This is a genomic window from Reyranella sp. GW821-FHT12G01 (assembly GCF_058806575.1).
Window position 1 is genome coordinate 3,902,975 of the sequence record NZ_JBXAPV010000001.1, and the last position, 57,671, is coordinate 3,960,645.

The window sequence follows — 57,671 nt, forward strand, 5'->3', positions numbered from 1 at the left end:
GCCGCTGCGTCCGTATAACTGTCGGCCACCACCGCGACCGAGCCTGTTCCCGTGAATCCGTCGGTCGCGGTGAATTGGGCTGTCCATACCAGCGGATCAAGCGTCGCCGCCAAGCCCGTAACAGCGCCGCCCACCACTTCCAGAGAGGAGGCGGTGAAGTCGACCGGTGCCTCGCTGAAGGTGAACGTGACGAGAGAGCTGGCGTCACCGTCGCTGAGTGAAGCATCGGAGATCGCAACCGTCACGGTCGGGTTCAGGCGGTCGATCGCGACACTGTCGCTGCCCGAACCGCCCAGATTTGCCGCTGCGTCCGTATAACTGTCGGCCACCACCGCGACCGAGCCTGTTCCCGTGAATCCGTCGGTCGCGGTGAATTGCGCTGTCCATACCAGCGGATCAAGCGTCGCCGCCAATCCCGTAACAGTGCCGCCCACGACTTCCAGAGAGGAGGCGGTGAAATCGACCGGTGCCTCGCTGAAGGTGAACGTGACGAGAGAGCTGGCGTCACCGTCGCTTAGTGAAGCGTCGGAGATCGCAACCGTCACCGTCGGGTTCAGCCGGTCGATTGTGACGTTGTCGCTGCCGGCACCGCCGAGGTTCGCAGCGGCGTCCGTGTAACTGTCGGACAGGACCGTGACCGAGCCCGTTCCCGAGAAGCCATCGTCCGCCGAGAACTGCGCCGTCCAGACCAGAGGATTGCTCGTCGCCACCAGGCCCGTGACCGTACCGCCGACGACCGAAAGGGAGGCGTTGGTGAAGTCGACCGGCTCCTCACTGAACGTGAATGTAACCAGAGAGCTTGTGCCGCTGTCGTTCAGCGTGTCGTCGGAGATCGCAACCGTCACCGTCGGGTTCAGGCGGTCGATTGTGACGTTGTCGCTGCCGGCACCCCCGAGGTTCGCGGCGGCGTCCGTGTAACTATCGGACAGGACCGTGACCGAGCCCGTTCCCGAGAAGCCGTCGTCCGCCGTGAACTGAGCCGTCCAAACCAGCGGATCGCCTGTTGCCGCAAGGCCCGTGACCGTACCACCCACCACCGAGAGGGAGGCGTTGGTGAAGTCGACCGGCTCCTCGCTGAACGTGAACGTCACCAGAGAGCTGGTGTCACCGTCGCTAAGTGAAGCGTCGGAGATCGCAACCGTCACCGTCGGGTTCAGGCGGTCGATTGTGACGTTGTCGCTGCCGGCACCCCCGAGGTTCGCAGCGGCGTCCGTGTAACTATCGGACAGGACCGTGACCGAGCCCGTTCCCGAGAAGCCGTCGTCCGCCGTGAACTGAGCCGTCCAAACCAGCGGATCGCCTGTTGCCGCAAGGCCCGTGACCGTACCACCCACCACCGAGAGGGAGGCGTTGGTGAAGTCGACCGGCTCCTCGCTGAACGTGAACGTCACCAGAGAGCTGGTGTCACCGTCGCTGAGCGAACCGTCGGAAATCGCAACCGTCACCGTCGGGTTCAGTCGGTCGATTGTGACGTTATCGCTGCCCGTACCACCGAGGTTCGCCGCCGCGTCCGTGTAGCTGTCGGACAGGACCGTGACCGAACCCGTTCCCGAGAACCCATCGTCCGCTGTGAACTGCGCCGTCCAGATCAGAGGATTGCTCGTTGCCGCCAGACCGGTGACCGTACCGCCAACCACCGAGAGGGAGGCGTTGGTGAAGTCGACCGGCTCCTCGCTGAACGTGAACGTCACCACAGAGTTGGTGTCACTGTCGCTGAGCGAACCGTCGGAAATCGCAACCGTCACCGTCGGGTTCAGCCGGTCGATTGTGACGTTATCGCTGCCCGTACCACCGAGGTTCGCCGCCGCGTCCGTGTAGCTGTCGGGCAAGACCGTTACCGAACCCGTTCCAGAGAACCCATCGTCCGCTGTGAACTGCGCCGTCCAGATCAGAGGATTGCTCGTTGCCGCCAGACCGGTGACCGTACCGCCAACCACCGAGAGGGAGGCGTTGGTGAAGTCGACCGGCTCCTCGCTGAACGTGAACGTCACCACAGAGTTGGTGTCACTGTCGCTGAGCGAACCGTCGGAAATCGCAACCGTCACCGTCGGGTTCAGCCGGTCGATTGTGACGTTATCGCTGCCCGTACCACCGAGGTTCGCCGCCGCGTCCGTGTAGCTGTCGGGCAAGACCGTTACCGAACCCGTTCCAGAGAACCCATCGTCCGCTGTGAACTGCGCCGTCCAGATCAGAGGATTGCTCGTTGCCGCCAGACCGGTGACCGTACCACCCACCACCGAGAGGGAGGCGTTGGTGAAGTCGACCGGCTCCTCGCTGAACGTGAACGTCACCAGAGAGCTGGCGTCACCGTCGCTGAGTGAAGCATCGGAGATCGCAACCGTTACCGTCGGGTTCAGGCGATCAACCGCAACGCTATCGCTGCCCGTACCACCGAGGTTCGCCGCGGCGTCCGTGTAGCTGTCGGATACTACGCTGACCGAACCCGTTCCCGAGAACCCATCGTCCGCCGTGAACTGCGCAGTCCAGACCAACGGATCGCCTGTCGCCGCCAGACCGGTGATGGAGCCACCCAACACCGAAAGAGACGCGGCGCTAAAGCCGACCGGCTGCTCGCTGAAGGTGAACGTCACCAGAGAGCTGGCGTCACCGTCGTTCAGCGCGTCGTCGGAGATCGCGACCGTCACCGTCGGATTGAGACGGTCGATCTCAACGCTGTCGCTGCCGGCACCGCCGAGGTTCGCCGCCGCGTCCGTGTAACTGTCGGCCAGGACCGTGACCGAGCCCGGTCCGGAGAAACCGTCGTCGGCGGTGAACTGCGCCGTCCAGGTCTTCCCCGACGGGTCTCCCGACAGGTCTTGCACGAGATCCGTGACCGCACCGCCGACCACGGAGAGCGCGGCGGCCGTGAAGCCAACCGGCGCCTCGCTGAACGAGAATGTCACCAGCGAGCCCGGCGAACCGTCGCTCAGCGACGCAGCGTCGATCGCGACCGCCACTGTCGGATTCAACCGGTCGATCGCGACGCTGTCGCTGTCCGACCCGCCAAGGTTCAACGCCGCGTCCGTATAGCTGTCGGACAGAACGGTGATCGAGCCTGTCCCCGAGAACCCGTCCGTTGCCGTGAATTGCGCCGTCCAGACCAGCGGATTGCCCGTCGCCGCGAGGCCGGTAACCGCACCGCCCACGACCGAAAGCGACGCGGCCGAGAAGCCGACCGGTTCCTCGCTGAAGGTGAACGTCACCGGAGAGCTGGTGTCGCCGTCGCTCAGCGAATTGTCGGCGATCACCACCGTCACCGTCGGATTCAGACGATCGATTGCAACACTATCGTTGCCGGAGCTGCCGGCATTGAGCGCCGCATCGGTGTAGCTGTCGGCAACCACGGTGACCGACCCGGTCCCGGTAAACCCGTCCGTCGCCGTGAACTGTGCCGTCCACACCAGCGGATTGCCGGTGGCCGCCAGACCCGTGACCGTGCCGCCGACCACCGAAAGGGATGCATTGGTGAAGTCGACCGGCGCCTCACTGAACGTGAACGTCACCAACGAACTGGCATCGCCGTCGCTCAGTGAATCGTCGACGATCGCAACGGCCACCGTTGGGTTCAAGCGATCGATCGCGACGCTGTCGCTGCCCGAACCACCCGGGTTCAGCGCTGCGTCGGTGTAGCTCTCCGAAACGACCGCGACCGAGCCCGTGCCCGAGAAGCCGTCCGTCGCGGTGAATTGCGCCGTCCAGACCAGCGGATTGCCCGTCGCCGCGAGACCGGTGACCGCGCCGCCCACCACCGAGAGGGACGCCGCGCTGAAGTCGACCGGCGCTTCGCTGAACGTGAAGGTCACCAGCGAACTGGTGTCGCCGTCGCTCAGCGAATCATCGACGATCGCCACCGACACTGTCGGGGCCAAACGGTCGATCGTGACCGACGTCGACGGGGAAACCGAACCGATATTGCCCGCCACATCGATCAGGCTCGCCGTCACGGCGAACGTGCCGTCGCCCTGGATGGCAATCGTGCCGGTCGAGACCTCGACCGTGGCGCTGCCGGCCAGGATGTCGTCCTCGGTCAGGGCATAGGTCACGGCCTGGCCGCCCCAGTTCACCCGGATGGAGTAGCCGAGGCCCGCCTCGCTGCCCGACAGATCCACGAGGACCGTGGTGCCGTCCGTCGCCTCGATCGCGTTGATTCCGCCGGACGTATTCTCTGGCACCGACGGGGCCAGCGCCAGCGCGGCCGGGGCCACCGTATCCACCGTAACCGAGGTCGCGACCGAGACCGGGCCGACATTGCCGGCAACGTCGGTGAGGCTCGCCGTCACATCGAACGTACCGTTGCCCTGCGCCGCTATGATACCCGACGACACCAGAACCGTCGCGCTATCGGCCGTGATATCGGCGCCAATCAACGTGCGGCTCACGACCTGGCCGCCCCAGTTCACGAACAGCGTGTCGCCGGCCTCGGCTCCCATGCCGGACAGGTCGATGACGACCTGCGTGCCGTTCGATGCTTCGCTGGCATTGATGCCACCCGCATCGTTCTCGGCAACCGCCGGAGCGGGAGGTGCCGGCGGCGTCACCGTATCCACCGAGACGATCGTCGCGGGCGAATTCGCGCCGATATTGCCGACCATGTCGGTCAGGCTCGCCGTCACGTTGAACTCGCCGTCACCTTGCGCGGCGATGGTCTCGGGCGGCACGGTGATCCCGACGCTGCCGGCGACGATGTCGCCCGCGGTCAGCGTGTAGGTGATGACTTCCCCACCCCAGTTCACCGTCAACGTATCGCCGGCGATCGCCCCGATCCCGGACAGGCTTACGACGACCACCGTGCCGTCCGCCGCCTCGGCTGCATTGATGCCGCCCGCGCCGTTCTCAACGATCGTTGGCGCCGCCGGCGGCGGCGGCGCCACGCCATCGAATGCTGCAAGCTGATTGCTGTTGGCCGTGAGGCTGGCCGCCGAGACGTTCGCCAGGTCGATCAGCACGTCGCTGCTGTCAGGCGTGCCCGCCGAAGATCCCTGGATATAAACGAAGGTGTGCCCGATGCCGCCGATCGTCGCCTTGAAAGCGAGCGAACTGCCGGTAGTGCCGATATCGTGACCCTGGAGATACTGAACGACCGCCGCCACGTCGGAAAGCGACGTCAGGTTGACGGCCGCCGCGTACGTGGTCGCGTCGTCGAAGCTGATGATCCCGTTGGAGATGGCGTGGGATTTGACTGTCGCAGCAGTGTTCAGCTGCAGCGTCGACGTTACTGCCTTGGTGAAGGTCGTGACGACAGCGGCACCGGAGTAGCCGAGCTTCTCGCTGGCCGCGGCCGTGGTGCCGGTCTTGTAGTCGGTGATCACATCGAATCCGGCGATCGTGCCGGACATGCCGGAGCCGCCGATCGTGAGAACCGAGGCGCCCGCTGCGAAGTTGAAGATGTCGAGGCCCGCACCGCCCGTCAGCGTATCCGCGCCAACTCCGCCCGTGAGCGTATCGATCAGGCCGCTGCCCGTGATCGTGTCGGCTCCCGTCGAGCCCGTGACCGAGATGATATCGGTGCCCGACGTCCAGTTCGCGAAGGTGAATCCCGACAGGTCGAACGACCCGGCCGTCGGCAGCGTGACGGCAAAAGTCTGCGTCGCCGCCGTTCCCGTGATGACCGCCGTCGTCGCGATCTTGCCGGCGCCGAACTGGGTCGAGTTGAACGTCGCGGTCGAGCTGCCGGACGTGTTGGCAAAGGCGATGCCCTCGATGTTGACGAAGCCGTCGACACCGTTGGCCGCCGCGGCGGTGAGGCTGATGCTCGTGCCGGCGCCGGCGGTACCGATCTGTAGGGTATCGAAGTCCGCGCCGCCGTCGTAGCGGTCTCCGACCTGCACCTGGGTGGTGTTGCTGACGATCAGCGTGTCGTTGCCGGCGCCGGCCAGGATCGTCGTGGCCTGGGTGGCACCGACAAAAGTCTCCGCGCCGCTCGCGCCATTCACCGCGATCGTGTCGGTACCGGCCACCCAGTTCGCAAAGGTCCAGCCCGACAGGTCGACCGAGCCGCCGCTGTCGACGTTGACCACGATGGCCTGGACCACAGAAGCCGTCGACGTCGCCGTGATGAGCGCCGTCGACGAGATCTTGCCGGCGCCGATCTGGCTGGCATTGAACGTCGCCGTCGACGTTCCCGCCGTGTTGATGAAGGTGATGCCTTCGACGCTGAGAAAGCCGTTCACTCCGTCAGAGGCCGCGCCGCTGAGATCCACGGCAACGCCCGTAGTCGTCGCGCCGATCTGAAGGATGTCGTTGCCGGCACTGCCGTCGAATCTGTCGCCCGCCGTGACCTGATTGGAGGCGCCGACGATGAACCGGTCGATCTGGCTGCTGCCGACGATGATCTCGTTGCCCGTCGAGCCGGTGAGGCTGATCGTGTCCGTACCTGACGTCCAGTTCACGAAGGTCAGGCCAGACAGGTCGACCGAGCCGTCTGCCGTGAGGTTGATCGCCAGCGCTTGCGTGCCGGCGGTCGTCCCGGTGATCACCGAGGTCGATGAAATCCTGCCAGACCCGAACTGAGCTCCATTGAGCGTCGCCGTCGACGTGCCCGACGAATTCAGGAAGGTGATGCCTTCGATATTGAGGAAGCCGTTGATCCCGTCGACGGCCGCGGCGCTGAGATCGACGGCGAGCGCGGTCGTCGTCGCACCGATCTGCAGGATGTCGTTGCCCGCCCCGCCATCGTAGCGGTCGCCAGCCTGCACCTGGGTCGTGGCGCCGACGACCAGCGTATCGGTCTGGCTGCTACCGACGATGATCTCGTTACCGGTCGAGCCGGTCAGCGTGATCGTATCGGCTCCCGAGGTCCAGCCGGAGAAGGTCCAGCTCGACAGGTCGAGCGAACCGCCCGTCGCCATGTTGATCACGATCGCCTGGGTCGACGACGTTCCGGTGATCAGTGTGGCGTTCGCGATCTTGCCAGTGCCGAACTGCGCCGAGCCGAACGTCGCGGTCGACGTGCCGGACGTGTTGACGAAGGCGATGCCCTCGATGTTGACGAAGCCATCGATGCCATTCGTCGCCGCGGCCGCGAGGCTGATGCTCGTGCCCACACCCGCCAAGCCGATCTGCAGCGTATCGGCGTCGGCACCGCCGTCGTAACGATCGCTGACCTGGACCTGGGTCGTGTTGCTGACGATCAGCGTGTCGTTGCCCGCGCCGGCCAGAATCGTCGTGCCCTGCGTGGCGCCGGTGAAAGTCTCGGCGCCGCTCGAGCCGTTGACGGTGATCGTGTCCGTGCCGGAGGTCCAGGTCGGGAAGGTCCAGCCCGACAGATCGGCCGAACCGCCCGTGCCGACATTGACCACGATGGCGTTGGTGGAGCTGGTTCCGGTGATGATCGCGGTGGCAGCGATCTTGCCTGTGCCGAACTGGTTGGCGTTGAATGTTGCCGTCGCCGTTCCGGCCGAGTTGATGAAGGTGATGCCTTCGACGTTGATGAAGCCGTTGACCCCATCCGAGGCGGCGGCGCTGAGATCGATCGCCACGGCCGCGGTCGTCGCGCCGATCTGGATGACATCGTTGCCGAGACCGCCATTGTATCGGTCGCCAGCCGAGACCTGATCCGTCGAAGCGACGACGAAGCGGTCGATCTGGCTTGTGCCGACGATGATCTCGCTGCCCGTCGATCCGGTCAGGCTGATCGTATCGGTGCCGGAGGTCCAGTTGGTGAAGGTCAGCCCCGACAGGTCGAGCGAGCCGCCCGGTGCGAGATTGACGACCAGCGCTTGGGTTCCCGTGGTCGTGCCGATGATCGCCGACGAAGTCGAGATCTTGCCCGCGCCGAACTGGCTCGCGTTGAAGGTTGCCGTCGTCGTCGTCGACGTGTTGACGAAGGAGATCGCCTCGATGTTGACGAAGCCATCGACGCCATCGCTCACGGCTCCCGTCAGCGCGACGGTCACGCCGGCGCCGACCGTGCCGATCTGCAGCGTGTCGACATCGGCGCCGCCATCGTAGCGATCGCTCGCCTGGATCTGGGTGGTGGCGCTGACGATCAGCGTGTCGGCTCCGGCGCCGGCCAGGATCGTCGTGCCCTGGATAGCGCCCGTGATCGTATCGGCGTCGCTCGAGCCATTGACCGTGATCGTGTCGGCACCGGACGTCCACGTCGTGAACGTCCAGCCCGACATGTTGAGCGAGCCGGCCGGCGCCATGTTGACCACGAGCGCCTGCGTCGACGCGGTGCCGGTGATGGCGACTGCTGCAGCGATCTTGCCAGTGCCGAACTGCGCTGAATTGAACGTCGCCGTCGAAGTGCCCGACGTGTTGACGAAGTTGATCGCCTCGATGCTCACGAAGCCGTTGACGCCGTCGGCGGCAGCCGCGCTGAGGTCTATGCTGGTGCCGGCTCCCGCCACGCCGATCTGGAGGATGTCGTTGCTGGCGCCGCCATCGTACCGGTCGCCGGCAGAGACCTGGTTGGTCGCGCCGACGACGAACCGGTCGATCTGGCTGCTGCCGACGATGATCTCGTTGCCGGTCGAGCCCGTGACGGTGATCGTGTCGGTGCCCGACGTCCAGGTCGCGAAGGTCCAACCGGAAAGATTGAGGGCGCCGCCCGCATCGAGATTGATCGCCAAGGCCTGGGTGCCGGTCGTGCCGGTGATCACCGCCGTCGTCGAGATCTTGCCCGCGCCGAACTGTGCGGCATTGAACGTCGCCGTCGACAGGGTGCTCGATCCGTTGACGAACGTGATCTTCTCGATGTTCACGAAGCCATCGATGCCGTCGTTCGCCGCGCCACTCAGGTCGATGGTGGTCGCGGTCGCGAGGCCGATGCGCAGCGTATCGACGTCGTCGCCACCATCGTATCGGTCGCTCGCCTGGATCTGGTTGGTGTTGGTGACGACCAGCGTGTCGGCGCCCGCACCGGCCAGGATCCTCGTGCCCTCGGTGGCGCCCGTCAGCGTCTCGGCGCCGGTCGAGCCGTTGACCGTGATCGTGTCGGTACCGGAGGTCCAGTTGTTGAACGTCCAGGTCGACAGGTCCATCGTTCCGGCAGCGGCGACATTGACCGTCAGCGCCTGGACGGCGCCGAGCGTTCCGGTGATGGCCGCATTGGTCGCGATCTTGCCGGTGCCGAACTGGGTGGCATTGAAGGTCGCCGACGAAGTGCCCGACGTGTTGACGAAGCTGATACCCTCGACGCTCAGGAAGCCGTTCACGGCGTCCGCCGCGGCGGCGCTGAGGTCGATACTGGTGCCGACGCCAGCCAGGCCGATCTGGAGGATGTCGTTGCCGGTGCCGCCATTGTAGCGGTCGCCGACGGAAACCTGATTGGTGTCGCTGACGACGAGCCGGTCGATCTGCGTGCTGCCGACGATGATCTCGGTGCCGGTCGAGCCGGTGAGACTGATCAGATCGGTACCGGACGTCCAGGACGCGAACGTCCAGGTCGAAAGGTCGATCGAGCCACCCGCCCCGACATTGATCGCGATGGCCTGGTCTGCCGAGGTTCCCGTCACTGCCGTCGCGACGGCGATCTTGCCCGTCCCGAACTGGGCGGCATTGAACGTCGCGGTGGACGCGCCCGATGTGTTCACGAAGGTGATGCCTTCGACACTCAGGAAGCCGTTGACGCCGTCCGCTGCGGCGGCCGTGAAATCGATACTGGTGCCGGCGCCTGCCGTGCCGATCTGGATAACGTCGTTGCCGCCCTTGCCGTCATACCGGTCGGTGGCGGAAATCTGGTTGGTGTCGCTGACGACGAAACGGTCGATCTGGCTGCTGCCGACGATGATCTCGGTTCCGGTCGAGCCGGTGATCGAAATCGTGTCGGTGCCGGACGTCCAGTTCGTGAAAGTCCAGGCTGACAGATCGACTGCCCCACCCGAGGAGAGGTTCACGGCCAGCGCCTGGGCCGCCGCCGTCGTTCCGGTCACGGCGGTGGTGGCGGAGATCTTGCCAGCGCCGATCTGCGCCGCATTCAACGTCGCCGTGGAGATGTCCGAAGTGTTGACGAAAGTGATGGCCTCGATGCTGACGAAGCCGTCAACACCGTCGGACGCCGCCGCGCTGAGATCGACACTCGTGCCGGCGCCCGCCGCGCCGACCTGGAGGATGTCGTTGCCGCCCTTGCCGTCGAACCTGTCTCCAACCGAGACCTGGCTCGTGTCGCCGACGATGAATCGGTCGATCTGGGTGCTGCCGATGATGCTCTCGGCGCCAGTCGAGCCCGTGACGGTGATCGTGTCGGTGCCCGAGGTCCAGTTCGAGAAGGTCCAGGCCGACAAGTCGAGCGAACCGCCGTTCGCGACATTGATCGCAATGGCCTGTGTCGCCGAGGTGTTGGCCGACACGGCCAAGGCCGTGGAAATCTTTCCAGCGCCGAACTGATTGGCGTTGAACGTCGCCGTCGCCGTGCCCGACGTGTTGACGAAGGCCAGGCTCTCGATGCTGACGAAACCGTCGATCCCGTCAGACGCCGCCGCACTGAGATCGACGCTCGTGCCCGCGCCCGCAACACCGACCTGAAGAATGTCGTTGCCGGCACCGCCATCGTAGCGGTCCGAGGCGGAAACCTGACTCGTGTCGTTGACGACGAACCGGTCGATCTGGCTGCTGCCGACGATGGTCTCGCCGCCGGTCGAGCCCGCGACGGTGATCGTGTCGGTGCCCGAGGTCCAGTTCGAGAAGGTCCAGGCCGACAGATCGAGCGAACCGCCTGTCGCGACGTTGATCGCAATCGCCTGGGTCGCCGAGGTATTGGCCACGACGGCCAACGACGTCGAAAGCTTGCCGGCGCCGAACTGGTTGCCGCCGAACGTCGCCGTCGACGTGCCGCTCGTATTGATGAAAGCGAGGCCTTCGACGCTGACGAAACCGTTGACCCCGTCAGCGGCTGCCGCACTGAGATCGACGGTGACACCCGTCGTCGTCGCGCCGATCTGGAGAACGTCGTTGCCGGCACCGCCGTCGTACCGGTCGGCGGCGGAGATCTGATTCGTCGCGTTGACGGCGAACCGGTCGATCTGGCTGCTGCCGGTGATGATCTCGTCGCCGGTCGAGCCCGAGACGGTGATCGTGTCGGTGCCGGACGTCCAGTTCGAGAAGGTCCAGGCCGACAGGTCGAGCGAACCACCCGCGGCAACATTGACCGCGATGGCCTGGACGCCGGACGTCGTCGCTTCGACGGCCAGGGCCGTCGAAATCTTGCCCGCGCCGAACTGGTTGCTGCCGAAGGTCGCGGTCGATGTGCCGCTCGTATTGATGAAGGCCAGCCCTTCGATGCTGACGAAGCCGTTGACCCCGTCGGAGGCCGCCGCACTCAGATCGACGGTGACGGCCGCCGTCGTCGCGCCGATCTGGAGAACGTCGTTGCCGGCGCCGCCGTCATACCGGTCCGCTGCGGAGACCTGATTCGTGGCGCCGACGATGAACCGGTCGATCTGGCTGCTGCCGACGATGATCTCGTCGCCCGTCGAACCCGTCACCGAGATCGTATCGGTCCCCGACGTCCAGTTCGAGAAGGTCCAGGCCGACAGGTCGAGCGAGCCGCCCGCGGCGACGTTGACCGCGATGGCCTGGATGGCCGACGTGTTCGCCTCGACCGCCAGCGCCGTCGAAATCCTGCCGGCGCCGAATTGCGCGCTACTGAGCGTCGCGGTCGACGTTCCAGACGTGTTGACGAAGGAGAGGCCCTCGACGCTCAGGAACCCGTTCACGCCGTCGGTGGCGGCGGCGCTGAGGTCGACGCTGGTGCCGGCGCCGGCTACGCCGATCTGGATGACGTCGTTGCCGGCGCTTCCATCGTATCTGTCGCCTGCCACGACCTGATTCGTCGCGCCAACGACGAAGCGATCGTTCTGGCTGGTTCCGACGATGATCTCGGTGCCCGTCGAGCCGGTCAGGCTGATCGTGTCGGTGCCCGACGTCCAGTCGGTGAACGTCAGGGCCGACAGGTCGAGCAAGCCGCCCGCCGCCATGTTGACGTTGAGCGCCTGCGTTCCGGCCGCCGTCCCGACAATCGTCGATGCTGTCGAGATCTTGCCCGCGCCGAACTGGGCGCTGCCGAACATCGACGTCGAGGTGCCCGACGTGTTGGTAAAGGCAATGGCCTCGACGCTGAGGAATCCGTTGACCCCGTCGGAGGCGGCAGCGCTGAGATCGATGCTCGTGCCGGCGCCCGCCACGCCGATCTGAAGCGTGTCGTTGTCGGCGCCACCATCGTAGCGATCGGTGACCTGGATCTGGTTCGTATTGCTGACGATCAGCGTGTCGTTGCCCGCGCCGGCGAGGATCGTCGTACCCTGGGTCGAGCCCGTGAAGGTCTCCGCACCGGTCGAGCCATTGACCGTGATCGTGTCGGTGCCCGAGGTCCATGTCGCAAAGGTCCAGCCGGACAGATCGATCGTCGCGCCGGTGTCGAGATTGATCACCAAGGCCTGTGTAGACGTCGTGCCGGTGACCACCACCGTCGTCGAGATCTTGCCCGCGCCGAACTGGGCGGCGTTGAACGTCGCCGTCGATGTGAGCGACGTATTGGTGAAGGTGATTGCTTCGAAGCCGACGAAGCCCGCGACTCCGTCCGTCGCGGCGAGGCTGAGGTCGACGCTCGTGCCGGCCCCGGCAACACCGATCTGGATGACATCGACACCGGGGCTTCCCCCGGCATTGAAGGTATCGGTCGCGCTCACCGTCCCAGCGACGATGACGTAGGTGTCGCTGGCCGTCGTTCCGTTGAACGTGTCGGTTCCCGCCGTCGCGGTGAAGGTCGCCAGCACCCCCGCGTAGGCCGCGACGCCCCCCGCCGTCAGGGGCGACTGCGACAGTGACACGCCGGCCGGCGTATCCAGTTCCCAGTTTCCGCCAGATGCCGCGGCGCCCACGAGGCCCGTCGACGCCAGTACCGGCGCATCGATCGCCCGGCTCAGCGCATCGACGAAGGCGGCGCCCCTCGATCCCAGCGCCACTTCGCAGGCCCACAGGCGCAGTTCGCCTTCATCCGACAGCGCACGGGTCAGGGCCTGCAGATCGCCGGCATGAGCAACCACGTCGTTGGACGAAACGCTGCCTGCCGCGAAGTCGATCTGCCCCGACTTTCCATGGGCGACGACGTGGACGACCGCGATGTCGCGACGGCCGGCCAGGGCCTCCGCGATCTGCGTGAGAGCAGGCTGCGATGCGTTCAGGAGAACCGGTTCGATGCCGGGCTGCAGGGAGCCGGCGAGAAACGCGACATCCCGCACGGCGGGATCGATGAACGCCAGCTGGATAGATCTGGACATGGTGCCCCCAAGCGCCCGCGACTATGCAATCACGCAGATCACAAACGCGCGGAGTGCATGCCCACATACGCAAGCTGCACCGCGAGCGCAACAAATGCAGTGGTCACATTTCTGTTTTGGGGATATTTTTTTCAGGTCCGGTGAAATCAATTCAGCGACACTGAATTACATAATGATTTCTTACACTTAACTTACGTCACCCAGGGTAATCTACCTGACAAAACAGTGGCCTTCTGACGAAGACAAACCCCGTCGGAGCGCACGTAATGCCTGCATATCAGAGGTAAGGAACAATTCTTCGGTAGTCGGGCTGTCAGGCGGACCTCGGCCACCCTCGAGATTTTACCCCTGTCGCACGACGCACCTGAACCCGACATGGCTCGTGGTCGTGTCGACATCCTCGGCATGGCGGGCGGCCGGCCGGTAGCGCCTGCAATAGCTTGGCGCGCAGAGGTGGGAGCCACCCTTGAGCACCTTGCGCGGAATGCGCAGCGCGGCCTGGCTCGGGCTGTAACTAGCGTCCACCGGCCCGCCGCGCGGGTTCTCAGGCACGCAGCAGGCCTTGGCGGCGTCGGGCGCGTGCTTGGCCGAGTACCAGTCGGTCGTCCATTCCCAGACGTTGCCGATCATGTCGTGCACACCGTAGCCGTTGGCCGGGAAGGCGCGCACCGGCGAGGTCCGGGCAAAGCCGTCCTCGCGCGTATTGTCGACCGGGAAGCCGCCCTGCCAGGTGTTGGCCATGTGCTTGCCGCCGGGCGTGAATTCGTCACCCCAGGCGAATTCCGCCTCCGCGAGCCCGCCGCGCGCAGCGAACTCCCACTCCGCCTCTGTCGGCAGCTCCTTGCCCGCCCACTTGGCGTAAGCCTCGGCGTCGCGGAAGGCGATCTGCACCACGGGATGGTCGTCGAGCCCACCGATATGGCTGCCCTTGCCGTAAGGCCGCCGCCAGGTGGCGCCGAAGGTGAAGCGCCACCACTGGCTCCAGTCCGCGAGGTCGACCGGCCTGGAGGGCGGCGTGAAGACCAGGCCGCCGGCCTTCAGCATTTCGGGCCGCGCGCCGGGATAGTCCTTGGGATCGGGATCGATCTCGGCCCAGGTGACGTAGCCGGTCGCCTGGATGAAGGCCTTGAACTGCGCGTTGGTGACCGGCGTGGGGTCGATCCAGAAGCCATCGACCGTCACGGTATGCACCGGCGCTTCCTCGGGATAGTGCCGGTCCGAGCCCATGCGGAACGTGCCGCCTGGAATGCGGATCATGTCCTTCATCGCTTCAACTCGAACGGATAGATGACTTTCCAGTCGTTCTTCATGTCGACGATCGTCCATTTGCGGCGAAGCGCCTCGTCCCAGGCCTTGTCGAGCTGGCCGATCTGCGAGGGCCTGTCGTAGGCATACTCGCGAACTGCGTCGGTGTGATGCACCAGTCCCATGAAGCGCGCACCGGAGCCCGCCGCCGTCCATTCCAGCATCTGCTGGTCGCCGTCGGAATTGCCGAAGGCGAAGACGGGCCGACGGCCGATGAACCGGTTGATGCCGACCGGCTTGCCCACGCCATCGTCGACGAACTCGACCTTCGGCTCCTTCGTCAGCATCGGCGTGCCGTCGGCCCGGAGCTCGAACTTCGTCACGCCGGAGGAGCCCACGACCTGCTCGGGCGGGATGCCGTAGATGCGCTCCGTCCAGGGCCGCATGAACTCGATACCGCCTCCGGAGACGATATAGGTCTTGAACTGGTTAGCGCGCAGGAAGGCCAGCAGCTCGATCATCGGCTGGAAGACGAGATCGGTGTAGGGCCGGTTGAAGCGGGGATGGCGCGCCGTCGCGAGCCAGTCGACGACCGACTTGGTAAACTCCTCGACTGTCATGCCGGTATGCGTCGCGGCCACGACCTCGAGCATCGCCTTCTCGCCCAGGGCGGCACTCACGGCGCGATCGCCGGCCAGGATGGAGCGGAACGGCTCGCGCGTCTGCCACTCGGGAAAACGTGGCGCCATGGCCTTCACGCGATCGAGGGCGAAGGCAACCTGGAAGTAGATCGGCTGCTCCGTCCACAGCGTGCCGTCATTGTCGAAACAGGCGATGCGCTCGGGCACCGGCACCCAGTCGCGCGCCCCCATCGTCGTGGTGCGGGTCACGAAATCGAGGATCGACTGCTTCACCGGCCCGTCGTTCCACGACGGAAGGGCGTCGCCCTGCGCCTCAGCCGGCAGGCTCCGGGCCAACCCGAGGGCGGCAAGGCCGGTGATCATGGTGCGGCGCTTCATGACGTCTCCGTAGACTGCCGCGCCGGGAGGCGCGGGCAACCACTATGTCCCCTGCTCGCGAACTTCGTCCATGGGCCACAGCATCCGCGATGTTCTTTGCCGCTGACAGCGACGACGGGAACGCGGCAATATGGCACCGCCCCGCAACCGGGGTGCCTTCGCTCCTCCTCGAGTCAGTAACGCGTTCCATCCATGAAACTGATCGTCAAGAAGTCGCCGCTGCATGGAAAAGGCCTGTTCGCCGCGCAGGAGATTCCCTGGGGCGTCAAGATCATCGAGTATCAGGGCGAATTGATCTCGGATGCCGTTGCCCTGGAGCGCATCGCGACGGGCTCTGACTGCATCTTCGAGCTGCGCGAGAACGAGAATATCGACGGCGCGGTGATGGGCAACGAGGCGCGTTACGCCAACCATTCCCGACGGAAGCCCAACTGCTTCGTGCTGCGGGAAGACAATAAAATCTGGCTGGTTGCGGGAATCGAAGGGATCAGGAAGGGCGAGGAACTGACGTTCGACTACGGCTCGACCTTCTACGCCCTCTAATCCGAAGGTCCGGCGAGCCATTCCGCCCGCCGGCCTGTCGGTATCGCGATAGCTGCGACGTCGCGGTTACTTCTTCACCGCGTCGATCTTGAACACCGGCTTGAAGCCGTCCGGCGCGATCAGCGTGGTCCGGTCGTAGGTGTTCACGTTCTTGCCGTCGATGATGCTGAACTGGCGGCTCGCCACCTTGACCTCGAGCTTGCCTTCGAGGATGCGCAGCGCCTGGTCGACGCTGATCCGCGAGCCCAGCAGGTTGTTGTCGTTCACGGTCGCCATGACGATGCCGTCGCGCACGGCCTGCTCGATCGGCGGCGTCGAGTAGAAGGCGATCAACTTCTTGTCCTTGATTCCCTTCTCCTTGACGATCTCCATCGCGCCCTCGATCGCCGGCGCCACGCCGCCGATGATGGCGAGATCGGGATAGGTCTGCAGCGCGTCCTCGATGAGCTTCATCTGGGTGGCCTTGCCGGTATCGCCGTAGATGACCTTTTCCAGAACCACGTCGGAACCGGCGATGGAGTCCTTCATGCCCTTCACGGCATCCTCGACCCACTGCGAGCCGGCCGGGCCCGCGAGCCAGACCATCTTCTTCTTGCCGGAGCCGGCAGGATAGGTCTGGGCCAGGTACTTACCGGCGGTCGCACCCGCGTAATAATACTGGGCGAGTGCCGCCGCCGCGATCTTGTCGGTCGTCACGCCGTTGCCGAGATCGAGCGTCGGAACACCCTTGCGCGCGAGTTCCTCGATCATGCCGTTCAGGCCCGACTTGGAGACGGCGTTGACCAGCACGGCATTGCCGCCGGCGGCCACGCAATCCTCGATCTGCTGGATCTGGCCCGCGACATCGTCGTAGCCGTTGGCCGCCATGATCGTCGCGGAGATGTTCTGGCGCTTGGCCTCCATCAGCACGCCGTAGTCCTTGGCGACGTAGTAGGCGTCCTTCATGTGCGGGAAGGCGACGCAGAGTTTCCACGGCTTGGTCAGCGAGCCGACCGGCAGCGGCTTGTAGACGGCGGTCGGATTCTTCTCGTCGACCATCAGATTGGCGGTCCAGTCGTCGGCCGCGAAGGCCGCTCCCGCCTGCATCGCCAACATTGCCGAAATCGCAATCCCAGAAATCTTCCTCATGATACGGCTCCCACTGCTATATCTCGACGCGAGATAATGGCTCCCCTAAACCCGCCCATGGATGATCATCGATGTGATGTCCTGGCGGGTTGTCCCCTCCGTCGGCACGACACCGACCAGATTTCCATTTTTGAGAACGGCCACGCGATTGGAGATGCTCATGACATGCTCCATGTTGTGGCTAACGATGAGGAATGAGATGCCACGCTGGGACAGGCGCTGGATGAGGTCGAGCACCTTCTGGCCCTCATGCACGCCCAGCGCCGCCATCGGCTCGTCCATGATGATCAGCTTGATGTCGCCGAGCAGCAGCCGGCTGATGGCGACGGCCTGACGCTGGCCACCGGACATGGTGCTGACCGGACGGTCGAGGTACGGCATGCGGATGTCGAGCTCGCGCAGTAGCGCCTTGGTACGCTCCACCATCTCGGCGCGCCGCAGCAGCGGCAGCACGCCCAGCACCTTGGTCGAGAGCTCGCGGCCGAGGAACACGTTCTGCGGGACGTCGAAGCAGTCCACCAGGCCCAGGTTCTGGTGCAGCGTGGCGATGCCGAGATCGTGCGCATCGTGTGGGTTCTGGATGGCGGCGAGACGCCCGCTCACGTGAATGGTGCCCTCGTCCGGCACTTCCGCGCCGGACAGGATCTTCACCAGGGTGGACTTGCCGGCGCCGTTGTCGCCGACCAGCGCCATGATCTCGTTCTCGCGGACGTCCAGCGAGACGCCGTTCAGGGCGCGATTGCCGCCGAACGACTTCACGATGCCGGAGGCCTTGAGGAGCGACGTGGTGCCCGCCACGGGGCGCGAGGCTGCGAGGACCTGAGCCATGCTATTCCGCCCTCACCTGCTGCATCATCTTGATGCGCACCTGGTCGACCACCACCGCGAGGATGAGCAGCACGCCCAGCACGATCAGCTGCTGGTAGCTCGGCACCCGCAGAAGATTCATGCCGTTGGTGACGAGAGTGACGAAGAACGCACCCAGCACGACGTTGCCGACCCGACCGATGCCGCCGAAGAACGAGACGCCGGCGATGACCACGGCCGTGATCGATTCGAGCACGTGCGTGGAGGCGAGCGTCGCCTCGCCGGTGCCGACGCGTGCCGTCAGCAGCAGGCCGCCGATCGACACGATGACCGAGCACATGACGTAAGCCATCACCATGTGCAGCCGCGTGCTGATGCCCGCGAGGCGGCTGGCCACGATGTTGCCGCCAAGCGCGTAGATGCGCCGGCCGAATGGCGTCCAGTTCAGGATGTAGTACATGATCAGGAATACGCCGCCGGCGACCCACACGGGCGCCGGGATGCCCAAGGGTGCGGCATAGGCGAAGACTTCGCCGAACTGCTTGGGCATGCCGTACATCGGCATGCCGCCGCTGACCGTCAGCGCGATGCCCGACAGGATCGAGAGCATCCCTACGGTCATGATGAACGGGTTGACGTTGAAGACGGCGATGCCGATGCCATTGACCGCGCCGACCAGCGCACCGATCGCCATGCCCGCGCCGATGCCGGCAGCGATGGCGAGCCACGGCGCATTCGGATCGCCGGCCAGCACGGTGGCCATCACCAGCGCGACGCAGACGCTGACCAGCGCCTCGGTCGAGCCGATCGACATGTCGATGCCGCGCACCAGCAGCGTGAGCATCTGGCCCATGCTGACGACGACCAGGAAGCTCGAGGCGCGGGCAACGTTGAAGAGGTTGTTGTAGGTGAGGAACCGCGGCTCGGCGATCGCGAAGCCGACAATGGCGATGACGAGGACGATCGGCAGGATGCCGCCGGCCAGGAATATCCTGCGCCCGAGGCCGGAAAGACGGCCCAACAGGTCAGACGGAAGTTTCTGCTCCACGGCGATGCGCTCAGACATCGTCTTTTCTACGACTTACCATGGCCATCCCCTTGATCTTTTGACAATTAGCCTACAGACCCGATGCATGAGGCAAATTGATATTTTCAATGACGAAAACAATAATTTTGATATTCAGATTTTGACACCCTTAGGAACCAGATGGCCAAGCAACCCACGCACCAAGTCCGCTCCATCGAGGGGCTCGCCCGGAAAATAAACTGGAACCTGCTGCATATGTTCGTCGTGGTCGCCGAGCAGCAGAGCCTGTCGCGCGCCGCCGACGTGCTGGGTCGCGGGCAGCCTGCGGTCAGTGCGGCGCTGAAGAAGCTGGAAGAAAGGCTCGACTGCAAGCTGGCCATCCGCGGCCCCACCAACTTCGCGCTGACGCCTGCCGGCGAAGTTCTCTACCGGGAGGCGCGCGAGATCGCCAACGGCATCGACCGCATCTCGCTGTTGATCGCCGATCTCAGCGGTGAACTTACCGGCACCGTGCATCTGGCGATGGCCAGCCACATGACGAGCCCCCTGCTCAACGAGGCATTCGCGGAGTTCCATCGGCGACATCCCAAGGCCACCTTCCTCACGACGGTGATGTCGAGCCCCGACATCATGAAGGCGATGGCGGCGAGCACCATCCATTTCGCCATCACGCCGCTCTACCAGACACCCGACCAGTTCGAGTGCTTTCACCTGTTCCGCGAGCATTGCGCCTTCTATTGCGGGCCGACGCACCGGCTGTTCGGCCGCCGCGACGTCACGCCCGCCGAGCTGCGCAACGAAGCATCGGTAAGCTACTACCGCCCCACCACGATCTCCTACACGCTGCAGACGATCGCTGACGCGCACGCCGAAATGCAGCTCGCCGAGCCCGCCGTCGCGGTGTCGAACCACATGGAGGAAGTCCGGCGCATGATCGTCGCCGGCGTCGGCATCGGCGTGATCCCCATCCACATCGCGGCGCGTGACGAGAAGGACGGGCTATTGTGGCGGTTGCCGCCCTACAAGCCGATGATGCCGGTCGACATCTTCATGATCACCAACCCGCGCGTTCAGCCCAGCCGGGTCGAGCAGTCGCTGATCGATGTCATCAAGGAATTGGTGGATGCCCGGCCGCTGAAGGAGCGGACCTATCCGGAGGCACTCGGCCTGTCCTATTCGCCGCCCACGCTCGCGCGGGCGCGCAAGGGTCAGAAGAACCGGTCGTAATGGATGCGGTCGGCCGGCACGGATCGGCCGCGGGCCAGCAACGACACCACCGCCTCGGCCATCGGCGGCGGGCCCGCGAGATAGAAGTCGGCGTGGTGGAAGGTCTCTTCCGGCAGGTCGGCGACCAGCTCATGGACCATGCCGGTGCGACCGGCCCACTTCGAATCCTCGTTCGAGACGATCGGATGGAAGCGCAACCGGCCGCCCAGCCGTGGGAGATCGCGCAGCATCGCCTCGCCGCAGATATCGTCGGCCGACCGGCCGCCGTAGAAGAAGTCGAAGCTGCCGCCATGCTGCGGCCCCAGGCGATCGAGCCCCCGCGCGATGCCGATCATAGGCGACAGGCCGGAACCGCCGGCAATGCACACGACATTCCGGGCCGTGGCCGTCCGCAGATAGGCGCGGCCATAGGGCCCGTCGAGGGTGATCCGGGCGCCCGGACGCAGGTCGAACAGAACCGATGTCGCGGCGCCGTCGCGAACCCGCCGGATGATGAAATGCCATTCGCCGCCTTCGTTGGCGACGTTCGACATCGAATAAGCCCGCATCGATCCCAGGCCGGGCAGCGACAGCAACGCATACTGGCCCGGCAGGAAGTTGGCCGGCCGTTCGGTGCGGAAGCGAAACTCGCGCATGTCGTGGGTGAGATCCTCGACCGCTTCGAGGGTGGCGCTGATCCGTTCGGGCAACGGCGCCTCCGAGGCATCGCCGCGGCCGATCATCTTGATGCGGCAGTCCGAAGCCGGCTGCGACTGGCAGGCGAGATAGCGGCGACGGCCACGGTCGCGCTCCGACAGGCCCGGCGCCGCCGGCCAGGCGTCGACGATCTCGCCTTCGACCAGCTCGAACTTGCAGCTACCGCAGCCGCCGGCATTGCATTCGTAGGCGAGCGACAGGCCCGCGCGCAGGCCCGCCCGCAACAGCGCATCGTCGGCCGCGCAGTCGAAGGCGGCGCCGAGCCGGTCCTCGTGGATGCGGTAGGCCACGCGGCGTCCTAGTCCAGTCGCCGTGACAAGGCTTCGTGCAACTTGGCGAGCCGGCCCGGCCCCACGAAGTCGCCGTTCTTCACGAGCTGGACGTCGCCGACCCAGAGCGACTGGTCGAGGACGATGCCGTCGGGATGGTTCTCCCCGCCGCCCGGCTCCCACCAGGGCAGGCCCATGCCGATCGCGTTCGAGCCCGGAACGCGGATATCTTCGATAAACTGCCGCTGGGTGAGCATCGTGCCAGGATGGAAGCCCAGGGTGAAATGGACGAAGTAGCCATAGTCGCCCTTGCCACCCGCGCGGCGCAGCGCCCGCCCGAAGCTCGGCCGATCCTCGGTGCCGCCGCCGCTGAAGCCTTTGATCTTGCCGTCGACCTCGATGGTGATCGGCTCGCGCAAGGTCCGGTAATATTCGTCGAACAGCGCCTGGATGACGATCTTGCCCTTCACGCTGTCCATCACCGGATAGAAGCTCTGCGTGCCCGGCACCGTATTCATGCCCGGGCTCTGGCAGACGCGCTGGCGGATCATCTTCAGCTTGTCGAGCGTCAGCGTGACGTCGGTGCCCCTGGGACAAGTGAAGCGCACCTGCTGGCCCGCCGCCTCGGCGAAGAACTCCGCCAGCGCCACGTTGAAGTCCATCATCGCCGGGAAGTCGACGCAGCCGTAGAGGCGTTCGAAACTGTCGGCCTCCGCGAGCGCCAGCAGCGCATAGCGGCAGCGGTTGGCGTCCATCGCCGCCGAGTGCGCGCCCGAGCCGGCATGGTAGGGAAAACAGAAGTCGAACCAGACGTCGCAGGCGATCGCCGCGGCCTTGAGCGCGTCGGAAACATAGGGATCCGCCAGCCCGCCCTGGAACGGCAGTTGCGGCGCAACCGCGATGAGAGGCTTTCCTCCGGCCTGGATCACCGTATCGGCGACCGCCTGGATCAGCTTGCCCTCGGTCGCCGTGTCTGCGGTGATGAGCACGGTCTCGCCATTGCCCACCGCGAAGTGCTTGTTGACCAGGTTGTCTGCCGCACGCAGCAACCGCTTCGACGTGAACATGGGCACTCCCTTGGCTTGTGAGCTCAGGCGCTCTCGACAGTCACACGTGTGGGTCGGGGCATGGTGAAGGTCTCGCGCACCACCGCGTATTCCTGGTAGCCAAGCCGCGCGATCGGCTCGAGCCGGTCGATCTTCAGCAGCCCGTCCTGCAGGAGATGGTCGGCGATGTGGACGCCCAGCACCTCGCCCAGCACCATGCAGTTGTCGACGCCGCCGAACGATCCCGGCATCGAGATCACCTTGACCAGGCGACACTCCAGGTGGAGCGGCGACTCCTTCACCCGCGGCGGACGCACCAGTTGCGACGGCTCCTTGGTCAATCGCGCCAGCTCGAACTCGTCGACATCGCTGCCCGCCGGTGCGGAGGACACGTTCAGCGCCTCGCGCAAACCATAGGTCGCGACGTTGATCACGAACTCGCCGACGTCGCGCACCGCGCGCAGCGAATCCTTCTCGCCGCCTTCGGCGTGGGCGCCGACCGGGCAATAGATCACCAGCGGCGGATGCTCGCTCACCAGGTTGAAGAAGCTGAACGGCGCCAGGTTGACCCGGCCCTTGCCGTCGATCGTCGACACCCAACCGATCGGCCGAGGCACGACGCACTGCTTCAGCGGGTTATGCGGCAGCCCATGATCGTTGCGGGCGCATTCGTAGAACATCGCCCCAGCCCCTACTCGGCCGCAGCGGCCATCTGCCGTTCGCCGTAGATCCGGTCGAGATTGTGCAGGATGAAATGCTGCACGCCCTTCTCGAGCCGGCTCATGCGGCCGGGGACAAAGTGCTTGGCCCGCGACGCGTTCTGCAGCGACTCGACCATGGCCACGTCCTCGCCGAGGATCTTGTCGCTCATCTCGAGGAACTGCGCCTTCACCTCGGGGAAGTTCGGCGCCTCGACGATGTGTCTCGGGAAGACGATGAACTGCTTCATGATCATCGTGTTCGCGTCGACCGGCCAAGACGAATAGAGCATCACGTAGTCGGGCCGCACGAAGAAGTTCACGTTGGGCGTGATGACGCCCGCCTGCGAGAAGCGCGGCGGCTTGTCCTTGAGCGCCGGGATCGGCTCGACGAAGACCTCGCCTGACTTGGTGTGCGAGCCCGCGTCATACTCGTTGATGAAGACCTGGCCGCGCTTGCGCGTCTCGTAGGGCACGTCGGTCGTCTTCATGTAGCGGCCGATCGTGTCCTTGTGCAGGACGCCGATGTGATAGAAGTCGATGAAATTCTCGACCATCAGCTTCCAGTTGCAGCTGAGCGGGATGTCGCGCTGGATGCCGAGACGCATCGGCTCCATGTCGATATAGCCGAACTTCTCCGCGAACTCGGCGATGAAGGTCTCGAACTTCTCGGGCGTCTTGTTCAGCGACACGAACACCCAGCCCTGGAAGGTCTCGCAGGGCAGTTCCGGCAGCTTGCAGTTCTTGCGGTCGAAGCCTTCGGAGTCGCGCATGTACGGCGCGCCGATCAGCTGTCCCTCGAGATTGTAGAGCCAGCCGTGATAGGGGCAGGTGAATTCCTTGGTGTTGCCCGCGCCGCTGGCGACTTCCACGCCGCGATGGAGGCAGGTGTTGGAATAGGCCGCGATCCTACCATCGGCGGTCCGGCACAGCAGGACCGGCTGCTCGACGATGCGGAAGGTCTTGTAGTCGCCGGGGTTTGCGATTTCCTCGGCGCGGCCGATGCACAGCCAATCCTCACCGAAGATCACCTGCTTCTCGCGCTCCAGCACGGCGGGATCGTGATACATCTCGCCGGTCGGGTGGGCCGCCTGCGTAATGGGCAGGAACGTCTTGGCGTAGGAACCTTCGCTGCCGCCGACCGTCTTGCTCGTCCTGTCCATTCCTTGGCCCTCTTGCTAGTTCGCCAAGCATGACGGTGCCCCGCCCTATTCTCAAATCGATACGATCTATAACAATATCGATGATGTTGATGATGGGTGTGGAACGGAATTGACTCGAGTCCGGGCCGGATGGTCTATCTCGCTCAAGGTACATCGAAGTTATCGATAGTAATTATATCGATATCAGACTGATTGATGCGAGGATGAATGACGACCTGGCATAAGGCGGCGGAGACGAGCGCGTTGGCCGACAAGGACGTGATCGGCGTCGAGGTGGCCGGCGAGGAGATCGCGATCTTCCGCCTCGAGGATGGCTACTTCGCCACCGCCAACATCTGCACCCACCAGTTCGCCTTCCTCTCGGAAGGGTATGTCGAGAAGGGATGCGTGGAATGCCCGCTGCACCAGGCGTTCTTCGACATCCGCACCGGCGCCGTCGTCGAGGGCCCGCCCGAAGTGCCCCTGAAGACCTTCCCCCTCAAGATCGAGGGGACGGACATCTTCATCGCCCTGAACTGACGCACACACGATTTATCCTAAGAGGCCTCCACCATGGCTCTGCCGATCCGCTCCGACTATTCGATCGTGGGAAACGGTCCCGCGGTGTTCCTGACGCACGGTGTCGGCGCGCGCCGCCAGGTCTGGGAAGGCATCGTCGCGAAGCTCTCGCCCTATTTCCGGTGCATCTCCTACGACCTCAGGGGCCATGGCGGATCCGAGGGCGCTGATGCGCCGTTTGGCCTCGATGAGTTCGTCGCGGACCTCGAAGCGCTGCGGGCGCAGCTCGGCATCGAGCAGGCGCATTTCATCGGCCATTCCCTGGGCGGCATGATCGTCCCGGCCTATGCGCGCGCCCATCCCGAACGGATCAAATCGCTGGGCCTGATCTGCACGGCGGCGTTCCGCAGCCCCGAAGCGAAGCTCAACAGCGCGAATTTCGTGAAGAAGATCGAGGCGGAAGGCATGCCGGGCATCCTCGATACGATGCTCGATCGGTGGTTCACCGACGAATTCAGGCGCGATCATCCCGATGTCGTCGAGATGAGAAAGTCACAGATGCTGAACGCCGACCCGCGGGTCTATCTCGAGACCTACCGCGTCTTCGCAACGACCGACACGGGCCCCTGGCTGAACGAGATCGCCGCACCAACCCTCGTGATGACGGGAGAGTTCGATCCCGGCTGCAGCCCCGCCCTCAACGAGAAGATCGCGGCGGCCCTGCCGAAGTCCGAGCTGGTGATCCTGCCCCACCTGAGGCACTCGGTCCTCGTCGAGGCGCCGGACCTGATCGGCGACCTGTTCCTGCGATTCCTGCGCTCCGCCGGCGCCTGAGCGCCGGCGCTTCGGCTCGCACCCGGGCGCCGGGCTTCAGCCGGCGAGAGCGGTCAGCTGGTCGATTGCCGACTGCCGTTCGGCGATGAGCGCCTCGCGTTCGGCTTTGAGTTCGCCGATGCGGCGGTTCAGGTACTGGCGGCGACGGCGGATCAGGCCGGCCTGTTGGGGATCGACACTGGCCTCCAGCGCGGCTCTCGATTCGGTGCCTTCATCCTGCAGGCTGGTAAGCTCCGCCTTCAATTCCGCAAGCCGGTCCGTGCAGTAGTTCCTCGACTGCACCAGACCACGCTTCATATCCTCAGCCATTCAGTCCCCCGCTGCTGTGGGCCATCCGCCACGGCCGCACTATGCGGGAGACTGGCCGCCGGACCAATACCCCAGGGCGACGGAACTCGCCGCCCCGGGTTACACTACGAAGAAATCGGTGTGGTCCAGCGTTCCGGTGAGGTTGGTGATCGTGGCGAACTTCACCGCCGCCACGCCCCCTGCCCCGCTAGACCACGAAGAAGTCGGTATGGTCGAGCGTGCCCGTGACACTGGTGACAGTCGCGAACTTCACAGCCGCTGCACCGCCCAGGCCGTCGGCATCGTAATAGAGGCCCTTGGTACTGGCGTTGTAGAGGATCCGGTCGTCCGCCTCGAGCGCCACCGAGCCCAGGTTGAAGGCGCCGGCGTCGAGTTCACCCAGCCCGAGGGCACCGAAGATGTCGTGGGCGAGCTGGATCGTGTCGCCGGCATGGTCGAACTTCACGATGCGGTCGACGTTCGCCCCGCCCAGCGCGGTGCTGAACCGGAACGTGTCGCCACCACCGCCGCCGTTCAGCGTGTCCTTGCCCAGACCGCCATCCAGCACGTTGTGGCCTTCGTTGCCCGTCAGGCTGTTGTCGAGATCGTTGCCCGTGCCGTTGATGTCGCCCGACCCGGCGAGGATCAGCTTCTCGACATTGGCCGTCAGCCCGTAGGTCACCGACGCACGCACCGTGTCGACACCACTGAGAAGGCCCGCGCCTTCCGTCACCAGGTCGCCGGCATCGTTCACATAATAGGTATCGTCGCCATCGCCGCCCGCCAGGAGGTCGGCGCCGAGGCCGCCGTCCAGAAGGTCGTTGCCGCCACCGCCGTTCAGATGGTCGATGCCGTCGCCGCCGAAGATGGCATTGGCGAGGTTGTTGCCCGTGATCGTCAGGCCATCGGTACCCGAGACGCGGAGGGTCTCGATCGCAACACCATCGGCCAGCGTGTAGTCCGAGGTGGTGCGGATCGTGTCGGTGCCCGACGAATCGGTCACAACGTCGCCGGCATTGTCGACATAGAACGTGTCGTTGCCGGCGCCGCCGTCCATCATGTCGGCGCCCAGCCCGCCGTTCAGCAGGTCGTTGCCGTCGCCGCCGATCAGATGATCGACGCCCACACCGCCATAGATCGCGTTGGCGAGTTCGTTGCCCGTCAGGGTCAGCCCCGCCGTACCCGAGACGTACATCTTCTCGATCGACAGGCCGCTTGCCAGCTCGTAGCTCGCCGTCGTGCGGATCGTGTCGGTGCCGGTCGTCTCGAAGATCACGTCGCCGGCATTGTCGACATAGTAGGTATCGTTGCCGGCCCCGCCGCTCATCACATCGGTATTGGCACCGCCATCGAGCTTGTCGTTGCCGTTGCCGCCGTTCAGCGTGTCGTGCCCGGCGCCGCCGAACAGCATGTTTGCCAGCTCATTGCCGGTCAGGGTGAGGCCGGCCGTGGTGAGGCCGGAGACACGCAGATACTCGATCTGCTGGCCCATCGTGAGCGTGTAGTCGGCGGTGGTGCGGATCGTGTCCGTGCCGCCCGTGTCGCTCACCACGTCGTGTTCGTCGTCGACGTAATAGGTGTCGTTGCCGGTGCCACCCTCCATCGTGTCGGCGCCCAGACCGCCATCGAGCTTGTCGTTGCCGCTGCCGCCGATCAGGTGATCGCCGCCGTCCGCTCCGAACAGGGCAACGCCGCGGTCGTTGGCCGTCAGGGTCAGGCCGGTCGAGCCGGCCAGCGCTCGCAGGTATTCGATTTCCTGGTCTGGCGTCAGGGTGAAGTCGACAGTGGTGTAGATCGTGTCGTTGCCCTCGCCCGCCTCCTCGATCACCACATCGCCGGCATTGTCGACGAAGTATTTGTCGTTGCCCAAGCCGCCGGTCATCGTGTCGGCGCCGGGACCACCGTTCAGGATATCGTTGCCGCCATAGCCGTTCAGCACGTCGTCGCGATACGTCGCGGTGGGCTGGCCCGGCACGGTATCGTTCACCGTGATCGTGTCGTTACCGGAAGTGCCCTCGACGGTGACGATGGGCACCGTAACGTCCTGTTCGACATCGACCACGGCATTGCCGAACTCGTAGCGATCGAACGTGCCGTCCGGACTGGTGAACGACCCGGTCTTCATCCACTGCGGGTCGGAGAACAGCACCGTGTCGTCGCCGTCGCCCAGCACCGTGAGGATATGCTTGCCGCCCACGGTTTCGCCGATGCCACCGAGCACGGCCGCCTGGCTGATCCGCACGTCGTTGGCGCCGGTGCCGGTAAGATCGATCCGCTCGATGCCTTCGAGCTTCGCCGCGATCAGCGGGTTTTCGAGATGGAGGCTGAGGCCGGCGTCGCTCAGCACCAGCGTGTCGATACCGTTGCCGCCATCGGCCAGGCGGAAATTCGTGTCGTGCACCACGATCTGGTCGTCGCCCGCGCCGGCGTGGAACACGTCGGCCCCGCCGCCGCCGGTCAGCACGTCGTTGCCGGTGCCGCCGATGAAGACTTCCGCCGCGGCCGTGCCGACCAAGGTCACGACTGTACCGAAGGCAGAGCCGAACACGATGTAGCTCTCGCCGGTCTCGTAGTAAGCCACCGGTGCGCCGATGATGATGTCGTCGTAGCCGTCGCCGTTCACGTCGCCCGCCGAGGCGGCCGAGCGCGGCGAGCCGGGATCGAACAAGTCGCCCTCGGCCCGAATTCCGTCCAGGCGCAGGCCGGCATCGCCGTCCAGCTCCCTGAGATCGAGCATCGCGTCGAAGCCCGCGGCCTTGCCGAAGATCAGGTAGACCGAGCCCGATCCGTTGCCGGTCGATTCCGTGCCCGGCGACACGACCAGCAGGTCATCGAACCCGTCACCGTTGAAGTCGCCCGCCGAGGCGACGGTGATGCCCACCCCGCCGACGCCGATCATCTTGAAGCCGTTGTGGCCGTTGAGGCTCGAAAGCTCGACGTTGGCGTCGAAGCCGCCGGACTTGCCGAACACGACGTAGGCGACGCCGGCATGGTAGCCAACCGGCACGCTCGCGCCGTAGGCGCCGATCACGATGTCGCCGAACCCGTCGCCGTTGATGTCGCCCGCCGCGGCGACCGAGGTGCCGGCGAAGTCGCCCGCGCGCTCGCCGGTCACCTTGAAGCCGTTGCTGCCGTTCAGCAGCCGTACGTCGAACGACGACGGGAAACCCGCTGTCGTCCCGAACACGATGTAGCCCGCGCCGTTCTGGTAGCCGTTCGCGTAGTCGAACTTGGCGCCGACGAACAGGTCGTCGATGCCGTCGCCATTGACGTCACCCGCCGCGGCGACCGACCAGCCGATGCCGGATCCCTGGCTGATCTTGAAGCCGTCCGCCGCGCTCATGCTCTCGAGGGCGATGTTGGCCGCGAAGCCCGACGCCTTCCCGTAGATCACATAGGCGGCGCCGATGCCCGGGGCCGCGGGAGCGTACCAGGCGCCGACGATCATGTCGTCGAAGCCGTCGCCGTTGATGTCGCCCGCCGATGAGACCGACCAGCCGGCGCGCGCCCAGTTGCCACTGCCGGTCAGCTTGAAGCCATCTGTGCCGTTCAGGGCGCCGAGGTCGACGTTGAGAGGAATGCCCGACGCCTTGCCGAACACGACATAGGCCTGGCCGGAATGGTAGCCGCCGGCATCGGAGCGATAGGCGCCGACGATCACGTCGGCAAACCCGTCGCCATTCACGTCGCCTGCCGAGGCGACCGACCAGCCCGCCGAACCGGCGGCAGCGCTGCCGGGGCCCACCAGCTTGAAACCGGTGCTGACCTGCAGGTTGCCCGCGCCCGTGGGGTTGGTCGGATTGAAGAAGGGCGTGAGGTCGAACAACGCGGGGAAGCCCGACGCCGAGCCATAAACGACATAGGCCGAGCCGGCCCTGGGATCGACCGAGCCGCCGGCCTGAGGCGCGCCGATGATCAGGTCGTCGTAGCCGTCGCCGTTCACGTCGCCCGCCGAGGCGACCGACCAGCCGGCGCGGTTGCTGCCGTAGTCGCCCCGGATGGTGAAGCCGAAGCTGGCGATATCCGACAGGTGCCAGACGGTGGTGCTGGCGACGATCTCGACGGAGACGCCCTGCTCGACGTTCACTTCGGCGTTGCCGAACACGTAGCGATTGAAGGTGCCGGTCGCGTCGGTGAAGGAACCGCCGAGCGTCCATTGGTAATTCTCGAACCGCACCACGTCGCCGGCATTGCCCTCGACGGTGAGGATGTGCTTGCCGCCCACAGTCTCGCCGACGCCGCCCAGCACGGCGGCCTGGTTCACGCGCAGCATATTGTCGTCCGAGCCGGTGAGGTCGATGCGCTCGATGCTCTCAAGCTTCGCCGCAACCAGCGGCCTCTGGAGTTCCAGCCTGAGGCCGCCGCCGCCGAACGCCAGCGTATCGATGCCGGTGCCGCCATCGGCCGACCGGAAACCGAGATCGCCCACGACGATGCGGTCGTTGCCCGCACCGCCATGGAACGAGTCCCTGCCACCGCCGCCGGTCAGCACGTCGTCGCCGGCGCTGCCCACCAGCGCTTCGGCCGCGCCGGTGCCGCTGGTCGTCACGACCGTGTTCAGCGGATTGCCGTAGACGATGTAGGTGTCGCCCGCGCCCGAGCTGCCCGACGGCGCGCCGATCAGCAGGTCGTCGTAGCCGTCGCCGTTGACGTCGCCGGCCGAGGAGACCGAGCGGCCCGTGAGGTCGCCCGCCAGCCCGTCGATCCGCAGCACGCCCGCGGCGAGGCCGCCTGTGAGATCGACGGTCGGGTTGCCCAAGAAGTTGCCGCGGCCCAGCACCAGGTAGGTCTTGCCGGAACCCGGCGCGCCGATCAGCAGGTCGTCGAAGCCGTCACCGTTGAAGTCCCCGGCCGAGGCCACCGACGTGCCGAGCTGGTCGCCCGCCGCAAGGCCGTCGATGCGGAAGCCGTTCCAGCCGTCGATATCGCTCGTCTTCGTGAAGAAGGCGAAATCGGTGCCCTTGCCGAAGATGACATAGGCGGAGCCGGAATGGGCGCCGTTGGGGTCGGCATAGGGCGCACCGACGATGTAATCGTCATAGCCGTCGCCGTTGACGTCGCCGGCGCCCGCGAGCGAGGCGGCGAGCCCGCTGCCGCCATCGTACACCCGGTAAAGCCCGGTGATGAACTCCGTAGCTGCGAATCCCGACGCCTTGCCGAACATCAGGAAAGCGCCCTGGTTCTTGACACTGACCAGCAGGTCGTCGAACCCGTCGCCGTTGACGTCGCCGGCGCTCGCGACCGCGGTGCCCGACTGCAGGAAGCCCGGGATACTGAAGCCGTTGGTACCGTCCAGGGTCGACAGGTCGAGGTTGGCGCCAAAACCGCCTTCCTTGCCGAACACCACGTAGCTGCGGCCGCCGTTGGCGCCGCCATACTCGCCGTTATGGGCATGCGGCGCGCCGACGAAGATGTCGTCGAAACCGTCGCCGTTCACGTCGCCCGCCGACGAGACCGAATATCCCGCGAGATTGCCCGCTGCGACGCCGCTCAGCTTGAAGCCGGTGGTGCCATTCAGGCCGGAGAGATCGACCGTGGCGCCGAAGCCCGACGCCTTGCCGTACACGACATAGGCCGCGCCGGAATTGGCGCCGTGCGGATCGGCATAGGCGGCGCCCACGAAGATGTCGGCGAAGCCGTCACCGTTCACGTCGCCGGCCGAGGACACCGAGAAGCCGGCCAGGTCGCCCGCAGCGACGCCCGCCAGCTTGAAGCCGGTCGTGCCGTCGAGGGTCGAGAGATCGAAGCTCGGGCCGACACCCGAGGCCTTGCCGAACACGACATAGGCCGTGCCCGAATCGGTGCCGTGCGGATCGGCGCCCGTGGCGCCGACGATGAAGTCCTCGAAGCCGTCGCCGTTCACGTCGCCCAGCGACGCGACCGACCAGGCGCTCTGGTCGCCCGTCGCGCCCGTGAGCTTGCCGCCGTCGGCGCCGTTCAGGTCCGCGAGGCTGAGCGTCTGCGCGAACGACACGCTCATGTAGGAGTCGACCTCGACGACGGCGTTGCCGAGCGTGTAGCGCAGGAAGGAATAGCCGCCGTGGTCGGTATTCGAGAGCTGCTGCCAGCCGAGCCCCTTGAACTGGACCGCATCGTCGTAGCCACCCATCCAGGCGCCGGCGTCGATCTGCAGCGTGTGCTTGCCACCGGATACGAAGCCGTCGCCCAGGATCGAGGCCTCGTCGACCACGATCGTCCAGTTCCCCGGCGCGGTGATGTCGATGCGCTCGATGTCCTGAATCTTTGCGCGCATCGCGGGATCGGTGAGGTCGAGCACCATGCCGCCCACCCCGCCATTGTCGAGCTTCAGCGTGTCGAAGCCCCCGCCGCCGTCGACCAGCGCGAAGTCGAGATCGGCGACCACGATCGTATCGTCGCCCGCGCCGGCATGGAACACGTCGGCCCCGCCGCCACCCGTCAGCACGTCGTTGCCGCTGCCGCCGGTGAACACTTCGGCCGCCGGGGTGCCGGTCGTCGTCACCGGCGCAGCGGGGGTCCCCGGTACCGACGAGGTTCCGGACGGTCCGCCGAACACCACGTAGCTCGGACCGGCTCCGCCGCTGACCAGCAGATCGTCGAAGCCGTCGCTGTTCACATCGCCCGCCGACGAAACCGACGCGCCGATGCCATAGGTCATCGCGGAGTTCGACATTGCGAACCCAGCGGTGCCGTTGGACGTGCTGGCGAGAGCGACCGTGGCGGCGAAGCCCGACGCCTTTCCGAACACGACGAAGCTGAAGCCGCCGCTACTGTCGTCCCCAGGTTGACCGACGATCAGGTCGTCGAAGCCATCGCCATTGACGTCGCCGGCCGACGAGACCGAAAGACCGGTGTAGCTGGGGCCCGGCACCCCGTTCAGCCTGAAACCGTCGGTGCCGTTCGGATTGAGATCGACGCTTGCGGCAAATCCCGAGGCCTTGCCGAACATCACATAGACCGCGCCGGCATGGCTGCCGCCGACCATCGGGGATCCGACGATCAGGTCGTCGAAGCCGTCGCCATTGACGTCGCCGGCCGACGCGACCGAGGCGCCGGCCCAGCCCATCCCCAGGACGCCCTTGAGCCGGAAGCCGTTGGCGCCATCGAGCGTCGATAGATCGAGATTGGCGTCGAATACCGACGCCTTGCCGAATACCACATAGGTCGCGCCGACATCGGCGTCGGGTCCGTCCACGCCATAGGCGCCCACGATCAGGTCGTCGTAGCCGTCGCCGTTGACGTCGCCCGCGGAGGCGACGGACATGCCCGCCTTGTCACCTGTTGCCACGCCCGACAGCTTGAAGCCCGTCGTGCCGTCGAGGCCGCCGAGATCGACGTTGGCGGCGAAACCGCCGGCCTTGCCGAACACCACGTAGCTCGCGCCCGAACCGGCAGCGTTGCCCTGGGCCCCCTCGGCGCCGACGATCAGGTCGTCATAGCCGTCGCCGTTGACGTCGCCCGCGGACGCGACCGACCGGCCGGCATGTTCGCCGGCTGCGGCGCCGCTCAGCCGGAATCCGTTGGTGCCGTTCAGGGCGGAAAGATCCATCGCCGCCGCGAAGCCCCCGGTCTTGCCGAACACGACATAGCTCGCACCGGAATCGACGCCGTTCGCGTCGGCCAGCGGCGCGCCGATGATGATGTCGGCCACGCCGTCGCCATTGACGTCGCCGGCCGACGCCACCGACCAGCCGCTGAAGTCGGACGCCGCGACGCCGTTCAGGATGAAGCCATCGCTGCCGTTCAGGGTCACCGGGTCGATATAGGTGCCGAAGCCGCCGGCCTTGCCGAACACCACGTAGCTGGCGCCGGAATCGGCCCCGTTAGGGGTGCTGTGCGGCGAGCCCAGGATCATGTCGGCGAAACCGTCGCCGTTGACGTCGCCCGCCGATGCGACGATCGCGCCATAACCCGTTGGGGTCAGGAAGGTGAAGCCGGTCGTGCCGCCGAGCGACGACAGATTGATGTTCGCCGGAAATGCCACGTGCAGCCCCCAATACAAACCGCCGCTCACACGCGGCTCGGGATCGGGCCGGACGAAGCTGCTCCCCAGCAGCACCCCCCAGGGTCCTAATGGCGATATGTTTAGTGCAGAAGGTCGCTACTCACCAACAAATTGCAACCGATTGGCCCGCGGCTGCGTCCGGAACATGACGTTCGCCCTGTCTGTAAGGGTCGTAACCGCCGCGGCCTTCACTTCAACCGCGCTGCCGGCGTCGCGTGCGGGCTCTATTTTGCCCCCAGGTCGATGGCCAGAGCTTCAGGAAGACGATCGAGCCCATAGGTGCGCATGGCCGTGCCACTGAACAGGTCGGTCTTCTCGCCCGCCCCCGCGCCGGCGGCGAGACGCTTCAGCGCATTCCAGAGGATCGGGTAGCTGCACTGGCCCTTGTCGACCGGGAAGTTGCTCTCGAACATGCAGCGGTTCGCGCCGAACGCCTCGATGCAGGTCTCGATGTAGGGAGCCCAGGTCTGCGCGAGCGCTTCCGAGCCCGGCGGCTTCGGCAGCTTGTGAAAGTCGAAGCCGTTCACGAACATGGTGAGGCCACCCAGCTTCACATGCACGTTGGGCAGCGCCGCCAGTTCCAGGATGCTTTCCTTCCACCCGGGGAAGACCTCGGCCTGTTTGCCGCGGAACGGACCGATGCCCAGCGGACCGCCGCAATGGTCGACAACGAGGGTCAGTTCGGGCACCGCGCGCGCCAGCTTGATCACGTGCGGGAGCTGCGTGTGATAGCCCCAGACGTCGAGCGGCAGCCCCTGCTTCGCGAGCCTCCGCGCGCCGTCGGCGAAGGACGGATGCTCGAGCGGGCCCGGCGGCTTCATCACCAGGTTGGACGTGACGTCGGGCGACGGATGCCAGGCGGTGCGATTACGTATGCCGCAGAAGCGACCGCCGGCAATGGCGCGATGCTTCTCCAGCAGCGGCTCGACCCGGTCGCCCAGCGTGAGGTCGACCATACCGATGATGCCGGCACAGGCGCGCGTCGGCCCGTGGCGGCCGCTTGCGCTCACCGCCGCGGCGCCGGTTACGAACTCGGTCTCGCCGAGCGACTGCTCGTCGGCTGGTCCAGAGGCGCGATACATCTCGCCGCACTGGACGAAGATGGTCGCGCGGATGTCGTGGCCGCTCGCCGTATCGGCCAGCAGGTGCGGCAGCAGGTAGGAGTGTCCTCCGTCCCGCTCCCAGAGATGGTGATGCGGATCGACGATGGGCAGGCCAGGTTCGAGAATCGGTTCCTCGGTCAGCCCGAGCCAGTCTTCGCGCACGATGATCTGCCGGCCATGGCCGAGCAGCGGATCATTCTCGGCCATCGTCGTCGCTCCCTATTCGATGCGGATGTCGGCGCTCTTCACCATCTCGGCGAAGAAGGCGATCTGCTTCTCGCGGAAGGCCACGAACTCGGCCACCGTGTTGGGCTGCGTCAGCGCACCCAGCTCGGCCAGCCGCTTGGCCACGCTCTCCATCTTCATGACCGTGTTGACCTCGGTGTTGAGGCGCGAGATCAGCGCGGGATCGGTGCCGGCCGGCGCGAACATGCCGTTCCATTCCCAGGTCTCGAAGCCCGGCAGGACTTCCGAGATCGCCGGCACGCCCGGCAGCACGTCGACCGGCTTCGGCCCGGTGTGGGCCATGCACGACACGTCCTTCGACGTGAGCAGCGCGACCGTGCCGGGGACGTTGTTGAACAGGAGCGGAATGCGGCCGGCGAACAGGTCGTTCCGGACCGAGCCCATCTCCTTGTAGGGCACGTGGTTGATCTTGATGCCGGCCTTCTGGTTCAGCAGCTCGAGCGAGACATGCTGCACCGTGCCGACGCCGGTCGAGGCGCAGTCGAGCGTGCCCGGCTTGGCCTTGGCGAGCGCGATCAGTTCGGGGATCGTCTTGGCTGGGAACTGCGCGTTGCGCACCAGCGTGACCGGCGTGATCATCGTCTGGGCGATCGGCAGAAGATCGCGCTGCGTGTCGTAGGAGAGCTTGCCCGCGAACAGCGACGGGTTCACCGACTGGGCGGTGGCGTCGTAGAGCAGCGTGTAGCCGTCGTTGGGCGCGCGCGCCACGATCTGGGCGGCGATGGTGCCTGCGGCACCCGGCTTGTTGTCGACGGTGAAGGACTGGCCGAGCTTCTCGCCCAGCGCCTGGCAGTAGATGCGGCAAACGACGTCCGCGGTTCCGCCGGCGCTGTAGGCGTTGACCACGCGCACGGGCTTGTTCGGCCAGGCCTGGGCGCGTCCGATCGCCGGCGCGGCCAAGGTGCCGGCGGCTGCGGCGGCGCCCAGGAAAGTCCGGCGCCGAATGGTCACATTCGTAGACATGTAGCTTCCTCCGTCACATTGCAGTTCTTGTCGACTGTGGCGGGACTCTTCAGGCACCGCGCATTGCTCGACAAGCGCAATCGGCACCAATCCATTGCACGCCGAAACGAAAGCTCTCATGCCGGCTCGGGCTATCTGGCTCCGCGCAAGGCGCGCACGACATAGTCGTTGAGACGGCGGGCGAAGGCGGCCGGATCGGACGGGATTTCGCCGTCGAGGATGCAAGCCTGATCGAGCAGCAGGTTCGCGAGATCGTCGACATCCTGCTTGCGCTCTTCCTTCTTCGCCGCACCCAGAGCCTTGACCATTGCGTGCTTCATGTTGAGCTCGAGGATCGGCTTGGCGCCGCTGCCGCGGTTCTGGCGCTCGAGCATGCGTTCGAGTTCGCGGTCCCTGCCCTGCGCACTCGCCACCAGGCAGGAGGCACTTTCCGTGAGTCGCGTCGAAGCCCGCACCTCGGCGACCCGATCGCCCAGCACGTCCTTCGCCATCGCCAGCGTGGAGGCATCGTCCTCCGCATCGGCAGCGCTGTCGTCCTTTGCCTTCTCCGCTTCGACGAGCGGGATCAGGCCGAAGTCCACTTCGCCCTGGCTCAGCGACTTGAGCGGCTTGCCGTCGAACTCCTGCGGCAGGGTCGTCCAGAAGGCATCGACCGGATCGGTCAGCAGCAGCACCTCGACGCCGCGCGCCTTCGCCGCCTCCAGCTTCGGATTGGACTTCAGGCGATCGAGACTGTCGCCCACGAGATAGTAGATCTCGGTCTGGTTCGGTTTGAGGTCGGCCACATACTCCTTGATCGTGCGCGGCGTATCGCCGGCGGTCGAGGCGAAGCGTGCGAGGCCCAGGATCTGCGCGCGGCGTTCGCCATCTTCGTAGAGACCTTCCTTCAGGATCGAGCCGAACGTTTCCCAGATCTTCGCAAAGCCGTCGGCATCCTTCGCGGCCGTGCTTTCCAGCTCGGACAGGACACGGCCGACCAGACCGTTGCGGATCTGGCGGACCTGCGGATTGTTCTGCAGCATTTCGCGGGACAGGTTGAGCGGCAGGTCCTCGCTGTCGACGACGCCGCGCACGAAGCGCAAGTAAGCGGGCAGCAGCTCGGCATCGTCGGTGATGTAGACGCGGCGAACGTAGAGCTTCACTCGTCCCTTGCGTGCGGGATCGGTGAGATCGAACGGCGGCGTGCTGGGCACGAACAGCAGCACCGCATAGGACTGCCGTCCCTCGACCTTATAGTGCAGAGTCAACGCCGGCTCGTCGAAGGCCATCGCGATCGACCGATAGGCCTGCGTGTAGTCTTCCGGCTTCACCTCGGACTTGGAGCGCTGCCACAGCGCGCTCGCGGCATTGATCTGGCGCGCCTCGCCCTTGTCGTCGATCAGCTCGATCGGAAACAGCACATGATCGGAATAGGTGCGCACGATGCGCTCCAGCTCGTAGGGCTGGAGGTAGCGCGCGGCGTCTTCCTTGAGATGCAGCACGATCTCCGTGCCACGCGTCACGCGTGCCGCCTGTTCCGGCGTCGCCGCCGCGACCTCGAAGCCCGCGCCGCTGGCGGACGTCCACGTCCAGGCCTCGGCTGAGCCGGCCCGGCGGCTCGTCACCTCGATGCGGTCGGCGACCATGAAGGCGGCGTAGAAGCCGACGCCGAACTGGCCGATGAGGCCCAGCCCGTCCTTGGCGTCCTTCAGCCCTTTCAGGAAGGCCTTGGTGCCCGAGCGCGCCAGGGTGCCGAGATTGTCGACAAGCTCCTGCCGGTCCATGCCGATGCCGTTGTCGGCGATGGTGAGCGTCTTGGCTTCGGCATCCGGCTTGATCCGGATGGCCAGCCGCTCGTCGCCGGCCAGCAGCTCCGGCCGGGCGATGGCCTCGTAGCGGACCTTGTCGCAGGCGTCGGACGCGTTCGACACCAGCTCGCGCAGGAAGACATCGGTCTCGGAATAGACCGAATGGATCATCAGATTGAGGAGCTCGGCCACCTCGGCCTGGAACTGATGCTTCTCCGGGCCGCCCTGGCCTGCCGAACCGTCGCCGCTCATTGGCTTGTATTCCTCGCCGTCATGGATTTTCCGGCGAGGATATAGCCGCTCTACCAGGTCATGCGGAAGCCGGCCGTGAAGGCGTGCGCATTGTCCTGGCCGGAGAATTGGCCATCGTAGCGGACGTAAATCGAGGTCGACTCGGCGATGGCGGTATTGGCGGCAAAGCCCAGCACGGCGCCGTCGCGCTGCGGCGCCACACCGTAGGTCGTGAACGGCGCCACCGGTGCACCGGCGAACGACGCCGTCACCGGACGCGACGTGTCGGCATATTCATGGCTCCAGCCCAGCCGAACCTTCGCGGTGAGCCGGTCGCGCCAGCCCAGGTCGAGCGCGCCGCCGAGCTGGGCGCCGATGACGCTGCGGAACGAATTCGTCGTCTGCTGCGCGACCGAGAGATTGAGCGATCCCGCGCCCGTCTCGGTGAAGGCGTTCTGGATGCCGGTATAGGCCTGCAGCCGCACGAACGGCGTCAGGAAGGTTTCGGCCGAACCCGGCAGGTCGAAGCGATAGCCGCCTTCGATCTGGCCATAGAACTGGTTGGCGCCGGTCGTGCCGGTCGCCGTGCGCGCCGCGAGGCCGGGGATGATGATGCTGCGCGTCATGCGGTTGCCGCTGTAGGCGTAGCCGGCGATGGCATCGGCGTAGACCTTGCCTTCGCTGTAGTTCGCGTAGAGGCCGCCCTGGACGGTATCGGAACTGCCCATGCCGCTGAAGCCGCCGACCCACTGATTGGCGTTCTGGTAACCCACCGTGACGCCGACGCGCACGCTCTGGGAAACGAGGCGATCGATGCCGCCGGCGAAACCGCCCGCGCTGTAGGTGAGTGCGCCGCTGTTGCTGCCGCCGTTGCTGATCGTGCCGAGGCCGCCCAGCGCACCGCCCCAGACACCCCACAAGGCGGGCGTGCCGGCATCGCAGGCGACGTCGCAGGCTTCGGCCACTGCCACGCGGTTGGAACCGTTCAGGCTGCCGCCGCCACTCGTCTGTCCTGAGAAGTTGCCCAGGAAGAGCTGGATGCCCTGCACCATCGAGCTGGAGAAGCCGGAATAGTTCTGGCCGCTGATGGCGTTCAGCGCCGCCTGGCCCTGCTGCGTCGACAGCCCGCCGAGCGCGGTGACGACGGTTGCGTAGTTGCCGGTCGCCGTCGGCGCCGTGGCGTCGATCACCGCGCCCACCGCCGCCTGGTTGGGCGTGGCCGCGGCCTGCGAGAAGCCGCCGACCTGCAGGGTGAGATAGGCGTTGTTGGCGTCGTAGCTCAGGGTCGGGATCAGGAACGGCAAGGTGCTGACCGCCGATTGAAAGGCGCCGCTCAGGCCGCCGGTTGCGGTCACGATCGTGTAGGTGGAACGTGGCGCGAAGGTACCGGGCTGGCCGATGACCTGCAGGCCGCCGCCCAGTCTCGCGGTGCCGTCCACCTGGAGTCTGTCGGCTGCGGTCGGCGACACGCGAATGCCCATCGTGCCGACAGCCGTCTGCACGAAGGTGCCGCTGATCTGGTGCGTGGCACCTGCGCCAGCCGCGCTGATGCCCATCCAGCCGCTGTTCTCGAAACGGGCATCGGGACCGGCCGCGATCGAAACCAGGCCGTTGATGGTGCCGTTGTTGACGACCAGCGAGCCCACGGCGGTGCCGTCGGTCTGGATGGCGTAGCCGCCGGGCGCGGCGTTGATCGTGCCGGCGTTCAGCAGCGTGCTGAAATCGCCCGTCATCTGCACGGCCGTGCCGCCCACGCCCGTCACGCCGACCGTGCCGTAGTTGGTCACGACGCCGTAGGTGCCGTTGCTGATGCCGATGGCGTTGGTGCCCGACATCTGGATCGAGCCGTTGTTGACGACGTCGTCGCCCGCGCCGTTGATCGCCACCGCGCCGGCGACGCTGGACGTCAGGTTGGCCGAGTTGGTGACAGGATTGTAGAGGCCGGGGACGTAGACCGAGTAGGCCTTCGTGACGCCATTCTCGACATAGACACCGATGACATAGCCGCCGTAGGTCGAATTGCCCGACGTCACCAGGCCCCCTGGCACGGCGATCTCCGTCCAGGTCGCGACGCCCGCCGCATCGACATGGACAGCCCAGGCGTGCTGAGTGCCGTTGATGTCGAAGGAGTCGGCGACGAGGTTATAGGTGTTGGCCCGACCGCCGCTGGTGATGCCTTCGAAATGCGTGACGACGGCGCCCGGCGCATCGTAGCTCGTGAAGGTGCTGGTCGACTGATTGTAGATGTAGCCGTGCAAGGTCGGATCGGCGTAACCGCCGGCGATCCTGTTGCCGTAGACACCATAGGCCGTGGTGCTGACCGCGCCCGGCTTGTTGATATTCGTGAAGGTCGCGCTCGGAATGTCGTAGAGGAAGGCATTGCCGGTCGCGAGCATCGTGTCGTAGTTGCCGACGACCTGATTGCCGAAATTGCTGTGCGCGATCGTGTAGAGGGTCTGGTTGCCGGGGCTGCTGGGGAATTGCAGCGACGTGAGCTGCGATCCGGGCGCCGCCGCCGCATCGAACAGATAGCCGATATCGTAGGGATTGGACGCCGCGGTGATGTAGCTGCCGACGACGCGCAGGATGCCGGCCGACGAGCCGAAGCTCGGGCCGTACGGCGTGCTGCTGGTGGCGTTGGGATAGTTGGAGCTGCTGCCCGCGATCGCATACGGGAACGCCGAGACGGCACCCGAGTTCAAACCGAACAGCAAGCCGCCCGTGCCGCCGGGATACGAGAAGTTGCCCGTCATGTTGTCGCCGCGGATGCCGGTGACGGTCGTGATCTGGCTCGTGCCGTACTGATAGGTCTTGAAAGCGAGCTGGGCGTGCGCCGATCCGGAAAACAGGCCTACACTCGACACGCCGATCAGGACAATAGCCACGCCGCTGCGGACGCTCGTGGCGTCCCGCATTTTTCTCTCCCCCACGAAGCTCCCCCTTGTACGCACTTCTTGCAGATTGCTTGCGCAATCTAACAGTTTGAAGTCAGGACCTCGGAGAGAATTCGCGTAACAATTTCCGCATAGCCGGGCGCGACGCGGCGCCGGTCAGCGCTTCTTCTTGGCCCGCTCGATCGCCTCGGTGATGAGCTGGCGGGCCTCGGCGACATCGCCCCAGCCGAGCAGCTTCACCCACTTGCCGGGCTCGAGGTCCTTGTAGTGGATGAAGAAGTGCTCGATCTGCTGGCGCGTGATCTCCGGCAGGTCGGTGTAGGTCTTCACATGCACGTAGCGCTGCGTGACCTTCGACGACGGAACCGCGATGATCTTCTCGTCGCCGCCGCCATCGTCCTCCATGCGCAGCACGCCGATCGGCCGCACGTTGATCACCGCGCCGGCGATGATCGGCCGGGTGTTGGCGACCAGCACGTCGATCGGATCGCCGTCGTCCGACAGGGTATGCGGCACGAAGCCGTAATTCCCCGGGTAGCGCATGGGCGTGTAGAGGAAGCGGTCGACCACGAGGGTGCCGGCGGCCTTGTCCATCTCGTACTTGATCGGCTCGCCACCGATCGGCACTTCGATGATGGTGTTCACGTCATCGGGCGGATTGCGGCCGATGGAAATGGCGTCGAGATTCATGGCCCAATCCTGAACGAAGAGCGGCAAAAGCTCAAAAAGAAACCGGCGGCCCCCTGGGGAACCGCCGGTCTTTTATGGCTTCAAGTGTTTCCGCAGACTGCGTGTCAGTCCTCGGCGTAGATGTCGCGATCCTTGGTCTCCGGCATCAGGAACAGGCCGACCACGAGGGTCATGCCGGCGATCACGATCGGGTACCACAGGCCGGAGTAGATGTTGCCGGTCGCCGCCACGATGGCGAAGGCGGTCGGGGGCAGGAAGCCGCCGAACCAGCCGTTGCCGATATGGTACGGCAACGACATGCCGGAGTAGCGGATGCGGGTCGGGAAGAGCTCGACCAGCAGGGCCGCGATCGGGCCGTACACCATCGTCACGTAGATCACGAGGATGGTCAGGATGACGATGACCATCGTCATGTTGATCTGCTTCGGATCGGCCGTGGCCGGGTAGCCGGCGGCGCGGATGGCCGCGGTCGCCTCGGCGTTGAACGCCCGCTCCTTGGCGGCGCCCTCGGCACCGGCCTTGGCCTTGTCGAACGACGTGATGACCTTGTCGCCGATCTTGATCGTCGCCGGCGTGCCGGCCGGAGCCGACGCGTTGGAGTAGTTCACCGAGTTGCGCGCGAGGAACGACTTGGCGATGTCGCACGAGCTGGTGAAGGCTGAGGTGCCCGTCGGGTTGAACTGGAACGAGCACTCATTCGGGTCGGCGGTCACGACGACCGGCGACTTCTGGATCGCCTGCTCCAGCGCCGGGTTCACCGCGTTCGAGAGCGCGTGGAACAGCGGGAAGTAAGTGACCATGGCGAGCGCACAGCCCGCGAGGATGATCGGCTTGCGGCCGATCTTGTCCGACAGCCAGCCGAAGAAGATGAAGAACGGCGTGCCGATGGCCAGCGCCACCGCGATCACGATGTTCGACGTCGTGGCATCGAGCTTCAGGGTCTGGGTCAGGAAGAACAGGGCGTAGAACTGGCCCGTGTACCAGACCGCCGCCTGGCCGGCGGTGCCGCCGAACAGGGCGATGAGCGCGATCTTGGCGTTCTTCCACACGCCGAAGGCCTCGCGCAGCGGGGTCTTGGACCCCTTGCCCTCGGACTTCATGCGCTGGAACGCCGGCGACTCCTGGAGCTGCAGTCGGATCCAGATGGAGACGCCCAGCAGGATGATCGACAGCAGGAACGGCACGCGCCAGCCCCAAGCCGCGAACTGCTCGGGCGTGAGCGCGAGACGCAGCGCAACGACGACGATCAGCGACAGGAAGAGACCGACGGTCGCCGTCGTCTGGATCCACGAGGTGTAGAAGCCGCGGCGATCGTGCGGCGCATGCTCGGCGACGTAGGTCGCGGCGCCGCCATACTCGCCGCCCAGCGCCAAGCCCTGGAGCAGGCGGCAGGCGATGAACAGGACGGGTGCTGCGATGCCGATCGAGGCGTAGCCCGGCAGCAGGCCGACCACGAAGGTCGCGATGCCCATCAGGGTCATCGTCACGAGGAAGGTGTACTTGCGGCCGATCAGGTCGCCCAGGCTGCCGAAGAACAGCGCGCCGAACGGACGGACCGCGAAGCCGGCGGCGAAGCCCAGCAGGGTGAAGATGAAGGCGGCGGTCGGATTGACGCCGGTGAAGAAGTTGGCGGCAATGTTCGCGGCAAGCGCGCCGGCGAGATAGAAGTCATACCATTCGAAGATGGTGCCGACGGAGGAGGCGAGGATCACCTTCCTCTCTTCGCGCGTCATCGGACGTGCGCGATCGCTTGCGGTGCCTGCTACGGCCATATGCGTTTCTCCCCAAGATATCGTGGGTGCCCATACACGGACCCCAACTTGATTCTTGTGTAATTCGCACGCGCTGTGTGCTGCAATTCGACCAAGGTCCAAGGGTGCGTAGAGTGCGTCGCAGCATTTTCTACCGCGCCGCAGCAAAGAAGAATCGCGAAGAGAATCGATGCCCGGGGAAACCGCCCTGTCCTTCCTGATCGCCGACGACCATCCGATGGTCCGCGATGCGCTGGCTTCAGCGCTGGGGCAATCCTTTCCGGGTGCGCGGTTCGGCATGGCGGGCACACTCGACCAGGCGAAGGCCGTTCTGGATCGCGAACCCGAGACCGACGCGGTGCTGCTCGACCTCGACATGCCCGGCATGGACGGTCTCACCGGCCTCGGCCGCTTGCGCGCCGAGCATCCGACCGTGCCGATCGTCGTCGTCTCGGCCGCGCGCGAGGCCACCACCGTACGCCGCACCTTCGAATTCGGCGCCTCGGCCTATATCGACAAGTCCGCGCCGCTCGACGAGATCGCCGCCATCGTGCGCGCCGTGCTGGCCGGCGAGATCTTCGCCCCGCCCGAGGGCACAACGGCCGACACCTTCGCCCAGCGCGCCGCTCAGCTCACGCCGCAGCAATGGCGCGTGCTGGCGCTGATGGTCCAAGGCGACCAGAACAAGCAGATCGCCCACAAGCTCGGCGTCGGCGAGGCGACCGTGAAGGCGCATGTGACGGTGATCCTGCGCAAGCTCGGCGTCCGCTCGCGAACCCAGGCGGTGATCGAAGCGCGCGGGCTCGCGTTGCCGGCGGCGGAGACGGTCAGGCCGTAAGCCGCCCCGCCGCGGAGCTGCGCAACCTCAACAACGCGCGCAAGGATGCCGGCTTGACCGGCTTGTGCAGCAGTTCGACCTGCTGTGCGCGTGCCCTCAACCTCAGCATCGGGTCGCGGTCGGCGGTCACCAAAGCCGCCGGCACGGCACGGCCCCAGACCGCGCGCATCGCGACCACGGCATCGAGCCCGTCGGCGCCCTCGTCGAGATGGAGGTCGGCCAGTACCAGGTCGGGCAAGCGGCCGGCGCGCTCTACGGCGTCGAGCGCGTCAGCTTGCGAGGCTGCCGTCGCGACGTTGCAGCCCCATCCGCCCAGCAACGCCGCCATCGCCTCGCGTACGCGCAGTTCGTTGTCGAGGCAGAGCACGAAGCTCTCGGCCTCGATCGAGGGCAATGGCTGCGGTGCCGGCGTCATGACCGGCGAGGCCACGACCGGCGCGACGCGCGGCACGGTGATCGAGAAGGTCGAGCCGCGTCCCAGCTCCGAAGAAAGTGAGACAGGCAGGTCGAGCATGCGCGCGATGCGGTCGACGATGGCAAGGCCGAGGCCCAGCCCCCGCTCCTCACGCGGCCCCTCGTCCTCGGGCTGCAGCCGCACGAACTCGTCGAAGATCAACGCCTGTTTGTCGGGCGCGATGCCCGGCCCGTTGTCGCGCACCTCGATGCGCAAGGAATCGCCGTCGCGCCGGCAGCCCAGCAGCACCCGCGCCGGCCGGCCCTCGGCATGGCCGTAGCGCAGCGCATTCGACAGCAGGTTCTGCAGGATACGGCGCAGGAACGACGGATCGGTGTCGACGAAAGCCTGCGTCGGCACGACCACCAGCTCGACGCCGCGCCGCGCCGCCGTCGGCGCGAAGGCGGTGGCGAGCGATTCGAACAAGGGCTGCAGCGCGAACGGCCGCTTCTCCGGCTTGAAGGCGCCGGCGTCGAGCTTGGAGATGTCGAGCAGCGCGTCGAGCAGCGATTCGACCGCGCCGAGGCTCGCATCGATCTTGCCGCCGAGATCGTTGCGCGGGTCGCGGTCGATCATCGCCGCCGTGAACAGGCGCGCGGCATGCAACGGCTGCAACAGGTCATGGCTGGCCGCCGCGATGAAGCGTGTCTTGCCGAGATTGGCCGCTTCCGCCTCGGCACGGCTGGCCTCGAGCTGGGCGGTGCGTTCGACCACGCGCTGCTCGAGCGTCTCGGCGGCGCGGCGAAGCTGGCCGTCGCTGTCACGCAGCGCCTGGGCGGTGTGCACCCGCGCCGTCACGTCGTTGCAGGTGGCGACGAAGCCATCGCCCGGCAGCGGATCGAGACGCAGCTCGATCACATGACTGTCGCGCGTGACGATCTCATGCGTCTGCGGCGCTTCGGGCCGGCGCAGCAGCGCCACGACGTCGGGCGCGGCGCCGAACTCGCGCGGCGACACGCCCACCGCCACGGCATCGTCATCGAGCGCCAGCAGCGCGGTGAAGCGGTCGTTGAAGATCTCCAGCCTTCCCTCGCGATCGAAGGCGGCGATGCCCATGCCGACATGGTCGAGCGTATTGCGCAGGATCTCGTAATTGTAGCGGATCGCTTCCGACGCCTCGTCGATGATGGCGCGCGCGCTGCGCGGAATTAGCCGGCCGCGCCGGTTCGACGCCGCCACGATGATGCGCGCGGAGGCGGCACCCAACGTACCTGACAGCATGCGCTCGGTGCGGACGAGCGCGGTCTCCAGCGAAAGCTCGCCCGACAAAGCGCGGGCCGCGCGCTCGACGCCGACGAAACGCGCCAGCAGCTGCCGAAGCTCTTCTATGCGGGCCGCCGCGGCGGGCGTGCGGCGCGACGGCGGCTCGGGCTCCGCGCCCAGCACAAAGGCGTCGGCCTGTTCGCGGTCGCGCCCGACCGGGCGAATGGCCAGCGACACGCCGACCAGCAGCAGCGTGTTGACGACGAGACAGACCACGAAGCCCTGCAGCACCGGATCGAGCGCGGCCAGTGGCTCGGGCAGCCAGGGCATGAACGGCGCCACCGGGCCATCCCCTGCCCCCTGGTGCAGGGTCGGCAGCAGCAGGGCGTAGAGCCAGACGACGAAGCCGCCGGCCAGGCCCGCCACGACGCCGAACCGGTGCGCGCGCTGCCAGTAGAGGCCGAGCACGAGCCCCGGCGCAAAGTTGGCGACGGCGCAGAACGAGATGAGACCGATTGAGGCGAGCGGCAGGTAGCCCGAGATGATGCGCTCGTAGGCGTAGCCCGCCATCAGGATCAGCACGACAGCGGCGCGGCGCACCAGCACGACCAGCGGGCCCATGTCGCGCGCGACGCCCGCCTGCCGCTTCAGCAGGTAGGGCATCAGGAGCTCGTTGCCGATCATGCCCGACAACGCCATGCAGGCCACGATCACCATCGACGTCGCCGCCGACAGGCCGCCGATGAAGACGAAAGCCGACAGCCAGCCCTCGCCGCCGACCAGGGGCAGCTTCAGCACGTAGAGGTCGGGACTGACCTGCGGCCCCAGCAGCAGCAGACCCGCCGCCGCGATCGGAATGACGAACAGATTGATCAGAACGAGATAGACCGGGAACAGCCAGCGCGCCGTCTTCAGGCTCGCGGGATGGTCGTGCTCAACGACGGCGACATGGAACTGGCGCGGCAGGCAGAGGAAGGCCATGCCCGAGAGCAGCGACGTCACCACCCAGGTGAGCGGCGTGGCCTCGCGCGTCAACCGATCGGCCACGGCCGGCGCTTCGGCCAGGCGCGCGACCATGTCGGACGGGCCATCGAACAGGAACCAGACCACGAAAGGTCCGACCGCCAGCAGCGCCAGCAGCTTCACCACCGATTCGAAGGCGATCGCCAGCATCATGCCGCGATGCTGCTCGGAGGCCTGCACATTGCGCACCCCAAAGAGGATGGTGAACAGCGCCATCAGCGCCGCCACGATCAGCGAGGTGTCGACATGCACGACACCGGGCGCGCCGCCGACCCACGGTGAAGGCGCGGCAATGGTGCGGAAGGACGAGGACACAGCCTGGAGCTGCAGCGCGATGTAGGGCAGCACGCCCACCGTGGCGAAAAGCGTAGCGGTGACACCAACGGCGCGGCTCTTGCCGTAGCGCGAGGCCAGGAAATCGGCGATCGAGGTGACGTTATGCTGCTTGGCCAGCCGGACCATCTTGCGCAGCATCGGGTAGCCCAGGGTCACGACCAGGACCGGGCCGGTATAGATCAGGATGAAGTCGATGCCCGACGTCGCCGCTCGCCCGACCGCGCCATAGAAGGTCCAGGAGGTGCAATAAATGGCCAGGGACAGGCCGTAGACGACCGGCGCCATCGGGCTGCGCGACCAGTCGCGCATGTGCCGGTCGCCGAAATAGGCCACGGCGAACAGAAGCCCCAGATAGGCCAGCGACAGGGCCAGGACAGCCGGTTCCACCAGCATGCGTGCGCGTTTCTCCCGGCCGTCATTGAACCGTCTGGGCGGGGCCGCTACAAGCTCCGCAACCCAAGGAATCAGAATGGCTTCTTACCAGTACATCTACGTGATGAAGGGTCTGAACAAGACCTTTCCCGGCGGCAAGCAGGTCCTGAAGGACATCTGGCTGTCGTTCCTGCCCGGCGCCAAGATCGGCGTGCTCGGCCTCAACGGCTCGGGCAAGTCGACCCTGCTCAAGGTCATGGCCGGCCGCGACGACAATTTCACCGGCGAGGCCTGGGCGGCCGAGGGCGTGAAGGTGGGCCTGCTGGAGCAGGAGCCGGGCCTCGACCCCGCCAAGGACGTGCTGGGCAACGTCATGGACGGCGCCGGCGACATGGCGAAGGCGCTGGCGCGCTTCGAGGAAGTGTCGAACGCCTTCTCCGATCCCGACGCCGACATGGACAAGCTGATCGCCGAGCAGGCCGAGCTTCAGGAGAAGATCGATGCCGGCAACGGCTGGGACCTCGGCCGCACTGTCGAGATCGCCATGGACGCGCTGCGCTGCCCGCCGTCCGACGCGAACGTCGACAAGCTCTCTGGCGGCGAGAAGCGCCGCGTGGCGCTGTGCCGCCTGCTGCTCTCCAAGCCCGACATGCTGCTGCTCGACGAGCCGACCAACCATCTCGACGCCGAGTCGGTGGCCTGGCTGGAGCGCCATCTCGCAGAGTTCCCCGGCACCGTCGTGGCCGTGACCCACGATCGCTACTTCCTCGACAACGTCGCGGGCTGGATCCTCGAACTCGACCGCGGCGCCGGCATCCCGTGGGAAGGCAACTATTCGTCCTGGCTGAAGCAGAAGGACAAGCGCCTCGAGCTTGAAGAAAAGACCGCCGACGCCCGCCGCCGCACCATGCAGCGCGAGCTCGAATGGATGGGCACCAGCCCCTCGGCCCGTCGCTCCAAGAGCAAGGCGCGTATTGCCGCCTACGAGCGCATGGTCGAGGAAGACAGCCAGCAGACGCTCGACCGGGCGCAGATCGTCATCCCCGCCGGCCCGCGCCTCGGCGACCATGTCATCCGCGCCGAGGGCATCACCAAGGGCTTCGGCGACCGGCTGCTGATCGACAACCTCACCTTCAACCTGCCGCCGGGCGGCATCGTCGGCGTCATCGGCCCCAACGGCGCTGGCAAGACCACGCTGTTCAAAATGATCACCGGCCAGGACAAGCCCGACAGCGGCACCTTCTCGGTCGGCCCGACGGTGAAGCTGGGCTACGTCGACCAGAGCCGCGAGACGCTCGACCCGAACAAGACCGTGTGGGAGGAGCTCTCGGGCGGCCTCGACATCATCAAGCTCGGCACCAAGGAAGTGTCCAGCCGCGCCTATTGCGGCTCGTTCAACTTCAAGGGTGCCGACCAGCAGAAGAAGGTCGGCCAGCTCTCTGGCGGTGAGCGCAACCGCGTCAACCTCGCCAAGATGCTGAAGAGCGGCGCCAACGTGCTGCTGCTCGACGAGCCGACCAACGACCTCGACGTCGACACCTTGCGCGCGCTCGAAGAGGCGCTGGTCGAATATGCCGGTTGCGCCGTCGTGATCTCCCATGATCGCTGGTTCCTCGACCGCATCGCCACTCACATGCTGGCCTTCGAGGGCGACAGCCATGTCGAATGGTTCGAGGGCAACTACCAGGATTACGAACTCGACCGGCATCGCCGCCTCGGCACCGACGCCGACCAGCCGCACCGCATCAAGTACAAGCCGCTGGTTCGCAGCTAGAAGACCGGCGGACGCGAGGGCGACGCGGCATGAACCCGCTCAAGGAAGTCCAGTGGGGCCAGGATTGGGCGTGGGGCGTCCCGCTGATCGCCCTCACCTGCGTCATCCACATCCTGTGCCTGGCGGTCTTCACCGCCAAGGTCGACCGCCGGCTGGACGCCATGCGCAACCACCGCCGTCACTTCACCTTCACCTTCTCGCTGGTGATGGCGATGGCGGTGACCTTGGTGACGTCTTTGCACATCTTCGAAGGCGCCATCTGGGCCGCGGCGTACCGCTTCCTCGACGCCATCCCCGACAATCGCTCGGCGATGCTCTACTCGCTGGGCGCCCTCACCACCTACGGCGACACCACCATCCACCTGGCGCACCAGTGGAAGATGCTGGGCTCGCTGGAAGCGGTGAACGGCATGCTGCTGTTCGGCCTCACGACGGCGTTCCTGTTCGCGATGATCCAGCGGGTGCTGCCGCCGCCTAATCGGTGAAGTCACGCCAAGCTTACACTTCACCCACGATCATCTCCTGAGGCCTTCGCAAGACGGAAGTGCTATTTCCAGTTCTGCGAATACACCAGCAGATGCCCATGCGTATCTATTGCCGATCACATAAATGTTCTCTTTTGCCCTCGTGACGGCAACGTTGAGTAAATTTGGCTTTGAGCCAGCCCACTTTCTTGCTCCTTCACGAGCTGCTTCCGCCGCACCAAGAACGACAAAGACTGAATCGGCTTCCCTTCCTTGAACCGTATGAATTGTTCCGATTCTTTCGGTAATCCATTTTTCTGGATTTGGAGTCCATCTCCGTAGTTCAGGAAGTCTCAGAAAACGCTCTCGAAGCTTTTGCGCAACAATCCGAAAGGGCGAAATTACATAGAAATCTGCCTCGGCTAAATTGCCGGCCGCCAGTTGCTCAATCATCTTCTTAAGAGCAAACCATTCGCTTTCAGACCATTTGTCATCGCAGCGATCAGGTCGAACATCCACCCAACACGAAGGACCAAGTATCGACCTGATATGCGACGTTGAGGGGCTCCGGCCAATCACCATGAGATTTGCGTAGGCGACGCGATTAGCCAGAGAGAACATAGGCTCGGCACAACGTCGATGAACGATCAAAGGAACACCTAAGCGAATAACGCGATCCTCCCGCTCGAGCGTCGTTCCGTGCTCGCTTGCAGCATCACTCAAAGTCTGAACCGATGCCTCAGGTGCAATGAACCGACTAGCATCGATTTTAAACTCCTTGGCGATTCCAGCCGCAAGCTCACTCGGGAGCGTGGTCACCGGCTCCAATTGCAACGGGTCCCCGACAACGACAACCCGCTTTCCTCGCATAATCGCACCTGCCGCATGTTGCGGTGACGCCTGCCCAGATTCATCAAGCAGCATCCATCCTATACTCTCCGGTGCGAGCGGGCCCAACATCCGTTCCACCGAAGCGAACGTCGTTGAGACGACTGGAATAACACAATGAAACGTCGCCCATAGGTCAGGCAGCAATGGGCGCACTTTCGGATGCCAAGCGCTTCTCCCGAAGAACGTGCGGAACAACAGATCAAGGTTGTTTCGCATCGGCTTGGCCGCCGCATCCAAGAACGCTCGGTGCAGCTGCATAGCCGCTCCGAAAAGATCTGCTCTCAATGCATTCGTCTGATCGTCCAACCAAGGCGTATCTCGGTGAACATCCGAACGATCTCGATCGAAGAACGCGGCATCGGCAAATCTATGGCCACTAATTGATTCAGCATCTGTTAGCTTTGCCAGAAATGCCTGAAGCTGGCTTTTTGCCGAATTCAATGAATCCCGCGCCTTTGCAATCGAGAACTCAAGCGCATCTACTTTGCGTTTCAGTGCACCCAACAGTGCATCTGCTTCTCGCCGACGCACTTCTGCTTGAGTTAAGGCAGATTCCAGTTCTTCGGCCTGGCGCTTCCAGCGAGCACTCTCTTCTCCTGAGAACAATGCTGACAAAAACCCTGGTTTCGACGCTTGATGCGCCTGCAGGGCGTTGGCAGCCTGGCGCGCCTGTTTATTAGCTTGTTCCACTTCTGGCTCGGCCGCTTTAGATATTGCTGTCTGTTTAGCGAGATCCTCCACCAAACCCAACAAGACCTTCTGCGCTGAAGTCACCGCATCGTAGGAGGCACTTTTCGCGACGACGTTTCGCCCTTCCTCTAGCGTAGCCAAGCGCTTCTCGACAACGTTAAGCGTATTTCGGAAGCGAGATCGCGCTTCCTTCCATCGTCGTTTCGCATCGTCCGCATTCTTTGGCGGCTTCTCCTCGATTATGACCTGCGGCTTACGCTTTTCGACTATGCGTCCTGTCTTTTGATCTTTGCGCTCAAATACTTGTTGCACCCCTGAAGCTTCAAGCAAGTAACGCTTCAGCCCATAGTCTTCATGCACCCAGGCGGTCTGCCGAAAAGTATATCGGTTACGCGCGTTCCCAAGCACCGCCGAAATCAGCCCCCAAGCTTTACGCGGCAGCGCATCTGGCTTGAATAGATCCTTCTGATTCAACTCATCATCAGTGGCTACTTCACCACGAGCGACCGCGTTTGCGACACACTCGAAGTATCGGGGAGAACGCTTCTCATCAATGGCCGTCAGCATTGGCAATTCTTTGCTGATATTCTCGACAGCCTTGTTATTCGAAGACGCGACCACAATTTCGAAGCCCTTGAGGCGATCGTCGATCTTGTACAAGTGCACGAACGCACCATCGAGTTTGGCTTTGTCGGCGTGAACAAACGCAGATGACGGATCATCAAACTCCATCATGCGGCGTGCGCGCTGAACGACGACCGATGCCACTAGATCGCGCAGAATAGTCGTTTTCCCGGTACCTGGCGGCCCGTTCACAGGGAGTAACTTGGTCGCGTCGTCGTGAGTAGTCGCCAAATTTACCGCAGCTTGTTGCAATGTCACCAATTGGTGACCGCCCTTAGCCGGCCAACGTGCTGAAGGAGTTATGCCGGGCGCAACCGCTGCATCAAGGGAGGCGTCGTCGCAGAGAAGATCCAGATAGTGATCTGGTACTTGCAACCCAAGATATCGAGCCAATCCTCCGGACACTGACCTGGAAGAGACGAGGGTCTTCACCCGAGCAAGATCGCCAAGAAAGAAACTACCCATGGGCGGTGGATCTGGTGGCTCCTCAGCCTTCCACCAATGATAGATGCGAATAGCGAACTGAGGTAGCTCGATAAGATCACGAGGCAATTTCAGAATTTCGACCAGTCGCTCGAACGTCGCGTTCAGTGTTGGGCGGTCGACGGGAAGCGCTTCTCCATTCGTGGGATCTGCGCGGCGCACACACTTGTCGAGAGCTTCCAGCAGCTTGCTTTCGACATTTGGCCAGTTACCAAGTGCTTCCAGATTTTTTTCCAGAGCAACAGGCAATCCCCAACCGAAGCTTGAAATCGCCACAGCAGGTTCTGCAATCGGCGAGCCAGCCTTGTCGAGCGTTAAAATCGCGATGGGGGCATAGCCTGTTGGAGAAACACGTTCGATGTCGGTGTCTCGAAATGCTTCCATCAAGCGTTCCGTCGCATCCTGCATTCGAATGGCGCCGAGCACGACTTGATAGAACAGCCTACGATTCGGTCTACTCTTTTCATTACGTTGCCACGGAAGAAGGCCATCGTCGGCTAGTTCAGCGACACGACGGTAATCCCTGTCGGCCAAGTCGGCTGGGTGTTTGAATGTTTGAGGAGGCGAAAGAACCTCAATGGCGGTCCAACCTGAGATGAGGTCTGTTGCTTCGTTTGGGGATAGCCTCGGTGGAATTGCTATCTTTGCAGCCTGCCGACGCCCTCTTAGTGGTCGACGCGGGGTCTCTCTCCTTGGCACTTTGACGGCTGCCAGCTCCCCCAACTCATCGGTCGTTAGCTGAGGTAATCTCCCGGTTTCCGCGAAAGGTGTTGCAGCTTCGGCTAGCCCTCTAGCAGAGGACTTGGCAGATGGTGGTGACTGCACTGGCTCAGTCGGTGCGTGCGGACCAGACTTGGGCTGAGGTGGAGATGGCTTAGGCGTTTGTGCTTTAGGCACGGGCGCTGGTGCGATCGCAGCCAGAAGCTTGTCGACCTGGACTTGCAAAGCCTTCGCACGCGATGTCTTCCGATTTCGGAGTTCATCCGAGAGCGTTCGAATCGCTGCGAAATCGCTGGCGTTTTTTCCTGCCGCAAACAGACCCTCGAGTTGGTCGATGGACTTGTTCAAATATGGACGCACACCCGCCTCCCCCTGCGCGGAGTGTATCGCCAAGGTGTCATTATTGCATCACACTCGCCCTTAGATAGTAAGGATATTATCGCGGGATCAATTGGGCGATGTTCGGTGAACCTACTTGATTCAGCAAAGCCTAGCCTAAGCGGCTTCCCTCCTGCACAGGCACGAGGCGCGCACGGGAAACTCCGTCCGCGCCGAAGCCAGATCCAGCCGCGCCTTGATCAGCGGCGCTTCGACCTTTTCACCACGGCGCACGAGGCATTCGTGGAGGCCGTGCAGGCTCCAGACGTTCTCGGGATGCCAGCAGGCGCGGTTGGTCTTGCCGTCGAAGCCGAGATCGGCGCGATAGACCGCTTCGGCTTCGGCGAGATGGCCCTGCTCCAGCAGCAGCGCGCCCAGCGCATGGCGCGTCGGCTGCATCCAGCCCCAGGGCTCGTCATAGGGCAGCGAATCGTCGAGCTCGACGGCGCGGCGCAAGTGGGCGAAGGCCAGGTCGAAGTTGCCGCGGCGATATTCCAGCTCGCCGGTCAGCATCTCCTCGCCGATCGCCAGCAGGTCGAGCATCGTGTTGTTGTGCAGGCGCCGACTCTTCGGGACGCGCGCGCAGGCGGCGCGGAAATCGGCGCGCGCCTGCTCGGCCTTCTCGATCTGGCCCAGCACCGAATGCGCCACGCCCTTGGCGTAGAGCGTCATCGCCGTGGTCGCGCAGTAGAGATCGGGATCCTTCGGCAGTTCCTGCGCGATGATCTCCTCCCACTTGCCGAAGCGCACCAGCACATGCTGCTTCATCGAGAGATAGCCCTCGATGAAGTCGGCCATCGGCGGCGAGGGAATGCGCAGCAGTTCCTCGGGCGTGGTGTCGATCAGCTCCTGCGCGGCCTTGATGGCGGGCGTGTATTGGCCGAGGAACATGGCGCCGTAGACGATGAAGTGATGGTCGTGGCTGCGATAGAGCGAATAGACATTCATGGCGCCTTCGCGCGCCAGGAACTTGCGGTCGACCACGACGGCCTTCTGATTATAGACGACGACGTCGCGATAGTTGCCGCACAGCACGTCGATATGGGTCGGCATGTGCACGAGATGGCCGGAATCCGGCACGAGATCGCGAAGCCGGTCGCCGGCGCGCAGCGCGCGCTGCGGAAACGGCGACATCTCCATCAGGTGGACATAGAGGTGCAGCAGACCGGGATGATCCCAGCTCGCGGGCTTGTCGCGAAACGCGCTTTCCAAAACCTCGACGGCCTCTTCAGTGCCGGCGCCGGGTGTCGCCTTGCCGGTCTTTAGGTCCCACATCAGCCACGGCGTCTCGTTCATGATCGATTCGACGAAGACCGAGCGCAGATCGAGATCGTCGGGATGCGCCTTGAACAGCTTGCGCATCTCGATGGTGAAGGCTTTGTCCCAGGTGGTCTGGTCCTCGATCGCTTCGCGCTGCGGGTAGCGCGCCGGCAGCGCGCGGATCAGCGCCTGCTCGATCGGCGAGGCATGCGGCAAGGCGGCCAGCGCGCGCTGCATGGCGTCGTAGGAGGCTTCGAGCGCCCGCGCCTTGCCGGCCGGATCGTAGCGATGCCAGGGGAGATTGTAGTTGGGCCCGGCGGCGTAGGAGACGCCCCAATGCGCCATTGCGCAGTTTGGATCTTGCTCCAGCGCACGGCCGAAGCACTTGATCGCCTCGGCATGGTTGAAGCCGTACAGCCAGTTGAGGCCGCGGTCGAACCAGGTCTGCGCCTCGGGCGACGTAGTGGTGACGGTGCGCTTGTAGGCGCCGAGATCGTAATAGTCGTCCATGGCAAGGCCCCGCTGGAAGTCCGCCACGTATGGTGCCGCTGCCGCGGCCGTTGCGCTAGTCTCGAACGGCATGAACCAAGGCAAACGAATCGTCATCTGCGGCGGCGGCGCGATCGGCGCGGCCATCGCCTATTTCCTGAGCCGGCGCGGCGCCAAGCCGATCGTGGTCGAACGCCACGAGGTCGCGGGTTCGGCCTCGGGTAAGTCTGGCGGCTTTCTGGCGCTCGACTGGTGCCGCGGCACGGCGGTCGACCGGCTGGCGCGCCGCAGCTTCGCGCTGCATGCCGAACTGTCCGAACAACTTGGCAGTCCGTGGGGCTATCGCACGCTCACCACCTTTGCCGGTGATGCTCGCGAAGGCCGGCGTGCGCACGCCAATGCTCGGGCCGGGCGGCCATGGCTGTCACCCGATGTGTCGCTGACCGGCCAGATCGGCACGCCGCAGACGACGGCGTTGGTCGAACCGCGCGCCTTCACGACGGGACTGATGCGTGCGGCCGAAGCGAACGGCGGCGAGCTGCGGCATGGCACGGTCGTGGACCTGGTGCGCGATGCCACGGGCGCGGCGCGCGGCGTCGTGCTCGACAGTGGCGAGACCGTCGAGGGTGACGGCGTGGTGATCGCGATGGGGCCGTGGTCGATTCTGGCGACGCGCTGGCTGCCCCTGCCCGCGGTCTATGGCTTCAAGGGCCACAGTCTCGTCTTCCGCACCGGCGACACGGTGCCGGCCGAGGCGCTGTTCCTCGAATACGAGGAAGCCAGCGGCGAGACGCTGACGCCCGAGATCTTCGCGCGTGCCGACGGCACGGTCTGGGCCTGCGCGGTGTCGAGCACGGCGTCGCTACCGGTCGATCCCGCGGATGTCCACGCCGACGACGGTGCGCATGCCCGTCTCGAAGCGCTGTGCCGCGCCGTCTCGCCCGCGATCGCCGGCGCACCGATCGTGGCGCGCCAGGCCTGCTTTCGTCCCGTGACCGAAGATGGAGTGCCGCTGATCGGCGCCGTGCCCGGCGTCGACGGTGCGTGGATCGCGACCGGCCACAGTGTCTGGGGCATGCTCAACTCGCCCGCGACAGGCGAGGCGATGGCCGAATTGATCCTCGACGGCGCCGCACAGCATGTCGACCTGAGACACTTCAACCCGGGCCGGCTGCGACCGTTCAGGCTGCCGCGTTAGCCCTCCGGCTTGCTCGTCCAGCGCGGCGGCAGCAGCCGTGTGTTGAGGAAGAACGGCGCGCTGTTGTCGCTCAGGCGGATCGAGCCGAAGAACGGCATCTCGTACGACGCGCGGAAATAGATGCCGGCGCGATGGGCGACGCCATAGTCGTCGCCAATCGGAACATTGAGCAGGGCGCGGAACGGACACCTGAAGGTCGCGGACTCGCCGGGCTTCAGCTCGGGAACGCCGCCCGGGAAGCGCACGTCGGTGGCCTCTATAAGGGTCGGTTCCCGCCCCGAGGCGCGGACGTGATCGAGGACACAGCTCAGCTTCAGGCCTTTCATCGGAAGCCAGAGATTCGTGTTCTCCGCCGTAAAGGTCGCGTCGAAGGGCGAACCCGACTTCTGTTCCTCTGAAGAATAAGTCGGTACCGGCCGGATCGACCAGGCCACCAGCACGGCACCCGCAATGACGACCATCACCGCCAGGAAGACGATGATGCTCTGCAGCGTCTGGGCGCCGCTATGCGCCATCATGCGCAGTTCCTGCTGCAGGGTCGTGGTCGGCGGCGGCAACGGCCGCGGGCCGGCACCCGACGGCGCCCGCTTGCGCGTCCGCGAGCTGGAAGCGGCGTTCTTCCTGGGCTTGCTCGTGGGCTTCTTCTTCTGCGCCATCGCGAGGAGGCTTAACGCATCCCGCCCCGATCATCCATCACGCCACTGGTCGCAGGCTCACCCCGCAAAGGCGATCTCAAGGGCGCGGCGGGTCGAACTGGCGCCTTCGCGCGCGACGTCGACGGCGGGCTGGGCCCAATGCGCCGGGTTCGGCGCCTCGTAGCTCACCCAGCCCTCGTAGCCCTTGGCCGCGAGAAGCTGGAACAGCTCGCTCCAGCGCACCACGCCCTTGCCCGGCGGCAGGCGATCGACCGGCGGCGCGGCATTGGGCGGCGCCTTCGGCACGTCGCTGTACTGCACATAGAAGATCTCCGACGCCGGCACTTCCTCGAAGCCACGACCGGGGCGCCCACCGCGCTGCAGGTGATAGGCGTCGAGCAGCAGTCCGACGCTCTTCTGCCCGGCCTTGGCGATCAGCTCGCGCAGGATTTCGAGGCGGCTCACGATCGGATGCTGGAACT

At 65.3% G+C, this 57,671-nt stretch carries 31 protein-coding genes (1 of these 31 cut by a window edge); 8 read left to right on the forward strand and 23 right to left on the reverse strand.

The genetic code is table 11. The features are described from left to right. The 3 genes from AC1RP5_RS18925 to AC1RP5_RS18935 all read right to left on the reverse strand — a co-directional run. On the reverse strand, positions 1-13,220 hold a 13,220-nt coding region (locus AC1RP5_RS18925; RefSeq protein WP_493113079.1), incomplete at its 3' end, for an Ig-like domain-containing protein. A gap of 342 nt (positions 13,221-13,562) precedes the next feature. Beyond that, positions 13,563-14,486: a formylglycine-generating enzyme family protein gene (locus AC1RP5_RS18930; RefSeq protein ID WP_493113081.1), complete on the reverse strand. Its 924-nt coding sequence runs from the start codon at positions 14,484-14,486 to the stop codon at positions 13,563-13,565. Then, complete coding sequence (locus AC1RP5_RS18935; protein ID WP_493113083.1) at positions 14,483-15,484, reverse strand: HAD family hydrolase; 1,002 nt, start codon at positions 15,482-15,484, stop codon at positions 14,483-14,485. Before AC1RP5_RS18935 ends, AC1RP5_RS18930 begins: the two co-directional genes overlap by 4 nt. A 192-nt stretch (positions 15,485-15,676) precedes the next feature. Between AC1RP5_RS18935 and AC1RP5_RS18940 the strand changes: the two genes are divergently transcribed. Next, the gene (locus tag AC1RP5_RS18940) at positions 15,677-16,027 is read left to right on the forward strand and encodes an SET domain-containing protein (RefSeq protein WP_493113085.1); all 351 of its coding nucleotides are present in this window, start codon (positions 15,677-15,679) and stop codon (positions 16,025-16,027) included. A gap of 66 nt (positions 16,028-16,093) precedes the next feature. Here the strand turns inward: AC1RP5_RS18940 and torT are convergent, their stop codons facing one another. From torT to AC1RP5_RS18955, 3 genes are read right to left on the reverse strand one after another with little or no spacing between them, the layout of a single operon-like run. After that, positions 16,094-17,155 (reverse strand): TMAO reductase system periplasmic protein TorT, encoded by a 1,062-nt coding sequence (torT, locus tag AC1RP5_RS18945; RefSeq protein WP_493113087.1) that lies wholly within the window; start codon positions 17,153-17,155, stop codon positions 16,094-16,096. A gap of 45 nt (positions 17,156-17,200) precedes the next feature. Further along, positions 17,201-17,983, reverse strand: coding sequence for an ATP-binding cassette domain-containing protein (locus tag AC1RP5_RS18950; protein ID WP_493113089.1), 783 nt, complete (start codon positions 17,981-17,983; stop codon positions 17,201-17,203). Position 17,984: 1 nt separating this feature from the next. Then, a complete protein-coding gene (locus tag AC1RP5_RS18955; RefSeq protein WP_493113091.1) occupies positions 17,985-19,028 on the reverse strand; it encodes an ABC transporter permease in 1,044 nt (347 codons plus the stop codon). Between the two features lie 141 nt (positions 19,029-19,169). Here AC1RP5_RS18955 and AC1RP5_RS18960 point away from each other — a divergent pair, with 141 nt between their 5' ends. Further along, positions 19,170-20,216, forward strand: a complete 1,047-nt coding sequence (locus AC1RP5_RS18960; protein ID WP_493113092.1) for a LysR family transcriptional regulator — start codon at positions 19,170-19,172, stop codon at positions 20,214-20,216. On the opposite strand, the gene AC1RP5_RS18965 is transcribed toward AC1RP5_RS18960, so the two are convergent. The 4 genes from AC1RP5_RS18965 to AC1RP5_RS18980 are packed head-to-tail and all read right to left on the reverse strand — an operon-like array spanning position 20,198 to position 24,088. Further along, on the reverse strand, positions 20,198-21,202 hold the full coding sequence (locus AC1RP5_RS18965) for an FAD-binding oxidoreductase (protein ID WP_493113094.1): 1,005 nt from the start codon (positions 21,200-21,202) through the stop codon (positions 20,198-20,200). The two genes, AC1RP5_RS18960 and AC1RP5_RS18965, sit on opposite strands and share 19 nt — an antisense overlap. Before the next feature lie 8 nt (positions 21,203-21,210). After that, on the reverse strand, positions 21,211-22,248 hold the full coding sequence (locus tag AC1RP5_RS18970) for a 2,5-dihydroxypyridine 5,6-dioxygenase NicX family protein (protein ID WP_493113096.1): 1,038 nt from the start codon (positions 22,246-22,248) through the stop codon (positions 21,211-21,213). 23 nt (positions 22,249-22,271) lie between these two features. Next, on the reverse strand, positions 22,272-22,907 hold the full coding sequence (locus tag AC1RP5_RS18975) for a flavin reductase family protein (protein ID WP_493113098.1): 636 nt from the start codon (positions 22,905-22,907) through the stop codon (positions 22,272-22,274). Between the two features lie 11 nt (positions 22,908-22,918). Continuing rightward, positions 22,919-24,088, reverse strand: coding sequence for an aromatic ring-hydroxylating oxygenase subunit alpha (locus AC1RP5_RS18980; protein WP_493113100.1), 1,170 nt, complete (start codon positions 24,086-24,088; stop codon positions 22,919-22,921). 207 nt (positions 24,089-24,295) lie between these two features. Between AC1RP5_RS18980 and AC1RP5_RS18985 the strand changes: the two genes are divergently transcribed. Then, the gene (locus AC1RP5_RS18985; RefSeq protein WP_493113102.1) at positions 24,296-24,607 is read left to right on the forward strand and encodes a non-heme iron oxygenase ferredoxin subunit; all 312 of its coding nucleotides are present in this window, start codon (positions 24,296-24,298) and stop codon (positions 24,605-24,607) included. Between the two features lie 33 nt (positions 24,608-24,640). Next, complete coding sequence (locus tag AC1RP5_RS18990; protein WP_493113104.1) at positions 24,641-25,420, forward strand: alpha/beta fold hydrolase; 780 nt, start codon at positions 24,641-24,643, stop codon at positions 25,418-25,420. A gap of 36 nt (positions 25,421-25,456) precedes the next feature. Here AC1RP5_RS18990 and AC1RP5_RS18995 read toward each other — a convergent pair whose 3' ends face one another. The 8 genes from AC1RP5_RS18995 to AC1RP5_RS19030 form a co-directional block, all read right to left on the reverse strand. Continuing rightward, positions 25,457-25,729: a hypothetical protein gene (locus AC1RP5_RS18995; RefSeq protein ID WP_493113106.1), complete on the reverse strand. Its 273-nt coding sequence runs from the start codon at positions 25,727-25,729 to the stop codon at positions 25,457-25,459. A 187-nt stretch (positions 25,730-25,916) separates the two neighbouring features. Beyond that, positions 25,917-33,671 carry a beta strand repeat-containing protein gene (locus AC1RP5_RS19000; protein ID WP_493113108.1) on the reverse strand — a complete coding sequence of 2,585 codons (7,755 nt, stop codon included), beginning with the start codon at positions 33,669-33,671 and terminating at the stop codon, positions 25,917-25,919. Positions 33,672-33,916: 245 nt separating this feature from the next. Next, positions 33,917-35,002 carry an amidohydrolase family protein gene (locus tag AC1RP5_RS19005; protein WP_493113109.1) on the reverse strand — a complete coding sequence of 362 codons (1,086 nt, stop codon included), beginning with the start codon at positions 35,000-35,002 and terminating at the stop codon, positions 33,917-33,919. 12 nt (positions 35,003-35,014) lie between these two features. Further along, entirely contained in the window at positions 35,015-36,004 is a 990-nt protein-coding gene (locus AC1RP5_RS19010) for a Bug family tripartite tricarboxylate transporter substrate binding protein (protein ID WP_493113110.1), read from the reverse strand. Positions 36,005-36,135: 131 nt separating this feature from the next. Further along, a complete protein-coding gene (gene htpG, locus AC1RP5_RS19015; RefSeq protein ID WP_493113112.1) occupies positions 36,136-38,043 on the reverse strand; it encodes a molecular chaperone HtpG in 1,908 nt (635 codons plus the stop codon). A gap of 50 nt (positions 38,044-38,093) precedes the next feature. Further along, a complete protein-coding gene (locus tag AC1RP5_RS19020; RefSeq protein WP_493113114.1) occupies positions 38,094-40,937 on the reverse strand; it encodes an autotransporter outer membrane beta-barrel domain-containing protein in 2,844 nt (947 codons plus the stop codon). A 135-nt stretch (positions 40,938-41,072) separates the two neighbouring features. Then, the gene (gene ppa, locus AC1RP5_RS19025) at positions 41,073-41,606 is read right to left on the reverse strand and encodes an inorganic diphosphatase (RefSeq protein WP_493113115.1); all 534 of its coding nucleotides are present in this window, start codon (positions 41,604-41,606) and stop codon (positions 41,073-41,075) included. Positions 41,607-41,710: 104 nt separating this feature from the next. After that, complete coding sequence (locus AC1RP5_RS19030) at positions 41,711-43,378, reverse strand: MFS transporter (RefSeq protein WP_493113116.1); 1,668 nt, start codon at positions 43,376-43,378, stop codon at positions 41,711-41,713. Positions 43,379-43,547: 169 nt separating this feature from the next. Between AC1RP5_RS19030 and AC1RP5_RS19035 the strand changes: the two genes are divergently transcribed. Continuing rightward, positions 43,548-44,195 carry a response regulator gene (locus AC1RP5_RS19035; protein WP_493113117.1) on the forward strand — a complete coding sequence of 216 codons (648 nt, stop codon included), beginning with the start codon at positions 43,548-43,550 and terminating at the stop codon, positions 44,193-44,195. On the opposite strand, the gene AC1RP5_RS19040 is transcribed toward AC1RP5_RS19035, so the two are convergent. Further along, positions 44,185-47,604 carry a NahK/ErcS family hybrid sensor histidine kinase/response regulator gene (locus AC1RP5_RS19040; RefSeq protein ID WP_493113118.1) on the reverse strand — a complete coding sequence of 1,140 codons (3,420 nt, stop codon included), beginning with the start codon at positions 47,602-47,604 and terminating at the stop codon, positions 44,185-44,187. The two genes, AC1RP5_RS19035 and AC1RP5_RS19040, sit on opposite strands and share 11 nt — an antisense overlap. A gap of 76 nt (positions 47,605-47,680) precedes the next feature. Here AC1RP5_RS19040 and ettA point away from each other — a divergent pair, with 76 nt between their 5' ends. Then, on the forward strand, positions 47,681-49,357 hold the full coding sequence (gene ettA / locus AC1RP5_RS19045; RefSeq protein WP_493113119.1) for an energy-dependent translational throttle protein EttA: 1,677 nt from the start codon (positions 47,681-47,683) through the stop codon (positions 49,355-49,357). Between the two features lie 29 nt (positions 49,358-49,386). Then, positions 49,387-49,842: a hypothetical protein gene (locus AC1RP5_RS19050; RefSeq protein WP_493113120.1), complete on the forward strand. Its 456-nt coding sequence runs from the start codon at positions 49,387-49,389 to the stop codon at positions 49,840-49,842. Between the two features lie 30 nt (positions 49,843-49,872). Here AC1RP5_RS19050 and AC1RP5_RS19055 read toward each other — a convergent pair whose 3' ends face one another. After that, positions 49,873-53,043, reverse strand: a complete 3,171-nt coding sequence (locus tag AC1RP5_RS19055; protein ID WP_493113121.1) for a DEAD/DEAH box helicase — start codon at positions 53,041-53,043, stop codon at positions 49,873-49,875. Positions 53,044-53,724: 681 nt separating this feature from the next. Further along, positions 53,725-55,377 carry a tetratricopeptide repeat protein gene (locus AC1RP5_RS19060; protein WP_493113122.1) on the reverse strand — a complete coding sequence of 551 codons (1,653 nt, stop codon included), beginning with the start codon at positions 55,375-55,377 and terminating at the stop codon, positions 53,725-53,727. Positions 55,378-55,447: 70 nt separating this feature from the next. On the opposite strand from AC1RP5_RS19060, the gene AC1RP5_RS19065 reads away from it, so the two are divergent. Beyond that, positions 55,448-56,554 carry an NAD(P)/FAD-dependent oxidoreductase gene (locus tag AC1RP5_RS19065; protein ID WP_493113124.1) on the forward strand — a complete coding sequence of 369 codons (1,107 nt, stop codon included), beginning with the start codon at positions 55,448-55,450 and terminating at the stop codon, positions 56,552-56,554. Here AC1RP5_RS19065 and AC1RP5_RS19070 read toward each other — a convergent pair. Continuing rightward, positions 56,551-57,210 carry a hypothetical protein gene (locus tag AC1RP5_RS19070; protein ID WP_493113126.1) on the reverse strand — a complete coding sequence of 220 codons (660 nt, stop codon included), beginning with the start codon at positions 57,208-57,210 and terminating at the stop codon, positions 56,551-56,553. The two genes, AC1RP5_RS19065 and AC1RP5_RS19070, sit on opposite strands and share 4 nt — an antisense overlap. 57 nt (positions 57,211-57,267) lie before the next feature. Continuing rightward, positions 57,268-57,671: the 3' end of a sugar phosphate isomerase/epimerase family protein gene (locus AC1RP5_RS19075; RefSeq protein ID WP_493113128.1), read on the reverse strand. It continues 424 nt past the right edge of the window; only the last 404 of its 828 coding nucleotides appear in the window; its start codon lies off the right edge, out of view; its stop codon occupies positions 57,268-57,270.

What these genes read in the sequence shown, in the direction of transcription:
- AC1RP5_RS19010 (WP_493113110.1), bottom strand. Translation starts at nt 36,004, where the DNA reads ATGTCTACGAATGTGACCATTCGGCGCCGGACTTTCCTGGGCGCCGCC.
- AC1RP5_RS18960 (WP_493113092.1), top strand. Translation starts at nt 19,170, where the DNA reads ATGGCCAAGCAACCCACGCACCAAGTCCGCTCCATCGAGGGGCTCGCC.
- AC1RP5_RS18940 (WP_493113085.1), top strand. Translation starts at nt 15,677, where the DNA reads ATGAAACTGATCGTCAAGAAGTCGCCGCTGCATGGAAAAGGCCTGTTC.
- ettA (WP_493113119.1), top strand. Translation starts at nt 47,681, where the DNA reads ATGGCTTCTTACCAGTACATCTACGTGATGAAGGGTCTGAACAAGACC.
- AC1RP5_RS18935 (WP_493113083.1), bottom strand. Translation starts at nt 15,484, where the DNA reads ATGAAGCGCCGCACCATGATCACCGGCCTTGCCGCCCTCGGGTTGGCC.
- AC1RP5_RS18955 (WP_493113091.1), bottom strand. Translation starts at nt 19,028, where the DNA reads ATGTCTGAGCGCATCGCCGTGGAGCAGAAACTTCCGTCTGACCTGTTG.
- torT (WP_493113087.1), bottom strand. Translation starts at nt 17,155, where the DNA reads ATGAGGAAGATTTCTGGGATTGCGATTTCGGCAATGTTGGCGATGCAG.
- AC1RP5_RS18975 (WP_493113098.1), bottom strand. Translation starts at nt 22,907, where the DNA reads ATGTTCTACGAATGCGCCCGCAACGATCATGGGCTGCCGCATAACCCG.
- AC1RP5_RS18980 (WP_493113100.1), bottom strand. Translation starts at nt 24,088, where the DNA reads ATGGACAGGACGAGCAAGACGGTCGGCGGCAGCGAAGGTTCCTACGCC.
- AC1RP5_RS18950 (WP_493113089.1), bottom strand. Translation starts at nt 17,983, where the DNA reads ATGGCTCAGGTCCTCGCAGCCTCGCGCCCCGTGGCGGGCACCACGTCG.
- AC1RP5_RS19040 (WP_493113118.1), bottom strand. Translation starts at nt 47,604, where the DNA reads ATGCTGGTGGAACCGGCTGTCCTGGCCCTGTCGCTGGCCTATCTGGGG.
- AC1RP5_RS18930 (WP_493113081.1), bottom strand. Translation starts at nt 14,486, where the DNA reads ATGAAGGACATGATCCGCATTCCAGGCGGCACGTTCCGCATGGGCTCG.
- AC1RP5_RS18990 (WP_493113104.1), top strand. Translation starts at nt 24,641, where the DNA reads ATGGCTCTGCCGATCCGCTCCGACTATTCGATCGTGGGAAACGGTCCC.
- AC1RP5_RS19005 (WP_493113109.1), bottom strand. Translation starts at nt 35,002, where the DNA reads ATGGCCGAGAATGATCCGCTGCTCGGCCATGGCCGGCAGATCATCGTG.
- AC1RP5_RS18970 (WP_493113096.1), bottom strand. Translation starts at nt 22,248, where the DNA reads ATGTTCACGTCGAAGCGGTTGCTGCGTGCGGCAGACAACCTGGTCAAC.
- AC1RP5_RS19065 (WP_493113124.1), top strand. Translation starts at nt 55,448, where the DNA reads ATGAACCAAGGCAAACGAATCGTCATCTGCGGCGGCGGCGCGATCGGC.
- AC1RP5_RS19020 (WP_493113114.1), bottom strand. Translation starts at nt 40,937, where the DNA reads ATGCGGGACGCCACGAGCGTCCGCAGCGGCGTGGCTATTGTCCTGATC.
- AC1RP5_RS19050 (WP_493113120.1), top strand. Translation starts at nt 49,387, where the DNA reads ATGAACCCGCTCAAGGAAGTCCAGTGGGGCCAGGATTGGGCGTGGGGC.
- AC1RP5_RS19070 (WP_493113126.1), bottom strand. Translation starts at nt 57,210, where the DNA reads ATGGCGCAGAAGAAGAAGCCCACGAGCAAGCCCAGGAAGAACGCCGCT.
- ppa (WP_493113115.1), bottom strand. Translation starts at nt 41,606, where the DNA reads ATGAATCTCGACGCCATTTCCATCGGCCGCAATCCGCCCGATGACGTG.
- AC1RP5_RS19060 (WP_493113122.1), bottom strand. Translation starts at nt 55,377, where the DNA reads ATGGACGACTATTACGATCTCGGCGCCTACAAGCGCACCGTCACCACT.
- AC1RP5_RS19035 (WP_493113117.1), top strand. Translation starts at nt 43,548, where the DNA reads ATGCCCGGGGAAACCGCCCTGTCCTTCCTGATCGCCGACGACCATCCG.
- AC1RP5_RS18985 (WP_493113102.1), top strand. Translation starts at nt 24,296, where the DNA reads ATGACGACCTGGCATAAGGCGGCGGAGACGAGCGCGTTGGCCGACAAG.
- htpG (WP_493113112.1), bottom strand. Translation starts at nt 38,043, where the DNA reads ATGAGCGGCGACGGTTCGGCAGGCCAGGGCGGCCCGGAGAAGCATCAG.
- AC1RP5_RS19030 (WP_493113116.1), bottom strand. Translation starts at nt 43,378, where the DNA reads ATGGCCGTAGCAGGCACCGCAAGCGATCGCGCACGTCCGATGACGCGC.
- AC1RP5_RS18995 (WP_493113106.1), bottom strand. Translation starts at nt 25,729, where the DNA reads ATGGCTGAGGATATGAAGCGTGGTCTGGTGCAGTCGAGGAACTACTGC.